The sequence below is a fragment of the Hwanghaeella sp. 1Z406 genome (assembly GCF_048892425.1).
Lineage (GTDB): Bacteria > Pseudomonadota > Alphaproteobacteria > UBA8366 > Aestuariispiraceae > Pacificispira.
On record NZ_JBLZHU010000006.1, the window covers coordinates 1 to 56,886 of the forward strand.

Genomic DNA, 56,886 nt, shown 5'->3' on the forward strand with positions numbered 1-56,886 from the left:
TGATCCGGGGTCCAGGGCGGCAGGCGCGATTGGTGCTTGTGGCCCTGGATACCCGCCTGCGCGAATATGACGGGGCGTGGGGTCCCATTCTCATCCTGAGGAGGCGCGGTAGCGCCGTCTCGAAGGATGCGCTGTAAGCGCAGTGCTTACAGAGGGCTCCCCCTTCGAGACGCTACGCTCCTCAGGGTGAGGGTGCATTTATCTGACACATCGTCACCCCGGATCTGATCCGGGGTCCAGGGCGGCAGGCGCGATTGGTGCTTGTGGCCCTGGATACCCGCCTGCGCGAATATGACGGGGCGTGGGGTCCCATTCTCATCCTGAGGAGGCGCGGTAGCGCCGTCTCGAAGGAGGGGCTGTAAGTCCGGTGCTTGCAGAGGGCTCCCCCTTCGAGACGCTACGCTCCTCAGGGTGAGGGGTCGTTTGTCTCGAAATACCGTCATCCCGGACCTGATCCGGGGTCCAGGGCGGCAGGCTCGATTTGTGCGTGTGGCCCTGGATACCCGCCTGCGCGAATATGACGGGGCGTGGGGTTTCATTCTCATCCTGAGGAGGCGCGGTAGCGCTGTCTCGAAGGAGGGGCTGTAAGTCCGGTGCTTCCAGTGGGCTCACCCTTCGAGACGCTGCGCTCCTCAGGGTGAGGGCGCGTTTGTTGACACATCGTCACCCCGGACCTGATCCGGGGTCCAGGGCGGCAGGCGCGATTGGTGCTTGTGGCCCTGGATACCCGCCTGCGCGAATATGACGGGGCGTGGGGTCCCATTCTCATCCTGAGGAGGCGCGATAGCGCCGTCTCGAAGGAGGGGCTGTAAGGCGGGTGCTTCCAGCGGGCTCCCCCTTCGAGACGCTACGCTCCTCAGGGTGAGGGGTCGTTTGTCTCGAAATACCGTCATCCCGGACGTGATCCGGGAGCCAGGGCGGCGGGTGCGAATGGTGCGTGGGGGCAATCTGGTCTGGGATTTCATAGGTTTTGTGCAGGTCCTTATGGTTGAGCAAACTCGTGAATGATGCGATGACTGTACTCTCGTGAAATTCTTTGGATTTCGGTATGTCGACACCATCCCCAAAGCTGGCTGCGGGTTTCTCCAACGCTGGGCATTTTCTGTTCCACTATTTTGCCGCGATGTATTTTACCATCGTTCTGGCGATAGAGCGGGATTGGCAGACGCCTTATGAGGCGCTGATGCAGCTTTGGTTTCCGGCCGCCATGCTGATCGGGTTCTGCGCCCTGCCGGCGGGGCGGCTGGCGGATCGCTGGTCCAGTCCGGGCATGCTGGTTGTTATGTTTCTGGGCATGGGCCTGTCCACGATCTTGTGTGGTTTTGTCGAGACACAGACCGCCCTGATGATCTTTCTGGGCGGCCTGGGCCTGTTTGGTGCGATCTATCACCCGGTCGGCATTCCCTGGGTGATCAAGACCAGCGAGGGCAAGACCGGCATGCGGTTGGCCTTCAATGGTATATTTGGCGGCATGGGCGCCGCCGGGGCCGCGATGCTGACCGGCTGGATCATTGAAATCTTTGGCTGGCGTGGTGCCTTTGTCATTCCAGGGGTGATCTGCCTGTCGATAGGCATTGCGATGTTTTATGCCCTGCGCACCGGTTGGATTGCAGAAGGGGCGAAAGTTGCCGCGAACCGCATCAGCAAAGCCAGCGCAGCGGGAAATTTGAAAGCCGTCGCCCTGATGATGATCCCAATGTGCATGTTGGGGCTGATATATAATACCGTGCAGAACATCATGCCCAAGCTGTTTGAAGAACGCATGGTTGATCTGCTGTCTGGTCAGATCGGTCTGGTCGGGACGGCAGTTGGGGTCGTCTATGGCATTGGGGCGACGATGCAGCTGGTTGGCGGGGTTCTGGCGGATCGCTATAACCTGAAACGGGTCTATGTGCTTCTGTGGCTGTTTCAGGCACCCCTGTTGTTTGTTCTGGCGGAATATTCCGGCATCCCGCTTGGGCTGGCGGCAGTCCTGTTGGCCATGGCGGGCACGGCGATTTTGCCGGCGGAGAATATGATGCTGTCGCGCTTTGCACCGGCCAACCATCAAGGCCTGGTATTTGGGGCGAAATTCGTTGTTTCCTTCGGGGCCGGACCGGTGGGCCTGTATCTGATCACACAAGTGCGCCATTCGACGGGTGAGTTCACCGATCTGCTGCTAGCCTATAGCGTTCTGGCCGTTCTGGTCACGATGGTGGCACTGCTGCTGCCGCGTCTGCCGGATGAAGAAACCCCGGTGGCGCCTAAAATGACGCCTGCTGCTGCGGAATAACGATCACAGCTTGGTATCAATTGTTGTTAATGTGCCGTCTGTCGATGCGCTGCGATAGAAGCAACTGCGATAGCCAACGTGACAGCATCCGCCATCGCCCTGGGGCATGACGCGCAATAGGATGGCGTCCTGATCGCAATCGACCCGCAATTCGACGAGTTTTTGCACCTGTCCGGATGTTGCGCCCTTGTGCCAGAGCTCCTGACGGCTGCGGGACCAGTAATGCGCCTCTCCCGTCGCCAGGGTACGTTGCAGCGCCTCGGCATTCATATAGGCGACCATCAGCGCCTCGCCGGTATCGGCATGGACGGTCATCACCACAATCAAGCCATTGGCATCAAATTTCGGGGCCAGACGGCTGCCGGTTTCTAGCTCTGTCTTGCTCAGGCTCGCCGGGTCGGGGAAGGGCATGATAGGTCTCCAACGGAATAGGATTGGGATTCTTTACACGAAAGTGCCGGGCAGGGAAAAGCTCTCGCCACCCAGACCCGTCTTAAAATGCGCAACGCCAGGGGCCTTGTTCCAATCAAGACCCCCAAGATCAAGATGGCGGATGCCCAGATCGGTCAAGGCGGGCAGGGCGCGCCACAGCAGCAGATTATGGGCATGGCAGGCACGCCCCTCTGGTGATGTCCAGCCCACCTGATAGGTGGCCGCCACGCCATGCAGGACGAAAAATACCCCGGCTAATAAGTGATTGTCTGGGGCATAGGCCTGCAGACACAGGCCATCCTGCGCGGGAAGGCTGGACAGCATGGCACCACTGGGCCCGGAATAGCCCGTCTTGGCCCGATGCGCATCGTAGAGGGCGAGAAGGGGCCTGGGGTCCTCTTCTATCGCACAGCGTATGTCGTGATCTTCTGCGCGGCGTAATTGGTTGCGGAAATTCTGGCGAAACCGTGCGCGCAGACTGTCCAAAGGCTGCTTCAAATCCAACCAGGCCGTATCATACTCTGGCAAGACTTGATGAAAGCCAGAGTCATTGAGTAGGACCTGTGTTGCGGGTCCATCTGGTAGCTCCGGCAAAATCGATAGGCGTTTAAGACGGCTTAAAGAATAGTGGGATTGCACGGCGCGCAGGGCGTCGATTCGATCTTCCGGCATGACAGGGTGAAAAAATAACGGACCCCGCAATATCTGTCCCAAAGTGAACAGGCCCAGCCGTTTTTGGTCGAAGACTTGCAGAAGACCGACCGGGCGGCCATTTTTTAAGATATAGGCGCGGTGCAATCCCGCCGTATCGCCAACCGCCATGCTGGCAGAGCCCCAGGACCAGCTTTGAAAGGCAGTGCTGCGGCCACAGGCTGTGATCCTGTGACGCCATGTCTCTTCATCGGGGCTTTCCCAATCCAGTTGGATCGTGCTCATCTAGCCATCTACGGAAGGGAGTGTGGTATGGGAGAACAGAAGCGCAGGAAACTGGCGGGATATGCTGCTCCTGGCGCAACGCAATCACGCCGGGGAAAAGGGCGCATGCGCATCACCTGGCGGGCCGTGGTCTTGTTTCTGGGGGCGATGCTGATCCTGGACATCCTGCTCTATGCCATTTTCCGGTTCGGATTTGGCGCCTGTTATGGCGTATTGTGCCTGTTGGAATAAGCCATAAAGCAGAGAGCGCGTCTATCCCAGTGCGGCCTCAATCGCAGCAACAGCGGTCGCCGCCGCGGCCCCATCTGGCCCACCGGCTTGTGCCATATCCGGGCGTCCACCGCCGCCTTTGCCGCCCATCGCCTCGGCCCCGGCACGTACCAGCGAAACGGCATCAAAGCGCTGCGTCAGGTCATCGGTGACACCGACCACCAGGGAAGCTTTGCCATCATTCACCGCGATCACCGCCACAATTCCAGATCCCAATTGCGTTTTCAGCTGATCGGCGAGGGGTTTCAATTCCTTGGGGGATACCCCGTCCAGAACCCGGCTGGCAAATTTGATGCCTGCGATTTCCTTGGCTTCCTGCGGGGCCCCGCTGCCGCCACCGCCAGCGGCCAGCTTGCGGGTTAGGTCGGACACTTCCCGCTCCAGCCGTTTGCGCTCTTCCATCAGGCTGACAACGCGGTCGGTGACATCGGCGGGGCTGACCTTCATCTGCGCCGCGATGGATTTAACCCGGCTTTCCTGGGTTGCCAGATAATCAAGCGCCGCTTGCCCGGTCAGGCATTCAATGCGTCGCACGCCTGAGGCAACAGCACTTTCGCTGATGATCTTGAACAAGGCGATATCGCCAGTGCGTCGCACATGGGTGCCGCCGCACAGTTCCGTTGAATAGACATGGCCGGACGCATCGCCCTTGGGCGCACCCATCGAAACAACGCGGACTTCTTCACCATATTTTTCCCCAAACAAGGCAAGGGCACCGGCCTTGATGGCCTCGTCAGGTGTCATCAGGCGGGTGGTGACGGGGGCATTCATGCGGATTTGCGCATTGACCAAACGCTCTACCTGATCAATTTCCTCCAGGCTCAAGCCCTTTGGATGAGCAAAATCGAAGCGCATGGCGTCGGCATTCACCTGGGACCCTTTTTGAGTTACATGATCGCCCAGAACCTGGCGCAATGCTTCATGGGCCAAATGGGTCACGGAATGGTTGGCACGCAGCTTGGACCGGCGTTCCCCATCGACCAGCAGTTCCAGGGCATCGCCCCGGTGCAGGCTGCCTTCGGTCAGGGTGCCGATATGCAGCACCATATCGCCCAGCTTCTTCTGGGTATCCGTCACGGTGAAGACGGCACCATCAGCGGTTTTCAGTATTCCCTGATCGCCCATCTGGCCGCCGCTTTCGCCATAGAAGGGGGTCTGGTTGGCAATCAGGATCGCCTGATCTCCCTTTTCCAGGGTATCGACGGGCTTGCCATCCTTGACCAGGGCGGTGACCACACCCTCGGCCTTTTCTGTTTCATAGCCGAAGAATTCCGTGGCCCCCAATTGGTCGCGCAGGTCGAACCAGACGCTTTCTGTTGCGGCATCGCCGGACCCGGACCAGGCCTTGCGGGCCTTGGCCTTCTGTTCTTCCATCGCGGCGGTGTATTCAGCCTCGTCCACGCTGCGGCCCTGACCGCGCAGAATGTCCTTGGTCAGGTCCAGCGGGAATCCATAGGTGTCATACAGGGTGAAGGCCACACGACCGGACAATTCACCCTGTTCCGGTACATCTGCCAATTCTTCATCAAGAAGTTTAAGGCCACGATCTAACGTGTTCTTAAAACGCGACTCTTCAAGTTTTAGCGTTTCTGTGATCAAGGCCTCTGCGCGGCGTAATTCTTCAAAATGACCGCCCATCTGTTTCACCAGAACCGGGACCAAACGATGCATCAGCGGTTCTTGTGCACCCAGCATATGGGCGTGACGCATACCGCGGCGCATGATCCGGCGCAACACATAACCGCGCCCTTCATTGGAGGGCAGCACGCCATCGGCGATCAGGAAAGAGGCGGCGCGCAAATGGTCTGCGATCACCTTGTGGCTGGCGCTTTGCGGGCCATCTGGATCAACGCCTGTCGCTTCTGCCACGGCCAGAATGATGGCGCGCATCGTATCGATGTCGTAATTGTTGTGCTTGCCTTGCAGCACCGCAGCAATCCGCTCCAGCCCCATGCCGGTATCGATGGAGGGTTTGGGAAGCGCAATGCGATTGCCGGGCTCAATCTGCTCATATTGCATGAAGACCAGATTCCAGATTTCAATGAACCGGTCGCCGTCTTCGTCCGGGCTGCCGGGAGGGCCGCCTGGAATCTTGTCGCCATGGTCATAGAAGATCTCGGAACAGGGGCCACAAGGGCCGGTATCGCCCATCTGCCAGAAATTGTCTGAGGTCGGGATGCGGATGATTTTGCTTTCCGGCAGGCCAGCAATTTTCTTCCACAGATCAAAGGCCTGATCGTCGTCTGAATAGACCGTCACCAGCAGCTTGTCTTTCGGCAGGCCGTATTCCTTGGTCACCAGATTCCAGGCCAGTTCGATCGCTGTATCCTTGAAATAATCCCCGAAGGAGAAATTGCCCAGCATCTCAAAGAAGGTGTGGTGGCGGGCCGTATAGCCGACATTTTCCAGGTCGTTATGCTTGCCGCCGGCACGCACGCATTTTTGCGAGGTGGTCGCGCGGACATAGTCACGATGTTCCTGACCGGTGAAGACATTCTTGAACTGCACCATACCGGCATTGGTGAACATCAATGTCGGATCATTCAGCGGCACCAGGGGTGAGCTGTCTACGATGCGGTGTCCATTCTGGCCGAAATAGTCCAGAAACTTGGCGCGAATGTCGTTGGCACTTGCCATGGTCATTATCCTTAGAAACACAAACCGATCCAGCCATCAGCCGGGCCAGAGTAAGTAGCCTTCTAACCCTTACTTGTCCAGAGGATGGCGGCACGGATGCTGTATTCCCGTGTCCAGGGCAGGGCGCATGCGGTCCTACAGTATCGATCCGTCAATGCGCATACGCGCCGCGACCAGGGGACACCCTCCGTGCGGCGTGATGAAAGGGGCTAACCCTGATCACCACAGAAGGGCGATAACAGGGTGATCCAAACCATAGTGAATGCCGACAACCACGCCATAGATCACACTGGCAACGGCTAAGATCTTCAGGTCATTGATCCACCTTCCGGGTTCTGGGCGCTTCCAGGCCCCCTCTGTGATGTTGATCAATGCCATTTCACCCAATGCCCAAAGGCCTAGACCGCCAAATAGAAGGACAGAGGGAAGATCCCCGTTCACCAGCAGATGTGCAATCGACCACAGAATGACAGCGACCAACATCGGGTGCCGTATCTTGCTGCGCACCATGCCGCGCACGCGGCCAATTTCCATCAGAAACAGCGCAATCAACATCATTGCATTGTTCAAATGCCAAACCCAGACCGGCAGGGCATACAGATAAATCAGTTCCGATTGCAGATAGCCAATCGTCATCAAGATAATGCTGATCAGAATGACCAGGGCGATGGCGATCTTTACCCGCTTTACTCCCCAGCGTTCGATCAAGGCGGCGCGGTGGGCGGGGAGGACCCGCTGATACAGATGCGCAAAGATCCACAGCCCTATACCGGATATCAGCCAAATCATGTCCCACATCCCTTCGCGTTTGTGTTTACTGCGGCGGGGTATAGACCATGCAAAATAAATAGGGAATTGCCGTATTGTGTCTATATGCTATGCATAAATGCATGAAATGGACATCGATCACATTCGACTGGAATCTGGCCAGGGCCTTTCTGGTCACGGCTCAGGAAGGGTCATTCTCTGCAGCCAGTCGCGCACTTGGATTGACCCAGCCTACATTGGGCCGACAGGTCGCGGCGCTGGAGCAGCATTTTGACGTGGCCCTGTTTGAGCGGACAGGACGCCGCTTGACCTTAACGGCATCGGGTCGGGAACTGCTGGATCATGTGCAGGCAATGGGGGAGGCGGCGACACAAATTTCCCTGACCGCCTCAGGCCATGCCCAAAGCGTTGAGGGGCATGTCTGTATCACGGCCACCGATGGTCTGGCGGCCAACCTGCTGCCGCCGGCCTTGAAAAAGCTGCGCCAGACAGCCCCCGGAATCACGGTGGAGATCATCGCGTCAACCGATGTGCAGGATTTGAAGCATCGGGAGGCGGATATCGCCATACGGCATATTCGCCCCACCCAGGGCGACCTGATTGCGAAGTTCATCCGCAATGTTTCTATGCGCCTGTATGCGACGACGGCCTATCTGGATCAGATCGGTCGGCCCGGCCCACAGGATGATCTGACACAGATGTCCTTCATCGGATATGAACGCAGCAATACCCTGATCGACCGATTGGTGGATATGGGCCTGAATATGCCATCCCTGGCCGATCAGGGTGCGTTGCGCATCACCTGCCAGACCGAAGCGGTAGCGTGGGCAATGGTGCAGAATGGTCTGGGATTAGGGGTGATGCCCGAAGAAGTCGCAGACCGGGTTCAGGGGATCGAGCGGGCCTTTCCCAGGCTGGCCCCAATGGCGGTTCCGATCTGGTTGGTCGCCCATCGGGAACTGCGCACCAATCGCCGTATCCGCATCGTGTTTGATGTTTTAAGTCAAACTTTGGCCTGACCGGAGCGCGCTATTCGCGTCCAAGAATAAGATACACCCCCAATAGGATAGCAGATAAGTGCCTGATTCTGGCTGTGCGATCATCGTGCTAAAGGGGCCGCTGCAATCAAAGGATAGTACTGTGACGTCATACTCATCGTCTGATGTTTTTTGCAAACCGACATTTGACCAGGAACCTCCAGCCGTACCAAAGGTTTCGCGATCATTCTTTAGGGTTTGGCGTTCCATGGCATTGATATGGCATAGCTCTGCTGTTGGCAGAACGACATGATCGCCATGGATGGTCAGAAAGTGCCCCAGAAACGCCTGCGCTTCCGCGTCTTCGCCAGAGGAATAGATACCAGCGGCTGTTATCTCCTTCAACTCATAGACGCCTGAAAGAATGCTTGTATCGACATTCAGAACATCATGGGCATCGATTGGGCTTATGGGCATTAGGATTATTGCTAAGAGATAAAGGGAACGAAGTTTCGGAAACACTTGAGACATGTACATATGCGAACGCTCCAATTATTATTTTCACCAGTAAGGGATATGTCGTTCGCTGATAGGTCAATCACCTATAGATATTACCACGCGATAAAAAGAAACGCCGCCCTACGGGCGACGCTTCTCGTATTTTGTTATGTCTTATCCGTCGCGCGCAGTGTCAGACGCAATAGGGGGAATGCATTTCCCGGCTGGCGGCCTCGGTGACGGTGGCGTCAAAGATGCGGGTGTAAAAGGCTGAGTTCATCTTTTTGGCTGCCTTTGGAAAGTCTTGCAGCGCGAAGGCGGTTGCGTTTTCCAATGTGTCAAAGGCATCCAGGCCGCCCAATGTATTCGTCTTTACGCCGCTGAACCATGTCTTGGCGATCAGTCCGGGTTGTTGTGCCAGGACGGGATTGCGGTCCCGCCAAGGCGCCTTTTCAAACGGCACATTGATCTGAACCTCCGTATAGACAAAGGCACCAGGCTTTTGCGTTGGCACACCCCCAAAGTGAGGGGAGTTTAGGCCCAGACTGGCGTCCCGAACGATTTCTGCATCGAAAACACGGGTGTTGTGGGCCGATCCAAAGGAGGCCGCCTCTCGTGGGAAATAGCCGGTTACAAACTCAGTGGCATTTTCAATGCTGTCAAAGGCATAGACGCCGCCTAGCGAGTTTGTCTTAACGCCGGAAAGCCAGGTTTTGTTCAGGAATCCCGGTTGTTGTTGGATTGTCTTGTTGATCTCATGCCAAGGGGCCTGATCGAACGGAACGGAGACTTGGACTTCCGTATAAACGAATGCCATGGGGGTCATTTTTGTATCCTTTGCGAGTTGCGTTGCGATCTGGTCGCCAGCTGTTGCGCTGGTTGGGATGATTGAATGGGCCAGGCCTCCAGCGAGTGCCGTTGCCAATAGAGTTAATGTGTTGCGACGGGTGATGGCCGTCGGTGGATGGATATCGCCCTGAGGGTCGGTCGTCATTTGGTCCTCTCTTTCAAATTTTTAATAACTTGCATTTTGCAAGTGAAATAGAATTCTCATATTAACTTGTGTTTTGCAAGTGGAATAATTACACTCAGCCTATGACCGAAAAAAGATCTCTCCGCGACAGCGGCTGCCCCATAGCCTTTGGCCTCGACACATTCGGGGATCGATGGACCTTGCTGGTCATTCGGGAAATGCTTTTGAAGGGCAAAAAGACCTATGGGGAATTGCAAAGGATAGAAGAGGGGATATCCACCAACATATTGGCGGACCGCCTGAAGCATCTGGAATCAGAGGGCATTATCGAAAAAGAACAGGATGCCGAAAACAGGCGCAGCTATCTCTATACCCTGACCCAAAAGGGCAGGGACCTAGCCCCAATCATAATTGAAATCGTGCTGTGGAGTGGCAAACACGATTCCCGCCCCTCGGCCCTGCGGGAAGTGTTACACAAGATTAAGACAGATCGCGCTGGTTTCACAGAGTCTCTGATTAAGGGAAGAGCCTGATCCAATACAGTCCAAACAAAAAAAACGGCCCCTCCATTAGGAAATGCAGAAGGTTCTCGTTGTGCCGTACTGCCTTCAGCGCTTTGATGCCTGAAAGGATAACGAATTCATCTCAATTTATACAATAGAAAAAAAATATCTAAAAAGAGAAAATACAAATAAAAAAAATTATTTATAGAATAAAATAAGCTATTTTTTCAGTATCAAAAAAAGATATATCGGATAAAAGTAAAATTCAAGCGTCACGAAAAAGTTGACTCTTATTTGGCCCGTCATTCGGTACCCACAAAACACTTTTTACGTCAGACATAGAAAACTCATTCATTTTTTTTAAGTCACGACGATATTGTGCATATCGCAATTCAACAAAATTAAAACATTCTGAGAAGTTCATAAGTGCATTGTATCCCCTAGAAAGAGAAGAAGTGAGATCAAAAACTTGATCGAAGTAATCATGCGCATTTTCAACAAGAAGTCCAGAAAAGTGAGGTGTACTCCCAGAATGTATGATTGCATTTCGCGTACGGTAAATGCGGTACATTTGCCAATCAAATCGCTGTTGATGTCTGTCCAGAGTTTCTATTGCTGTATTTGGACTTTTAAAGTTTTCTCTCAGTTGGAAAATTCTAAACCTTAGTAATTCAAAATCACCAAGTTTTGTATATAAATCCTTAATATTTTTATCAGTATGTTCAGAGGTTATAAAATAAAAAACCTTATCAATGAGGTCAAATTCACTTGGAAATTTAAAAACCTTTAAAAAATCAGTAAGAATCCGTCTATTCCACCGCAATAAATCGAATGATATGCAAACAAAAAGTCGTCTAAAATACTGGATTCCGATAAATGGGTGTACGCTTCTTACAACATTAGATATCGTTGTTCCTTGGTTTTTTTGTGGAACAATCGTCTCAAAGCAGGTCCATAAGTTTAACAATTGATTTTCAACAATATTGGAATCTAAGCTCATCCCATGAAAATCAATAACTCGAAAAAAGCTTTCTTTATCTTTGCCTGTGGGAAGCTTTCTGTTTTTAATCAATGCTGACAACTTATGTGAGGCGGCATTTGGTCTATTATCTAGTATGTGTTGCATTCGGTTTACGTGAGTTGGAACGAGGGACATTCCTTTTGAGCAACAAACCTGCTCTGCCATACCTGAGTCCCATAGTTCGTAAACAGCTTTGTGATTAAACAGGCGGTATAGGTTAAAAAGACGAGATAAGTTTTTGCTAGATATTTGGATGGCCTCATTTGCATCTGTAGCAAAAACTTCTTTTTGAACAACGAAATGTTGCTCCTTTTTTATCTTCTTAAACTCTTGCTTTTTTATGTCTTTTGAAAAGAAATCCGTTATAGAATCAAGTAACTCGAATTTGAAACCATTAAAAATATCTTCGTGAATATCCTTTAGTGAGCCACTTACCTTTAGCGCAACTTTAAATTTATGCCGGTGAGGAAAAACTATACGAAAAAAATGTTCCAAATCAGTTTCGTCATTTACAGGTCGATTAGAAAAAAATGTATCACGGACGGTCTTGTTTATGTAGCTAAGGTTAACTTTAAGCCCAACTAATGTTGTTACTAATTCACGGGCGAGAAAATTTAAATCCTTCTTTCTATTTGTTTTTATAAGTGGTGGAGTTAATTCTGTTATTTTAAGAAAGTAAGCGTGTGGATCTATCTCTCTCCTTAGAATACTGAGTCTTTTTATTATTTCAGAAATATTTTTTCGATCAATTTTTAAATAATTTTCTAAGTTAAGACTTAATAAAGACCTTACAATAAGGTTTTCTGATAGTCTGTTTTCAAGTTCATCAAGGATATGAAAACTAGAGTTATATGATACTTCAAGCTTCTCGCATTCCTCAAATCTAGTGAGACACTCTCGAGCCAAAAAAGCTACATTTGTTGTTGGCGCCTTATAACTATCGATAGTGTATTCAAAGGATAGCTCATCAAGACGTTGAGCAAAGAATAGCAGCCCAGAATATAAATTTTTGTCTGTCCAGTGGTCTGTGTTTCTGTAAAGCATTTACCTCATCCATTAAAAGTTTTTCTTTTATTCCTTTTTTCTACACCAATTAATTGCAATGGCCAAGCTAAGGTAATTAGTTGTCAAACGCATACGTGAAGCCGATTCAAAATCGTGCTTGCTGTTTTTGTATAGCCTTTGGATTTATCGCGCACTTTCCCTAATAATGATGATGGTAACTACGCCTGATCTAACTGAGTCTAGCCAAGATCAGCCCAAACAGAAAAACGGCCCCTCCGTAAGGAGAGGCCGCTTGTTCTTGTCGTGCAGTATCGTCGCTTAACGCTTCGAGAACTGGAAGCTCTTACGGGCTTTCGCGCGACCGTATTTCTTACGTTCGACCTTACGGCTATCGCGGGTCAGGAAGCCTGCGGCTTTCAGAGGGCCGCGCAGGGCGGGCTCGAAATTTACCAGCGCGCGGCTGATGCCGTGACGCAGGGCGCCTGCCTGACCGGAGAGGCCGCCACCATTGACGGTGCACATCACGTCGAACTGGTCGACGCGTTCGGCTTCTTCGAAAGGCTGCTTGAGTACCATGCGCAGAACCGGGCGACCGAAATAGGTGACCTGATCCTTGCCGTTGACGGTGACCTTGCCGGACCCTGGCTTGATCCAGACGCGGGCAATGGCGTTTTTACGACGACCGGTCGCATAGGCGCGGCCGAATTCATCTTTTTGAGGTTCTGCCGGGGCGGTGGTTGCTTGTGCAACAGCCGCGCTGGTCACGCCCGTGGCGGTGCCCAGTTGGGACAGATCGGTCAGTGTTTGCTGTTCATCGGCCATGATTACTGGCTCCGCTTGTTCTTCGGGTTACGGGCTGCAAGATCCAGCGCCACCGGCTGCTGTGCTTCATGCGGGTGATCGGTCCCGGCATAAACACGCAGGTTCTTCATTTGCACGCGGCCCAGAGGACCCCGGGGCACCATGCGCTCAACCGCCTTTTCGACAACCCGTTCCGGGAAGCGACCGGCGAGCAGCTGACCAGCCGTGCGGCTTTTGATCCCGCCCGGATAGCCGGTGTGCCAGTAATAGGTCTTGTCTGCCAGTTTGCGGCCGGTGAGTTTCACCTTTTCCGCATTGATGACGATGACATTGTCGCCGCAATCGACATGGGGGGTGTAACCCGCCTTGTGCTTGCCGCGCAGAATTTTTGCGATTTCAGAAGCCATACGGCCCAGGACCATGTCCTGTGCGTCGATGACGAACCAGGTCTTTTGGACCTCCGCCGGCTTCATCGAATAAGTTTTCATCATTGCTGCCTGCCATTCTTAAGGGCCGGTCGCGCATGGGGCGCTGCCTTGGCCGTTTCGTCTGTTTCCCAACCCACGTCAGGGACGGCGGTTGATAGCCCCTGTCCGGGGGAACGTCAATGCCTGTTTTTCGGCCTATATTAAAAATAATCGTTATATTTCAATTAATTAACTTAACGGTATTATGATACCTCATAAAAAGTGACTGTTTTTGCGGAAAAAATCGCATTTTGGACCGAACAGAGTCATTGCGGCGGGATGGAATAAGTGCCGGTTACATGGGCACACATATCGTCTTCGCCCTCCGCGCGGATCTCCACCCGGCCGATTGCAAGGCGCTTACCCAGTTTGATCAGGCGGACATCCGCGATCAGGTCACGCTCTGCCGGTTTGCGCAGAAAATCGATGGTCATGTTGGTTGTGACCGCCAGCGCGACGGGCCCAATTGCGCCCATAACCGCGACATACATCCCGAAATCGGCCAGGGCGAACATGGCAGGGCCGCTGATCGTGCCACCGGGGCGAATATGGCGCGTGTCATAGGGCAGCCGGATTGTGGCCGTGCCCTTGTCGAATTCTTCAACGATAAAGCCATAATGGGCGGAGAAGGGGGCATCCGTATTGAGGATGTGATCTAATTGAGCCTGGGTAAGTTTGTCCGATGGCATATGTTTGATCCCTGAATGGTGTTTTATCCCTTTTGGTAGCAACGCCACGCGACTTGAACAAGCTGCACTGATCAGGGATGCTGTCGCAATGATCCTTTAGGTTGGGAGTGCTGAGAATGCCAACGGAAGACCCTTTGGTTCTGCGCCAGGATGACGGTGCTGTCGCGACGCTGACGTTGAACCGGCCCAAAGCCTATAATGCGCTGTCTCTTGGTTTGATGAATGCGGTGCTGGAGGCTCTGGCAAAAATTGATCAGGACCCGGCCATCGCGGTTGTCGTGCTGGAAGGGGCCGGGCGTGGCTTTTCCGGGGGGCACGATCTGAAAGAATTACAGGCCAATCCAAGTCAGGCGTTTCGCGAACAGACGTTCAAGACATGCTCCCAGATGATGCTGGCGATCACCCGTCTGCGCCAGCCGGTGATTGCGAAAGTGCAGGGGATCGCGACGGCGGCTGGCTGTCAGGTTGTTGCCACCTGTGATCTGGCGATTGCCTCAGATACCGCCAAGTTTGGCACGCCGGGCGTCAATATCGGGCTTTTCTGCTCCACCCCCATGGTCGCGCTCAGTCGGGCCGTGCATCGCAAGCAGGCGATGGAGATGTTGCTGACCGGGGAATTGATTTCCGCCGAAAAGGCCGTCTCCATCGGCTTGATCAACCGCGCCGTCCCAGAAGATGCCCTGGCAGTGGAAACCAAGGCCCTGGCGGATGTGATCGCATCGAAATCCCACAAGGTCCTCAAAACCGGCAAAGAAGCCTTTCACCGCCAGATCGAAATGTCGCTGGAAGAGGCCTATACCTATACAGGTGGTGTGATGGTGGAAAACATGAGTTACAGCGACAGCAAGGAAGGCATAGACGCCTTCATCAACAAACGCCCCCCGTTATGGACACATGAATGATGACCGCAGCAACCGCGCTTCAATTCGATCATGCCACAGACTATTATTCTGACGCCTATATCCGCGATATTCTGCGGGAAAGTCAGGTCTATGCCGTGGTGGGGGCCAGCACGAATTGGAATCGGCCCAGCTATTTCGCGATGAAGTATCTGATCCAGAAAGGGTTCCGTGTCATTCCGATCAATCCGAACTCTGCCGGAGAGACCCTTTTGGGGGAAACCGTGATCGCCAGCTTGTCTGGCGTGGACGTGCCCATTGATGTGGTCCAGGTCTTTCGCAGATCCGACCAGGTTGCGGGCGTCGTTGATGAGGCGCTGAGCCTGAAGCCGCGGCCCAAGGTGATCTGGATGCAATTGGGGGTGATCAATTATGAGGCGGCGGAGAAGGCTGAATCTGCGGGTATCAAGGTGGTGATGAATCGCTGTCCCAAGATTGAGTATGCGCGCCTTTCGGGGGAATTGGGCTGGAACGGCATCAATACGCGGGTGATTACGGCAAAAAAGCGGGTCATCTAGAGGGCCAAGCACCCACATAGCGTGCGCTAGGTCAGCAGATCGTCTTTCTTCAGGCCCAGCTTGACGATCTTTTCATTCAGGGTTCGGCGACCGATGCCCAGGGCTTCGGCAACCGCGTCCATGCGGCCCTTATGGGTTTTGATGGCCTGACCGATCAATTGACGTTCAAAGGCGGCAACAGCCTCGCGCAGGGTATCGGGGACTTCGGCGGAATCGCCATCGGGTCGGATGGCTTCAACCACCGATCCCCGCCCCCGTCTGGCGGCCAGGATTCGGCGTTCTGCAGCGTGGCGCAGTTCTCGCACATTGCCTGGCCAGTCATGGGCCAGCAGTGCGGCCAGATCATCGGTGCCAAGGTCTGGGGGATCGATTTCATACAACGCGGCGTATTGTTCCATGAAATAGGAAAACAGCATCGGAATATCTGACCGGCGCTCCCGCAACGGCGGCAGGGTCAGGGTGACGGTGTTCAACCGATACAACAGGTCTTCCCGAAAGTTCCCCGCAGCCACAGCGGCGTCCAGCTTTTCATTGGAGGCTGACAGAATTCGGATATCCGCCCGTTTTGCCACGGCGGACCCCAGGGGCGTGAATTCCCGCGTTTCCAGAATGCGCAGCAGTTTGGCCTGAACCGGCAGCGGGCAGGCGCCGATTTCATCCAGAAACAGCGTGCCGGTGTCGGCGCTGTCCAAAATGCCGGGAACGGCGTCAGCCTGGGCGTTGGCGGTTGTTCCAAACATGGAGGTTTCGAAAAAGGCATCCGGGATTGCAGCACAATTGACGGGAATGAAAGGCCCTGCGGATCGTGCGCTTAAATCATGCAATGCGCGCGCAACCAGCTCTTTACCCGTTCCGGTTTCCCCCAACAGCATGACGGGAACGGCGGTTTCGCTGAGGTCCAGGACATCTTCCCGCAGGTTCTGAATGGCGGGCGCATTGCCCAACAGGACGCGATCCAATCCAGACAGACGGGCCAACCCTGCGCGCAGGCGTTGCGTGTCCAGGGTCAGGCGATGCTGTTCGGCGGCATGGCGCAGGGCGGTCAACAGGCGACGTGGATCAAACGGCTTTTCCAGAAAGCTATAAGCTCCATCCTGCATGGCGGAAACTGCCATGGGGATATCACCATGGGCGGAAATCAGAATGACTGGCGGCGCATGGGTGGCGGACAGATCTTTCAACAGTTCCAGGCCACTCATGCCTGGCATACGCACATCGCTTAAGATTGCATCGGGTTGGAATGCCGGAATTCGGGTGGCGACTTGCTCGGCGCGGCTTAATGCCTCAACCTGCCATTTTGCGGCACTCAACAAATGGGTCAGGGACTCTCGCATCGCCTTGTCGTCATCCACCACGATGACGCGATAGCCTTCTCCGTGCCTTTGTGTCACGCCGCTTCTTTCTGTTCCGCCAGGGGCAGGTCCATGGCAAATAACGCACCCCCGTCGGGCTGGGATTGCGCTGTCAGACGCCCATCATGCTCTTTAATGATCTCAGTGGATATGGCAAGGCCAAGCCCCATTCCTTCACCCGATGCGCGGGTCGTCAGGAAGGGTTCCTGCAATTGCTCCAGGGAATAGTCGCCCAATCCCTGACCGCTATCGGCAACAGACAGAACCGCCCGAGCCCCTTTTACATCAATATCAATATGCAGGGTGCGTTTGTTGGTGGTTTCCATGGCCGCAATGGCATTGCGCACCAGATTAATCAGAACCTGCTCCAACCGCAGACGATTGCCCCGCACCAGCACGGGATGACCGGGGTGTGACAGGGTTAAATCAACGCCGGCATTCTGGATATCGACATCCAGAAGCTCCTGTGCGCCGGTCCAGACATCACGCAGGTCAATTTCGTCCAAGCGTTCATCTGTGGCTCCGGAAAAACCAGGTTTTGCGAAAAATTTCAATTGGTTAAAGATACTTTCAATGCGTGTCACCAGACCATTCAGCCGGTTCAAACGGTCCCTGCGACCATTGGGGTCATCATCAAATTCCGCTGCGGCCAGATAATTGCGCATCGCGGCAATTGGCTGCCCTAATTCATGGGTGACAGAGGCGGAAAGCTGGCCCAAGGCCGCCAGTTTGCTGGCGCGGGCCAGTTCAGAGCGGGCGCGTTCCAGGCGTTGCTCCGCCATTCGGCGTTCCTCGATTTCCCGTGCCAATTTCGCATTCGTCGCACGCAATTGGCGGCTGTCGGCCTGAGAGGCCTGCAGCGCGATGCGAATACGCTCTGACCGCAGGAAAAGTGCAATGGTTAATAACACCGACGTTATGATCGCAATTACGATAACCACCATCATGGAGCGCTGCCAGATCGGGCTTTCATCGGTCAGAAAATGCAGTGTCCATCCCAGCTTTGGGATCGCGGTTGTGACATGCAGGTAATGTGCGCCATCCAGAATAACGGTGGACTCGCCCTTTACGGTCCAATCCAGGGGGGAGAGGGGTTCTGATCCAAACTGCCGATTTGCCCGGATTGCCGCGCGCCGATGGCTGTCGATCTCAGTTAAAGTATGATAGCGCCAGGATGCCTCGGACGACAGAACCACGACACCATCTGCATTAGAAGCAAAGACAAATTCACCGCCGTCCTTCCAGGACTTTTCCAGGTTGGACAGGCCCAGCTTGATCGCAATCACGCCCACAGGGGTGCCAATTTCATCCCGCACAGGCTCCGCCACGAAGAAACCGGGTAGAGAGGTTGTTGCACCAATTCCATAAAATTGCCCGCGAGAACCAGAAAGAGCGGCCTTGAAATAGGGTCGGAATCCATAATTCTGGTGCAGGAATGTGACCGGCGCATCATAATTGGAGGCACTGACGGTCAATCCCGTTCGATCCATCAGATAAATCGCATCCAGATCCGTTTGCGCCGCAAATCGGGACAGCCGGACGCTTAATGCTGCGCGGTCCTCACCCCGTGCCGCCTTTAAAACATGCGTATCGCGGGCCAGAACGAAAGGAAGATGCTGAAATCGCTCTAACGCGTTGACCAGAGTGCTGCGATACAGGGAAACACGGTTTTGAGCGCGCTGTAATTCCTCATTCGTGAAATACCCATAGGCCAGATAAAAGAGCGGGATCGCGCTGAGAACCGCCAGGACAACCAGGATAGCGATCCAGCGGCGGCGGAACGCCCCCATATTGAGGTCGGGATTTGTGGCGGTATTCAGGCGGCTCATTTCAGGATCAGGTCCAACCGGTTTGTGGAAGAACATTCTTAATTGTTGCACAGGATGGACTATTGCACAGACGGGCGCCATACGTCAGTCTTTTGCACGATGATAGAGGAGGGTGATAATGCCGGTTTTGAAGGTGTCTGGGGATTTTGTAACACAAGAACCAGGCTTTTATGACGAAAACGGGACTGCCTTGGCTTTTTTCTATTATCGCAATTGTGATCGCGCCTCTGACATCTTTTTAGACACCGTTGGAGTCGGGGAGCAGGCCCGGCGAGAGATCAATCGGTCTACCTATTCCGCAACAGCAAATCTGGTGGTCGCGGACTCTGTCCCTCAGAACACACCACTGCGGTTTGAAATATGCGTGACGCGCATCGGCGGGAAATCATTCGGTTATCGCACCCAGATGTTCAATGCCGCCAATGATACATGCTATGCGACCTATGACAGTGTTGCGGTTTGTATGGATATGACGGGGCCTACGCCAATCCCTCTGCCCGATGACGTGCGCGATCAACTGGGCAATTACATGCTTTGACAACCGGCAATGATGTGCAGTTTCGCGGACAGACGATAGCCTTTTGATTCCCGCACAGCCTGTAGGCGATGTAGAATATCGTCGTCCAATTTCCGTCTTTCCTGTGTGGACAGTCGATCCACGACATGCCCGAATGTCATTTCCAGCGGCGCATGCCAGAAGGGGACATCCAGGGGCGCCAGGGGCGTGAAACTGTGCGAGGTTTCTGTCACGTCCCTAAAACCGGCTGTTTTGAACAGAGCAGCAAGGGCACCCGGCGCGCCAAATCTGAAGATTTGAAAGTGATGGTCATCCGGCGGTTCTCCGGTCAGGGCCTCAACCGCATTGGATAACAGTGAGAACATGGTTTGGTCTTCACGTTGTCCCCAAACCATGAATGCGGCGCGCCCGCCCGGCATCAGGACCCGCCTGACATCCCTCAGGGCTTTCAATGGGTCTGGCACGAACATAATGCCAAAGCGGCAGATCACACGATTAAAACAGGAATTCCAGAATGGCAGGCGCTGCATATCTGCGGTGGTCAGGCGCAACAGGTTTTCGGTATCCCGCGCTTTCAGGGCGGTCAGCATGGCTTCGGCCAGATCTGTTGCAATCACCACCCCATCGGGACCCGCCAGTCGCGCTTCGGTGAAAGCAGGTTCTCCAACGCCAGAGGCAAGATCCAACACATGGTCGCCCGCCTTCAGCCCTGCAGCCTCCAGCAAAGGCAGATTGTATCGATCCGCCATTGTCGACAGAGTGTCGGAATGATTGGCCCAAGCCGTCGCCTTGGCATCCCAATGCTGGCGGACGGACTCCAGATCCAGGGTCAAATCAGTTCAATCTTGTCGGCCATTGGCCCCTTGTCGCCGGGACGTGCCTCAAAACGGACACGTTGGTCGCTTTCCAGGGATTGAATGCCGGCACGCCCCAATATGCGGGCGGAAACAAAAACATCCGCGCCGCCATTATCGGGTGTTACAAAACCAAACCCTTTAGAATCATTGAAGAATTTGACGGTTCCCTCACCACTTTCCGCAGGAGGGCCCGTTGGGCGACGGGGCGGGCGATCCGGGCTGCCATAGCCACTGCCAAACCCACCGGCGCGTGGCCCACCCGATGAGGGTCCCGACGTCGCCGTGGAGGTATCAACAGAATAGACTGTTGCGACCATCAGGCCTTTATCTCCCTGGGCAAGATCACAGACCAGCGTCGCCCCTTCGGCAATGCCATTGGCATCTTCTGGCGGGAGGACCGAGGCATGCAGAAACGCATCGCTGCCAGCCTGATCCTCCGGCACAACAAACCCAAACCCTTTGGTGGGATTGAACCATTTAACTTGAACGGTCACCCGCTCTTGCACGACTGCGGGTGGTAAACGGCTATTCATGGGAAACCTGCGCTCCTTCGCTATTCCCCGACCCTAGGAGTGTGTTCTTCTGATTGCCCCCACGGCCGTATGACTGACCTAACAGCTTATTCAAAAGCACAGAATAAGCCTAACATTAGAAAATATTAGGTCATTTTGTCGCGCGCGTCTATGGATTAAAGAATTTTTGAGGGCTGATTCGCGGCAAATGAAAAACCCCGCATCATGTTTTAATGAAGCGGGGTCTCATGAAACTGCGGCTCAGGTTTTGTCACTCGTCTTTGGATTACGAAAAATGTCCAAAGACGACAGCCGCTGTTCCCCTGCGCCCGGCATATGCCAGTCGACGCAAACGGGATCGTCTGAGCGGTGACCTGATTGCCTTAGCGGCGTGCGGTCAACTGATTGATCTCGCCACGAGTCAAACCGATATCGCGCAGCATGTCATCAGACAAGGCGTGCAACTGGTTTGCGGTCTTGCGACGCTCGCGGTAATCCGCAACGGCACTGGGTACGTTTTCGACGAATGCAATGACCTGATAGGCCGCACGGGCCAGCATGTCTTTTACGGTAACGCCGCGCTGGGCTGATTCAAAAGCGGTAACGGTCATGATAGGCCACTCCTAGACTTTGTGTTCCTGCGCGCTCTCCGGGGCGCGACAGGGGAACCAGTATGGTTCGTTTGTTAATGCCTGAAATGATCCTTAAGACCAATCTAAGCAACTGCATAAAACAGAGGGGACATGTGCAAAAACCGAATGGCCGATACGGCATGGGATTTGTGAAAATTAAGAAAAAGATAAATATTGAAGGTACTTAAAAATTTATACTTTCTACAGGCAAACAAAAACCCCATCACAGATTTCTCTGGATGGGGTTTTTTACTTTTTTCCGCACCGTCCTTAAGCGTTAGTCCTTAAAGACGTTTATGGTGTTATGCTTTCACCAATTTTTCGACGTCGCCGCGGGTCAGGCCGATATCATTCAGCATGGCATCGGACAGGCCGTTGATCTGGCGGATGGTCGCACGACGGTTCATTTCTGCCGAAATGCGGTCCATTGCTGATTCAGCGAAGGAGATCACGGCGAATACGGCGTCTGCGATCATGTCTTTCAGGGAGATGCCCTGACGATTGGTGTCGACGGTAAGGATGGTCATAACGGTCACTCCCTAAAGTAAGCAGTTGTCTGGGTGCAGGGCCCTCGTGGCCGCTGCGATGACGGGGAAATGCGCTTTTTCGCGACGGAATACAAATGCAGAAATAGAGTCAGGGGGATGCAAAATCGGAATAGCGACAAGACGGTCTGAAATTATCGATTTAGCGACAGAAATGGCAGGATGTTCTAAGGTGTTTGTAATTCAATTTTTTAGCAAGCTATTGATTTTATTTAACTATGTATTTTTTGCCGATATTTGATGGGAAATTTGTAAAATTTAAAACTTTTGTGAATTTTTAGTCTATGTGCGCCAGCCCGTGATGCAAAAAGCCGCCAGATTCATCCTTTTGAATGACTCAAGGCGGCTTTTTGCGTCACTGGAAAGGCATTTTCTGAATGCCAGAGGGGTTTATCTTATGGTTTTTGCATCGCCTGCAAGGCCGCCATAGGCCTTTAACATCCGCTCAAGCCATGCCTGAACCGGGTCACTGTCTTCAAACAGGGTATGCGTTGTCACGCATCGCAGCCATTGCAGGGGCGCAAAGGCCATGTGATCGGAAAATAGCGGCGCATCGCCACCCAGATAGGATTGTTGCGACAGCATGCTGCGCAACGGGGTAAAGGCCTTGCGCAGGGCATCAATTCGTTCGACCGGGTCACCGCAAATGTCCTCTAACGCCTTGCCGAACCGGGCTTCCCGGGTTTCCCGGAAATAGGCCTGGTCCTTTTCATCCAGCAATTTCCAGACGCCAAATACGGCCAGGGGCGCGCAGGCGGGGAATATTGCGGTATCGACCCAGTGGCGAATAAAGGTCACACCCGCCAGACCCGCATCACCGCCAAACAAGCTGGGGCGATCCGGATAGGCATTTTCCAGATAGATCGCGATGTCCCAGGAATCGATCACTGTTGTGTCATTGTCTTTGATGACAGGGACCTTGCCTTGACCGGAAAAGGCGATCTTGTCTTTTTCCGTAAAGCGCCAGGGAATGGTTTCAAAGTCCAAGTTTTTGTGGGCAAGCGCCATTTTGGTGCGCCAGACATTCGGACTGAACAGGATTTCAGGGTCTTTGCCACAAAGTTCATAATGACTGATGGCCATGGCTGGCGTCTCCCTATCAGGATCGGTGTGAAGTGTCCGTACAGAATGTGCGGTTTCAGAATATGCGACGCACTATACGGACCTGCCGGGAATGCGCATCCTCAAAGTATAAAATTTGTGATCACGAATTTGGCAAAGCTGCTTTGACTTCTGATCGAAGGGCCTCATCCGATGGGCGAACCGTGGAGGGAAATGATCCAACCAGCGCCCCCTGACTGTTGATCAGGTATTTGTGAAAATTCCAGCGCGGTGCCTTTTCAATCCCCATTGCGGCTGCGGCCCAAGCGTAAAATGGATGGGCTTGGTCTCCCTTTACCGAGACCTTCTGGGCAAGGGGGAAGTCGATGCCGTAAGTTCCTTCACAGAATGATTTGATCTCATTTGCGGTGCCGGGTTCCTGACTGCCAAAATCATTGCTGGGCACGCCGATGACGACCAGACCCTGATCCTGAAATTCATTCCAGAGCGCCTGTAAGCCCTTGTATTGGTCCGTAAATCCGCAAAACGAGGCCGTGTTAACGATTAACATGGCCTTTCCCTTATAGGCCGCCAACGGCAGGTTACCGCCTTCGATTGATGCAAAGGTAAAATCATAGGCTGATTTCTGCATGGTTTCCGCCTGTGCTGGAATAGGGGTGAACAGTCCTAGAATCGCTGACCATGTCGCAATGATGGCGCCTGCCACGGTATATAGGAATTGATTTCGCATATGTCCTGTTACGCTGTGCTTTTCGGACTGGATTTGCCCATCCTGCGTCGATATCTGGCGTAAGACTAGCAGCTAATTGATCCAGGGGGAATTGTTGTAACAGATTTGCAACGGGTTGGCGTTGACCTGTGCCGGTAAAGTCGGTATGACCCGCGCGTCCTGACATTATCGGATGGACCTGTTGGGGTGTAGCCAAGCGGTAAGGCACTGGATTCTGATTCCAGCATGCGAAGGTTCGAATCCTTCCACCCCAGCCATTTTACCCTCGCGTAGGTGATGCGCGGATATTGAGGGACAGCATGGCAAAAAAATCGACCGGTCCTGGCGGTGGTGGCAAAAGAACCAACCATAACGTCAATGATGCCCGCGGATTGCAGGTTCGGGTTAAAACGGCCCGGGGGCGCAAACTGTCTTCGACCCTGTGGCTTCAGCGACAGTTGAACGACCCCTATGTGCTGGAGGCGCAGCGCCTGGGCTATCGCGGTCGTGCGGCGTTCAAACTGGCAGAGATTGACGACAAGCATCAATTCCTGAAACCCAATGCCCGTATCGTCGATCTGGGTTGTGCGCCCGGCGGCTGGACACAGGTTGCCCTGGAGCGGTGTGGGGAGACGGCCCGTATTGTTGGTATCGACCTGTTGGAATGCGACCCGATCCCCGGTGCGACCTTGCTGGTCGGTGATTTTATGGACGACGATGCGCCGGATCGATTGAAGGCCGTGCTGCGCGGGCAGGCGGATATTGTCATGTCCGATATGGCGTCCAATACAACAGGACATCCCCCAACCGATCATTTGCGCGTCGTGGCACTGGTGGAAACGGCCTACCACTTTGCAGCCGAAGTCCTGGCCCCGAATGGCACCTTTATCGCGAAGGTATTTTCAGGCGGCACAGAAAATGACCTGCTGCAGATCCTCAAGAAGGACTTTACCAAAGTCTTTCATATGAAGCCGAAATCCAGTCGGAAAGAATCTCCTGAAATGTATGTGGTCGCTGTCGGATTCCGCCGCGAAAATGGCGAGCAATAATTTTAAATTATTTCTTTAAGTTGTGATATTCTTCTACCCCTAATCTAACAGATAGGGGGCTCTCATGTTGTTGAAGGAAACGCGTCTGCCGGGGAACCAGCAGGATGATACAAGCTTTCACCTTTCACTTGTGATGGCCGGGGCGGTCTCTGCCGGGGCCTATACCGCCGGGGTCATGGATTTTCTGATCGAAGCGCTGGACGCGATGGAGGCCGCTCGCGACGCTAGGAACCCCAATATGCCGGCCAACCACAAGGTATCGATTGACGCCGTCCTTGGGGCATCCGCCGGGGGGATTTGCAGCGCCTTGCTTCCCTCCATTGTGCGGGGTTCCGTGAAGGGGGTGCGGGGACCCCTATACCAACAGGGCGCCAAACATTCTGTCTTGTACAAGGCCTGGGTTGAGAAGATCGATATGAAGGGCTTGTTGGCCGATGATGACCTGCGCGATGACCAGCCGCTTCTCTCCCTGTTGAACACTGTTGGCAAGGACAGCCTGGAAGGCATTCGGGATGATGCCATTAACATCCAGAAAACCCGCGCGTCCTATCCGAAATGGCTGCGCCAACCTCTGCCTGTCTATCTGACGACGACCAACCTGCGCGGCACCCCGTATAGTCTGGACTTCAATGCGGTCGCCGGGCGAGCGCATATCATTTCCATGCATAAGGACTATGCCCGTTTCGTTTTTGGGGAGGAAGATCCCCACTGGCCCGGTCATACATTCATCAACTTCAACACGAGTGGGGCGGATCAGAGCTTTCGGGACCTTGGGGAGGCTGCATTGGGAACCTCTGCATTTCCAGGCGCCCTTAAGGCTCGACAGATCAAATCGTCCATGGACTTCTATAAGCAGGCATTTTGGCGGGTTCCGTTGGAGAAGTGCAAGGATGATAATTGCACTGAGGATCGCCAGATTGCCCCCTGTTTTCCTGAAGACACGCCGACTGATTTTGACTATTGGACTGTCGACGGGGGCGTCCTGAACAATGAACCATTTGAGATGGCTCGGCATCTGATCACCGATAGCTCTGGGCGCAATGAGCGCGACCCGGCGAAGTCTACTCGAAAATTGGTGATGATTGATCCATTCCCCAATGAATTTGATCCGGGAATACCAAAGGACGGAAAGGCGGGGCTTGGTTATGTTCTGTCGCGCATGCTAACTGCGATGAAGCAGCAGGCCCGGTTTAAGGCGGAAGACCTGTCAATCCTGCAAAGTTCGGCCAGTCGGTATGCGATTGCCCCTCGACGGTATGAATTGGATGAGAATGGTCAGGAGGCCTTGGCGAAGCTGCCGCTGGCTTGCGGCAGTTTAGGGGCCTTTGGCGGCTTCCTGGATATCAGCTTTCGCCATCATGATTACATTCTGGGGCGCATGAATGCACAGCGTTTTCTATCGGGTTGGTTTGCCGTTCCCGTCACGCATCGATTGGTGGCGGGGACGTGGACGCAACAGCAAATCGACTATTGGCAGTTTGATTTGCCTGACCCCAACAATCCTGACCAGATGCATAAGGTGGTGCCAATCATTCCCTTGTTCGATGGATTAGGGAATAAGGTCGCGATTGGGCTGAACCCAGATGCTGCGGTCTTCACGCCGCCCTGGCCGGAAGGATTTGAGAAACGGCTGCCGGAAATCGAGGAATGGATTGGCAATCGCGTTTTGGTCGTCGGAAAGGCGCTTATCAACTCACTCGGACTTGGGGGCTTTATCCGGGTTAGCTCAAAGGTTGCGCTGAAATTGTTTCTGCGCAAACGGTTGGTCAAGGCGGTTATGACAGCGATTAAGGATAATCTTGTTGAGGCGAAGCTACTACCTGAAAGCGTGAAAGAGGAAACCAGCAGCCAAGCGTCAACGAACTGGCGGGAGGGCGGGAATTAGGCTGTTAAAGCGCGATAGCATCATTGCCTTGGCCTGATCTGGTGGGATCGGGGTGGGATCAAAGCGACCGGTGATTTTAACCGCTGGTGGCTTGCCCCACAGCTTCCTTGCTTCTTGTTCGGAAAAGCCGGCAATGCCCGTCGCCTCGATCCGGGCGGCATGCAGGTCTGCTTTCTTGATCAGGCTTTTGATTCTGGCAGGCAGGGTGGGGGGTAGGCCGAAACGGATATGGATTGCCTGCTGCAGCCGATCTTCCATTTCGCGGTAATCCAGGCCAATTGCGGTCTTGAAGGGGGAAATCATATCCCCAACGACATATTCTGATGCATCATGCAGCAGGGCTTGTAATCGGTGTGTGACGCTTAACTGGGGTTCCAGTTCTACCGCCAGGGCTTCGACCATGACACTGTGCTGGGCAACGGAAAACGCCCATTCCCCAGTTGTTTGACCATTCCAGCGCGCTACCCGGGACAGGCCATGGGCGATGTCCTCGATTTCAATATCAACCGGGCTGGGGTTCAGCAAATCCAGACGCCTGCCGCTCAACATGCGTTGCCAGGCGCGTGTGTCCTTTGGCGTGCGACTCATGACAGAAAGGGCTCCAGCCAGGACAGTCCGGCCCAGCTGTCCCCGCGTGGATTGTATTCGCACCCGACCCATCCATCATATCCCAATTCATCAAGCCGTTGAAAAATATAAGGATAGTTGATCTCTCCAGTATCAGGTTCATTTCTGCTGGGGACCCCGGCGATCTGGATATGTCCGATTTTCTGGATATGACGCTCAATCGTGGCGATCAGGTCTCCCTGCATGATCTGTCGATGATACAGGTCCAGTTGCAGCATTATATTCTGGGCCGGGACATTGCCCATAATGCGGAAAGCCTGTTCCGTCTTGTTCAGGACATAGCCGGGCATGTCCCTGGTATTGATCGGTTCCAGCATCAGGGTGATGCCATGTTTGGCCGCTTGTGGCGCGATACGGCGTAAATTGCCTTCAAGCGCGGATAGATTGACCCGGTCGTCCAGAGTTGTTGGCGCGATCCCGGACATGACGTGGAGTTTCTTGCAGGATAAGGCGTTCGCGTAAGTCAGGGCCAGGTGAAAGCCTCTTTCAAACTCAGCCTCGCGGCCGGGCAGGGCGCCGATCCCCCGATCCCCGCGCTTCCAATCCCCGGCGGGCAGGTTGAACAGAACCTGGGTCAGGCCGCTTTTTTTGTGGGCGTCTGATATCTCATCAAGGGGAAAGTCATAGGGAAAGAGGAACTCTACCCCACTAAATCCAGCGTCGCGGGCGGCCTCAAACCGTTCCAGAAAGGGCAGTTCCGTAAACAGCATGGAAATATTCGCCGCAAAGCGGGGCATAGGGGATTATCATCCTTATAGAGTTGTATTATCGGCGTTTAGCATTACGGGCGTTTGGCATTACAGGCGTTTAATCGTGCGAATCTCATGGCCTTCGATGCGGATAATATGCGCCTCAAAATCGCTTAAGGTCCAGACCCTTACAGCCATGTCGGTCGCATTGGCATGGATCATCCTGTCACGATCCATCATCATCCCTACATGACCTGGCCAGAATATTAAATCTGTTGCCTGCAGGTCTGCGCGGTCAATCGCGCGGCCCAGTTCTGCTTCCTGCATGTCACTGTCGCGCGGGCAGGGGATGCCGCAGGCTTCCAATGCGAATTGTACCAGGGCGGAACAGTCCATTCCGTCACTGGACCGGCCCCCCCATAGATACGGGACACCCAGGAACCGCATGGCTTCTGCAACCGGGTCCTTGGCTGTTTGTGAAACCGGCACCAGATGCGCCAGGGCAACCCATTGTCCATCGGCCAGTTTCGCCCATTTTTCGGTTCTATCAATCACTGTCACCAGCGCACCATAGGGCAATGCGGCAAGGGCGAAGCGTTTCAATTCCGGTGCGGGATACAAATGACTGCGGATCGTGTTGACCCGGTGGGTTGGGGCAGGTGCCCCGAATATCAGTGCCCCCTGATCAATATAGCCGACATAGCCATCGCGCTGGGACTTAACCCAGGCCAAATTATCGGCCCGGTCAAAGACCAGGACAGGTTCCCCCATTAAAAATTCAGTGTCTCGGGGTTTTGCGTGATTGGGCGTCAGGCGGCCGGGGACGATCGGTTGGCAGATTCGTGCTGGCGCACCTGTAACATAGCGGTCAGCGGGCACAACCCCTTCCAGGCCAGCTTCTGCAAGGTCGCTGCGATAGAGATTGCGACGTCGATCCGGTAAGGGCGATACGGTTTCAGCCACCGCCGCCTCAGAAGGCCTTGAAGGCCAGTGTCGTGAAAGTATCGCGAACACCGGGCAGTTTTTGAATCTGGTCGGTCACAAAATGCCCGACATCTAGCTCTTCCGGCAAATAGCATTTCATCAGCAGGTCATATTGTCCGGACGTCGAATAAACCTCAGACACATGCTCCACTTCCTCAATGGCGGCTGCAGCGGTGGTATAGGCGACCCCAAGGTCGCATTTTACCTGAACAAAGAGCGTGCGCATGGATGACTCACTTTCCTAACAATCCAAAAATCGGCCCGGCGATTACCAGCAATACCAGACAAAACAAGAATGCCCCGCACCAGGGTTCCGGTGCAAGTGAAACCCTGTTAAGGGACTTGGATTATCGTGCGCGCAGCAAAAAGGCCGGGACCTGCTCTGTCTTACCAAAAGGTTGATCAGAGATATCCGGCAGCGGATCTTCATTCGCCTCTACGCCCGGATTGCGGGACCGCCCACGACCACCCTGGCGGTTTGAGGTTGAGTCAGATTTCGACTGACTTTCCTTCGCCGGACGGTCATTGCCCGTGCGATCATTACTTGAGCGCCCCTGACGTGGAGACTCGGACGCATCGTCAGATTTTGCCCGGCTTCGTCCTCGTTGGCCACGGGTGCGGCTGGGGGCTTTGTCTTCGGGTTGATCCTGCGAGGCTGGATCCTGGGCACCTGAATTCTGGGCGCCTGTATCTTGATTGCCGGCATCATCGTTGGACGATGCACTCTGCGACGACTCTGTCTGTTCGTCGGAGGCACGCTTGCTGCGTGATCTGGACCGGCGTTTGGGGCGGTCTTGTGATGGTGCATCCTCTTGCTGTTCGGGGGATGCTTTTGTCTCGTCGACAGGTGCATCGCTGCCCAACGCTTCCGTGACCTCAGTCACAACCGGAATTTTCTTACCGATCAGCTTTTCAATACCACCGACAAGGCGCATTTCCGATTCTGTCGCCAGTGTAATTGAAATGCCGGATCGTCCTGCACGGCCCGTGCGACCGATGCGATGGACATAATCCTCCGAATGGGTCGGGACGTCATAATTGAAGACGTGGCTGACGCTTGGGATGTCCAGGCCTCGGGCGGCGACATCGGAACAGACCAGAACCTGGATTTCGTTGTTCTTGAATTTCTCAAGCCATTCCAGGCGTTTGTACTGATCCATATCGCCATGCAATGCGCCAGATGAAATCCCAGCCTCTTCCAGGGCGCGATACAGGGTCGCGACATCACGCTTGCGGTTACAGAAAACCAGCGCGTTGGAAATGGTTTTATCCTGCAGCAGGCGATACAGAACCTTGCGTTTCTGGCGGCCATCCACTTTCAGCAGGCGTTGTTCGATTGTGTCTGCGGTGCTGGCCGGGGCGGATACGGTGATTTCTTTTGGATTGCTTTGGAATTTAGAGGCCAGCTTGCGAATTTCCGGCGGCATGGTCGCGGAAAACATCAAGGTCTGGCGTAGCGGCGGCATCAGGGATACCAGCTTTTCCACATCAGGAATAAAGCCCATATCCAGCATCCGGTCGCCTTCGTCGATGACCAGAATTTTCACGTCGGTCAGGATTACCTTGCCGCGTTCGCAATGGTCCATCAGGCGGCCCGGGGTTGCGATCAGAACGTCAACGCCGCGGTTGATCTTGGCTTCCTGTTCACTGAACGATACGCCACCAATCAGCAGGGCCATGTTTAGTTTGCAGTATTTGCCATAGGTTTCAAAATTATCCGCAACCTGTGCCGCCAGTTCGCGCGTCGGTTCCAGAATAACCGTGCGTGGCATCCGGGCGCGGCCGCGGCCCTGGCTTAGAATATCAATCATTGGCAGTGTGAAGGAAGCCGTCTTGCCAGTTCCCGTCTGGGCACAACCCAGAATGTCCCGATTCATCAAGACATACGGAATTGCCTTTTCCTGGATCGGCGTCGGATGTTCATATCCTGCATCGGCAATGGCCCGCAGGAGTGCATCACTTAAACCTAAATCTGCAAATGTTGTTGTCATGCTTTCCTTCTTCGTCGGCCCTCAAAAAGGCCGGGATTTCTGCGCTTTCGATTGCCGCGGACTATAGGCCTCATGCTTACCCTGTCAATCTATGCCGACATCAGGGGGCCGCAATTACCCGGCGAGTTGCCCAACTGTTGCCGGAAGGCTACGTTTTCACCGATATTTGGGCCTTTTGGGAACAGGAGTGACGAAAATGCTGATGAAACGAGAACGCGCGTCGCTGTGCGTCATAGACATTCAGGAACGGTTGCTACCCGTAATGCATCAGGGCGACCATGTGCTGAACGCCAGTTTGAAGCTGATCGAAGCCGCGCGGCGTCTCTCAATCCCAGTTTTGTGCAGCGAACAATATCCAAAAGGACTGGGTCCTTCCGTTGCGCCCCTTGCAGCGGCCCTGACAGAGGTGGAGATTTTCGCCAAGACCCATTTCTCCTGTGCCGATGAACCGCTGATAACGGAGGCCTTAAGCCGGTCGCGGCGGCGTCAGCTGGTGCTGTGCGGGGTTGAAGCGCATGTCTGTGTCCTGCAATCCGCCCTGGGTTTTCACGCCGCCGGATATGAGGTCTTTGTCGTCGGTGACGCCATATCCAGCAGGGCGCCCGACAGTGTTCAGGCAGCAAAGGCGCGGCTGTTACAGGCAGGCATTCCCGTTGTCACCCTGGAAATGGTGGTGTTCGAGTGGCTGGGCCAGGCCGGAACACCAGAATTCAAGGACCTCCGTGGATTGATTTCCTAACTGCCAATCATCTGCTGGCAATTGAAATCGCACCGATCCCGTCCTTCTGGATTGACAGGCAGAAGCATGCGCGTTGCGAATGCAAAGGCATCTTCAAAGGCCTTGTCCCCTGGCTTTGCGCCCGCAGGAATTGTCACCCAGACGTCGCTATACGGTTCGCCATAACGGCAATAGGCCAGCAGGGCGGTGTTGGGATCGCCTTTCGCACTGGAAACGGCGGTTCCGTCACACAGCTTAAAGGCCAGGGCATCCGGGGCGGGCTGAAACAACACCGCTGCATGATGATCCTTGTCCCAGTTTTCCACTGTTCTGGCGTAAAAGCGCAGGGGCGGGCCTTCATTGTGTTGATCCATCGCGCTGGCCACAGATTGGCCTAAATCTGGCGAGGACATACCCGCAAAACTGCCGATTGTCTCAACGCTGACCCCAGTCTCGTAATGCTTGGCGATGATTTCCTGTTGGCGATACAGCGCGGCATAGCTTTGTTTGTAAACCGTGGCCCCGGTTCCAGCGCAAGACGCTAGAATCATAGCAGCACAGAGAAGTGAGACAATGCGGGAGGTCAGACGAATCACATCGATTTCCTTTCGGATTGAGCCCCCCAACAGAATAACGATCTGGGCGGTCGAATGGATCACGTCAAGGGCAGGGTGCTGTCAAATCCCCGATCAGACGTCCAGATCATCGATAAAGCGGGCGTGATCCTGGATATATTGGAAGCGCAATTCCGGCTTTTTCCCCATCAGGGTTTCCACCAACCGCGCGGTGCGGCGGCTTTCTTCCAATTCGTCATCGCGTGTGCGATCCGGCAATTGAACGCGAAGCAGGGTGCGACGCGCCGGGTCCATGGTGGTTTCCCGCAATTGTGCCGGGGGCATTTCACCAAGTCCCTTAAAGCGGCTGATATCGACCTTGGAATTCGGTTTGAATTCAGATTTCAGCAGCGCGTCTTTCGACACGTCATCCATGGCATAAACCGACTTCCCGCCCTGGGTTAGACGATACAGCGGCGGTTGCGCCAGGAACAAGCGCCCGGATTCGATCAACCCCGCCATTTCGCGATAGAAGAATGTCATCAACAAAGAGGCGATATGCGCGCCGTCGACATCGGCATCGGTCATGATCACGACCCGTTCATAGCGCAGCTTGTCCAACTGGAAATCCGCCCGCGTGCCACAGCCCAGCGCCTGGATGATATCTTTAAGTTCCTGATTCTGCTTTAACTTATCCGCAGAGGCGGAGGCGACGTTCAGGATCTTGCCCTTCATTGGCAGGATCGCCTGGGTCTTGCGATCCCGGGCCTGTTTCGCACTGCCGCCCGCGCTATCGCCCTCAACCAGGAAGATTTCCGTGCCTTCAGCACTTTCAGAGGAGCAATCGGCCAGTTTGCCCGGCAGGCGCAATTTGCGGGTCGGGGTTTTGCGGCGCTGTTCCTTCTGGGCCTTGCGCTTCTGGCGCTCATCCACCCGCTCCAGAATTCGCTCCAGCAGGTCATTGGCAGAGGCGGGATCTTCCGCCAGCCAATGGTCAAAGCGATCCTTCAGCGCCGGTTCCACCATCTTACCGGCATCGGCGGAGACCAGTTTTTCCTTGGTTTGACCCTGGAATTGCGGATCGGGGATAAAGACTGACAGCATGATGCTGGCTTCGCCCGTGATATCATCGCCGGTGATCTGTGTGGCGCGCTTATTGCCAACCAATTCACCATAGGCCCGCAATGATTTCGCCAGGGCAGAACGCATCGCGCTTTCATGGGTGCCGCCCTGGGGCGTTGGCACGGTGTTGCAATAGGTGTGGCAGAAGCCGTCGCCATCGGCGGGCCAATGCATCGCCCATTCCATCTGGCCGACGCCATCGCTGGCCTTCCAGGCTCCGGCAAAGGCGCGCGGTGTTATGGTGACCCGGTCGCCCAGCGTATAGGTCAGATAGTCCTTCAAGCCACCGGGGAAATGCAGGACACCCTTTTGTGGAACCTCTGATCCTTCCCGCAACATGGAGGCGGGGCAGGACCAGCGAATCTCCACCCCTTTGAACAGATACGCTTTGGACCGCGCCATGCGATAAAGCTGTTCCGGTTCAAAGTGAATCTTGGTGCCGAAAATCTCTGTATCCGGGGTAAAGGTGATCGTCGTGCCGCGCCGGTTCTGGGCGTCTCCAACTTTTTCCAGCTTGCCCAGGGGCAGGCCGCGGCTGAAGGACTGGCGATAGACAACGCGGTCTCTGGCAACTTCAACCATCAGGCTCTGGGACAGGGCATTTACGACAGAAACCCCAACCCCGTGCAGGCCGCCCGATGTGGCATAGACCTTGCCGGAAAACTTACCCCCGGAATGCAGCGTGGTCAGGATGACTTCCAGCGCGGATTTATCTTTGTATTTCGGATGCGGATCAATCGGGATGCCACGCCCGTTATCCCGGACCGTGCAGGACCCGTCTTCGGACAGTTCCAATTCGATCCGGCTGGCGTGACCGGCCACAGCTTCGTCCATGGAATTGTCCAGGACTTCGGCGACCAGATGGTGATAGGCGCGCTCGTCCGTGCCCCCGATATACATGCCGGGGCGGCGGCGCACAGGCTCCAATCCCTCAAGAACTTCAATGTCCTTGGCGGAATAGTCGTCTTGCTGCTTAACAGTGCTTTGGAATAGGTCGCTCATAGTGTCATTATACGGGCTGGACGGGCGCTCGCAAGCTTATAGAGTGTAGCGAATGGCATTTAACCACAAGATATAGGATTTGACAGAGATGACCACTGATTCCAAGGCGACTCCGCGCGGTGAATTGCAGATTCGCACAATCGCTATGCCCGCTGATACAAACCCTGCGGGCGATATTTTCGGGGGCTGGGTCCTGTCTCAGATGGATGTCGCTGGGGGCATCGCCGCGCGGGACTGCGCCAAGGGACGCGTGGTCACGGTCGCTGTCGATACGATGACCTTTTATTTGCCGGTCTTTGTTGGCGATGTCGTGTGTTGTTACACGAGCATTTTAAAGAAAGGCCGGACGTCCATTTCGGTCAATATTCAAACATGGGCCTTGCGCAGCGAAACCATGGAACGGGTGTTGGTGACGGAGGGGACTTATACTTATGTGTCCATCGGCAGTGACCGCAAACCCCGCCCGATGTCGGAATAGGCCGGCGTTCGTTTTGGCCTATACCCACATATGCTGGTCCTAGGCTGGTTGCAGGTCTTCGACAGTCTCCGTCTTTGGGTCTGGCCCGAATCTGTTGGGGCCCTCCGTACCGTTAAGGCAGAACAGGACCAACAGCGCGAGCCCGCCCAGAATTGGAATAAAGATCAGAAGATACCACCATCCGCGGCGATCTGTGTCATGCAGTCGACGGACGGAGACGGCAAGTGTTGGGATAAAAACACCGAGCGAGAATATGACGTAAAACAGGCCGACACTGTACTGATAGTCATAGGTACCAACCACCATATCGAAAATCGTTACGATAATAGTGGCAACCATAAAACAAAGATAATACAGCCAGAATTCTTTACGGCGGGCGCGGCCTGAAAAATCTGCGTATTTCTTCAGTGGTTGCAGTGCGTAATTCATGGTTTTGTCCTCCCCAATGCCATGGTGTTCTGATGCTACATTGTTTATCTTTAAAAGATCAACAGTGATTGTATTTTATTCATATTCACTATTTTTAAAACAGGTGGGGTTCAGAATTAGGGTTAGAGAAATGCCGAGATCCTAACCAAAACTGTAATAATTCATAAATACCACCTTTTCGCGTTTTTCTGATATAATCACAGTGAAAACGTCAGCGAATGGGGTGGGCCATGCCGTTTTATCATCCTTTGAAAACCATGAACCAGGTGGATCGTCGACGTACAATTGCGGGGATTGAGCGTTTGCGCGCTGCATTGGATGCCAATATTCCAGAACGCACAGATTCCCGAACGCTGATTCTGGGCACCTGGAATTTGCGCAATTTCGACGACAATCGCTTTGGCAATGGCTATCGGACTCTGGAGGATTTCACCTATATCGCCGAAATCTGCGCCCGGTTCGATGTCATTGCGCTGCAGGAGATATGCGACGACTTACAGCCATTGAAGGAACTGATGCGGTTGCTGGGGCATTGGTATGATTACATCATCACCGATGTGACCGAAGGCACGGGGGGCAATGGGGAGCGGTTGGGCTTCGTCTATGACACCCGTAAGGTTCAATTCAAGGGCGTGGCGGGGGAGATTGTCCTGCCGGACTCGCAATTGATCAAGGATGGGGAGCGCACGCTGCAATTTTCCCGCACCCCCTTTATGTGTGCATTCCAGGCCGGATGGTTCAAATTTGAATTCGCAACGGTTCATATCTACTTCGGCAATGATTCCGGACAGAAGTACCGACGCCGGGTTTCGGAAATTGATGGCATCGCCAAGTTCCTGAAGAAGCGGGCCAAGGCATCGGATTCAAACTATATTCTGGTCGGTGATTTTAACATCAAGGCAGCGGGCAGCGATGGCTTTAACGCGCTGGAGAAAAATGGGTTTACGGTCGCTCTTAATCACAAGGGCAGCACCAAGGATCAGACAAAATTCTATGATCAGATTTCCTTTCTGACGCGCAAGGACGAATTGCGCCCCGCAAATCCAGATCATTTTCATGATGTTTTTCAATTCTTTGACTGCATTTTTAGGGAAGAAGATTTCCCGGCGCATCGTGCACGAGTCAAAGAGACCATTCGCGATAAACTGGCAGGTTTCGCGGAAGAGCAAGCGGAGGCACAGGGGAAGTTGGATGCGGGTGAGTTGTCATCTGCGGCAACCACACGCTGGCAGAAAAAACTGCAGACGGCACAGGATAATATCGCAATGTGGAGCGCTCGCCTCGACAGTGATACCGATCTCAAGGACTATTATATGGATGATTGGCGCACCTTCCACGCCAGCGATCACTTGCCTTTATGGGTTGAATTAGAAATCGACTTCAGCGATGCCTATCTGGAAAAATTGAAAGAGTAAGGGGAGAGCGTTTGCCAAACAGGCTGCTTTTTTTACGTGGGGTCCTGGTCTAGGGTTTCTGGCAAGAAACCGGAGGACCCCCATGCCCCAACCCTTGAAAATGACAAGCGCCCAGATGGTTGCCGACGCCAAGGCCCGCATTCGCGAGGTGGATGCGCCCGAAGCGATTGAAATGGCACAGCGCGATGACGTGGTGATTGTCGATCTGCGCGACCCCAGAGAGCGGGAGCGGATTGGATATATTGAAAATGCCTTCCATTGCCCGCGCGGCATGGTGGAATTCTGGGTCGATCCCGACAGCCCTTATTTCAAGCCGATCTTTGGGGAGGATAAGACCTTTATCTTCCACTGCGCCTCAGGCTGGCGGTCTGCCATCACGGTCGCAACCTTGCAGGATATGGGCATGCAAAATGTCGCCCATATCACCGATGGTTTCAAATCCTGGATGGAATCCGGCGGCCCTATTGTGGGTCCGAAGCCTAAAGAGGGGTAATCCTCACCCCGCCTTCTTCTGAGAGGCCTTGTTCAGATAGGGTGCCAGATAGGTGCCGGTGTGGGATCGGGCGACCTTGATGATCTCTTCCGGGGTGCCTTGGGCGACGATTTCGCCGCCTCTGGTGCCGCCGTCCGGGCCCAGATCAATGATCCAGTCGGCGCATTTGATGACTTCCAGATTGTGTTCGATCACAACAATCGTATTGCCGCTGTCAACAAGGGTTTGCAGCACTTCCAACAGTTTGCGCACATCATGGAAATGCAGGCCCGTGGTGGGTTCGTCCAGCACATAGAGCGTGCGGCCGGTCGCTTTCTTAGACAATTCCTTGGCCAGCTTAACCCGTTGAGCCTCCCCACCAGACAGGGTGGTCGCCTGTTGCCCAACCTTGATATAGCCCAGGCCGACCCGTTGCAGCGTGATCAGCTTGTCGCGGATGGCGGGGACGGCCTTGAAGAAATCCGCACCTTCATCAACGGTCATGTCCAACACATCGGCGATCGACTTGTCGCGATATTTGATTTCCAGCGTCTCGCGGTTATAGCGGTGGCCGTGGCATTGGTCGCATTGCACATAGACGTCGGGCAGGAAGTGCATTTCGATCTTGATCATGCCATCGCCCTGGCAGGCCTCACAGCGGCCGCCTTTGACGTTGAAGCTGAAGCGTCCGGGCTGATAGCCCCGCGCCTTGGCTTCCGGCAGGCCGGAGAACCAGTCCCGGATGGGGGAGAAGGCACCGGTATAGGTCGCCGGGTTAGAGCGTGGCGTGCGCCCGATGGGCGATTGGTCGATATCGATGATCTTGTCCAGGAATTGCGTTCCCTCGATCTTGTCATGCAGGCCGGGATGCGCCCGTGCTCCCATAAGGCTGCGCGACAAAGCCCGCTGCATGGTTTCAATGATCAGGGTTGATTTGCCCGATCCACTGACCCCGGTCACCACGGTCATGGTGCCCAGTGGGATCGTGGCATCCACGGTTTGCAGGTTGTTTTCCCTGGCACCAAAGATTTTCAAGAACTGGTTCTTGTGCCCCTTGCGGCGCGTCTTGGGGATCGCGATTTCCTGGGCCCCGGTCAGATATTGCGCGGTCAGGCTGTTGGGATTGGCCAGCACTTCCTGAGGGGTCCCCGCCGCCACGACATGGCCGCCATGGATGCCCGCGCCGGGGCCCATATCGACAAGATAGTCGGCGGCGCGAATGGCGTCTTCGTCGTGTTCCACAACGATCACGGTATTACCCAGGTCCCGCAGGCGCCTCAACGTCTCCAGCAAGCGATCATTGTCCCGCTGGTGCAGGCCGATAGAGGGTTCGTCCAGCACATACAAAACGCCTGTCAGGCCCGACCCGATTTGCGAGGCCAGTCGGATGCGCTGGCTTTCCCCACCGCTCAATGTGCCCGAATTCCGGCTGAGCGCCAGATAGTCCAGGCCGACATTGTTCAGGAATCCCAATCGCTCATTAATCTCTTTCAGGATGCGATAGGCGATTTCTTTCTGCTTCTCGCTTAGTTGCTCGTTGAGGGCGGAAAACCAGGTTCCAGCCTCAGCAATCGACATTTGAGAGACTTCGCCGATATGACAGCCGCCGACCTTCACGGCCAGGGCTTCTGCCTTCAGGCGATAGCCGTTACAGGCCGGGCAGGGGGTGACAGCCTGATACTTTGCCAGTTCTTCCCGGGACCAGCTGGATTCTGTTTCCCGAAAGCGACGTTCCATATTCGGGATAACGCCTTCGAACGGCTTGGTGGTCTTGTAAGAGCGCAGGCCGTCGTCGTACCTAAACTCGATTTCCTCGTCGCCGCTGCCATGCAGGATGCAGGTCGCAACCTTCTCATCCAATTCCCCAAAGGGCGTTTTCAGGGAGGCGTTGTAGTGCCGTGCAATAGCTTCCAGTGTTTGCTTGTAATAGGGGGAAGTCGAGGTCGACCAGGGCGCAATGGCACCCTGCCAAAGAGATTTCGTCTTGTCGGGCACGATCAGTTCAACATCAAATTCCATATCCGTGCCCAGACCGTCACAAGTCGGGCAGGCACCGAAGGGATTGTTGAAGCTGAACAGACGCGGCTCAATCTCCTCAATCGTAAAGCCGGAGACCGGGCAGGCGAACTTGGCTGAAAAGATCACCTGGTCGCCATCATCGGCATTTTCTGCGAACAGCAATCCATCTGAAATCTGCAAGGCAGTCTCTATCGAATCGGCCAGGCGCGATTGCAGGTCATCGCGCACGACAACGCGGTCCACGACCACATCAATCGTATGCTTCAGCTTTTTGTCCAGGGCGGGGACTTCTTCGATCTCATAGAATTTGCCATCGACTTTCACGCGCTGGAAGCCGCGCTTCTGCAGTTCAGCGAATTCCTTGCGGTATTCTCCTTTGCGCCCGCGCACCAGCGGGGCCAGCAGATACAGCCGCTTGCCGTCGCCCATATCCATGATGCGATCCACCATCTGGCTGACCGTCTGGCTTTCAATCGGCAGGCCTGTTGCCGGGGAATAGGGGATACCCACCCGCGCCCAGAGAAGGCGCATATAGTCATAAATCTCGGTTACGGTGCCGACGGTGGAACGCGGGTTTTTCGAAGTTGTCTTTTGTTCAATGGAGATTGCCGGCGACAGCCCTTCGATCAGATCCACGTCCGGCTTCTGCATCATTTCCAGGAATTGCCGCGCATAGGCAGACAGACTTTCGACATAGCGGCGCTGACCATCGGCATAGATCGTATCAAAGGCCAGCGAGGATTTTCCAGACCCGCTGAGCCCCGTGATCACCACCAGTTTGTCCCGGGGCAGGTCGACATCCACATTCTTTAGATTGTGCTCACGTGCGCCGCGCACGGAAATTGTCGTATTGGACATGGAACCCCGCTGTTGGATTTTCATCGTCGGAAGAGAGGGAATATAGGCTGCCCAAGGGGGAACTTCGAGTCTTGATCTGCGGATGATGGAAATTACTTGCTGCAGCGCGGCATTGTTCCGGGATGACCAAAATTTTTCGACAAAGGGGATGCTATTTCAGCGATCCTATGGTCATCTAGGTACAGAGTTTGGTGAAAAGTTTTCGTGAAGGAGAGAGCAATGAAGGGTCACCCAGCCGTCATTGAGCATTTGAACAAGATTTTGAAGAATGAGCTGACTGCGATCAATCAGTATTTCCTGCACGCCCGCATGCTGAAAGACTGGGGCTTCAAGCGCCTGGCCGAAACGGTATATGAAGAGTCCATTGGTGAGATGAAGCACGCGGACTTGATTGTCGAACGTGTGCTGTTGCTGGATGGCCTGCCCAATCTGCAGGATCTGGGACGCTTAAGGATCGGTCAGACGGTACCGGAAATGCTGGAAAGTGATCTGGGACTGGAAACGACGAATCAGACCGAATTGAAGGCCGCCATTGTCGTGTGCGAGGAAAACCAGGATTATGTATCCCGGATCATTTTCAGCAAAATCCTGGATGACACCGAAGAACATATCGACTGGTTGGAAACTCAACAGCATCTGATCAATCAGACCGGCCTTCAGAATTATCTTCAGGAACAGATGTTCGATAACTCCTGAACGGGTTCTGGTCTAAGCGTCAGGGTATCAGTGTTTTGAAGGCGACTTCTCAGGAAGGGCACGCGGGTCTTTCGCGTGCTGTGTTTTCGTGTCCGCCTGTTCAGAATGGGCATTGTCTTTGGTCAGTCGTTCCGCCAAGGAGACCCATTTGCTCATGGATTTGACCAGAAACATCTGATTACTCCGCCGCGACCGGCATGCGTGATTTACAACGGTGATCGAAAATCATTTCTTCTATGGTTTCTACGCATTGACCGCATTGCGGCGCGACGCCCAGAGCCTCATAAACGGCGTCCGGATCGCAATGACCATCATTGATGGCCTTGGATACGCATTTGTCACCGATCGCGTTGCACACACACACAAACATAATCCGTCCTTTCACACATCGCGTATTAGAAAGATGATGATGTTAAGAATGATTGTCAATCGCATTTTTTAGAATATTTTCTGTTTCAGCCATTCAAAAGCAGCGTTTCATTTGGCTCCATAGACCCGCCCGCGCGTATGACGGGGATGGGAGGTCGCACACTCATCCTGAGGAGGCGCTGTATATGCGTGCTTACAGTGGGCTCCCCCTTCGAGACGCTACGCTCCTCAGGGTGAGGGTACATTTGTTGATACATCGTCACCCCGGACCTGATCCGGGGTCCAGGGCGGCAGGCGCGATTGGTGCTTGTGGCTCAGGGTACCCGCCTGCGCGGGTGTGACGAGATGGTAAAGATTAACCGCAAAGAGCGCAGAGAAGGCGCGAAGGACGCGGAGGGGATGCTGCGTTATGGCGTTGCACGTCTGACCTTCCGCTTCATTCTCATCCTGAGGAGGCGCGATAGCGCCGTCTCGAAGGAGGGGCTGTAAGTGCGGTGGTTACAGTGGGCTCACCCTTCGAGACGCTGCGCTCCTCAGGGTGAGGGTGCATTTGTTGATACATCGTCACCCCGGTCGTGATCCGGGGTCCAGGGCGGCAGGCGCGATTTGTGCGTGTGGCCCTGGATACCCGCCTGCGCGAATATGACGGGGCGTGGGGTGCCATTCTCATCCTGAGGAGGCGCGATAGCGCCGTCTCGAAGGAGGGGCTGTAAGTCCGGTGCTTACAGCGGGCTCCCCCTTCGAGACGCTGCGCTCCTCAGGGTGAGGGCGCATTTGTTGACACATCGTCACCCCGGACGTGATCCGGGGTCCAGGGCGGCAGGCGCGATTGGTGCGTGTGGCCCTGGATAATCGCCTGCGCGGGGGTGACGGGGAGGGGAGGTCCCATTCTCATCCTGAGGAGGCGCGATAGCGCCGTCTCGAAGGAGGGGCTGTAAGTGCGGTGCTTCCAGTGGGCTCCCCCTTCGAGACGCTGCGCTCCTCAGGGTGAGGGTGCATTTGTCTGATACATCGTCACCCCGGACCTGATCCGGGGTCCAGAGCGGCAGGCGCGATTGGTGTTTGTGGCTCAGGGTACCCGCCTACGCGTGTGTGACGAGATGGTAAAGATTAACCGCAAAGAGCGCAGAGAAGGCGCGAAGGACGCTGAGGGGATGGCGCGTTATGGCGTTGCACGTCTGACCTTCCGCTTCATTCTCATCCTGAGGAGGCGTGATAGCGCCGTCTCGAAGGAGGGGCTGTAAGTCCGGTGCTTCCAGCGGGCTCCCCCTTCGAGACGCTACGCTCCTCAGGGTGAGGGTGCATTTATCTGACACATCGTCACCCCGGACCTGATCCGGGGTCCAGGGCGGCAGGCGCGATTGGTGCGTGTGGCCCTGGATACCCGCCTGCGCGAGTATGACGGGGAGGGGAGGTCCCATTCTCATCCTGAGGAGGCGCGATAGCGCCGTCTCGAAGGAGGCGTTGGAAATGCGGTGCTTACAGCGGGCTCCCCCTTCGAGACGCTACGCTCCTCAGGGTGAGGGTGCATTTGTTGATACATCGTCACCCCGGTCGTGATCCGGGGTCCAGGGCGGCAGGCGCGATTTGTGCGTGTGGCCCTGGATAACCACCTGTGCGGGGGTGACGGGGATGTTTTGGGTGTTTCCGGTACAGCCGGCTATAGGGGGCTCACCCCGCCAGATAATCCCCAATGCGATCAATGGCCTTTAGGATGTTTTCCTTTGAATTGGCGTAGGAGACACGCAGATAGCCCTCTCCGTAGGCGCCAAAGCTGGTGCCGGCGATGGTTGCCACATGGGCCTGTTCGATCAGGTCGTTCTGCATCTGCTTGGCGGATTTTCCGGTCTTGCTGATATTGGGGAAGGCATAGAAGGCCCCGCCAGGCTCGATACAGCTGACACCGGGCAGGGCATTCAGGGCGTCTACTGTGGCGCGGCGGCGCTCGTCAAAGGCTTGAACCATTGCGATAGCAGCATCCTGTGGGCCATCCAGGGCGGCGATACAGGCATATTGGGTGGCGGCATTGACACAGGAATGGTCATTGATCGCCAACCGCGTCGCCTTTTCTGCCAGTGCTTCGGGCCAGACGGCGAACCCGGCGCGCCAGCCGGTCATGGCATAGGTCTTGGACCAGCCATCCAGCATGATGGCGCGATCCGCCATTTCCGGATAGGTCAGGATGGAGCGGTGCTGACGCCCGTCATACAGCATGCAGGAATAAATCTCGTCGGACATGATCGCGACAGCGGGATGATTGGCCAATCCCGCGACAAGCTTGTCCATCTCCTCAACCGGTGTGACGCCGCCTGTCGGGTTGGCGGGGCTGTTGATGATGATCAGGCGGGTGCGCGGCGTGATCAGGGACAGCAATTCTTCGGCAGAGAAGGCAAAGCCATTCTCCTCCCTCAGCGGCAGCGGCACGGCCTTCGCCCCAGTGAAATCAATGGCGGAGCGATAAATCGGGAATCCGGGATCGGGATAGATGATTTCCGCCCCAGGCTCCCCAAACATCAGCATGGCGAAAAACATCGTCACCTTGCCACCGGGCACGACAACGATTCGCGCCGGATCGATCTCCACGCCATGGCGACGGTGCAGATCGCGGCTGACAGCCTCCCTCAGCGGTGGGATGCCATTGGCGGGCGTATAGCCATGATGCCCATCGCGCAGTGCCTTGATCCCGGCATCGACGATATGGGGCGGCGTGGGGAAGTCCGGCTGGCCGATCCCCAGATTGATCATATCCGCGCCCTGGGCCGCCAGGGCATTGGCTTTTGCCAGAACATCAAAGGCGGTTTCGGTGCCAAGACGGCTCATTCCGGAAGCAAGGGTCAGCATGGCAGGCTCTTTCATGAAAGGATGATGACAGTTTGTGCCAAACCATAAGCCCGCATCGCTTGACGGGAAAGGGGGGAACACGTAAAAGCGACGCCGTTACGAGGGTCTGATCCACAGGCGGTCAGATTTTCACGGTGGTGGCTGTAGTTCAGCTGGTTAGAATGCCGGATTGTGATTCCGGAGGTCGTGGGTTCAAGCCCCATCAGCCACCCCATTTTTCCTTTTTTTGTATGCTTAAGGGCTGTGTAGTTCAGCCATACTTCGGATTAGATGTAGTACCGGAACGGCAGGGGAGCATCTGTAATGTCTGGTGCAGCAGTGAGAATCTCTCCTACAGCGTCAGCAAACCTGAGTGTCACCGGAAGGCCATCCCCAAACAAGCACGCGTTAAAGTTCACCTTTGTAAGCGCCATAATATCTTTTGCAACATGCTGAATATCTGCCTCGCCCCAGTCAACTCTCACGGACACTGGGTTTGGAACCTCCCATCCTGGATAGGTTGCCAATCTCGGAATAAATCCTCTGGTCCAGAGATATCCGAGTCTTTCGTGAACCTTATAGAACGTGCCGCGCAGCGGGGGGTGCTTGCCGAGGCGAAAAAGCTTTAGGTCGTTTCCGTTGCTTATCCTGATACCGGTGAGCTTGGTTCCAGACGGGATGGCTTCTTGGAACTCAGTCCATTCTTCGCGGCTGAACCGTGCCCGACCATGGATGAAGACCTCAATTGGGGGTGATCCGTGGCTTCTAGTATAGGCACTTATAACAGTTTCCATCAACTCACGGGCCTTTCCGTCTTTGAGATGAAACTCTCTATCTGTTTCCGAGTACCACGGCCCTACTGCCCCTTTGAAAACGAGTCCATCTCCAGAGTTCAGGAAGAGTTGCGCGCCGCAACAAGCGTTTCCATCGTGCGCATCCATATCGACTTTCTTGAACACAATGCCCACATAGCAGACGCCGGGTCTGACATCAGCAATTTTCCAAGGCTTTCCCTGCGCTTTGAAGAAGGCGGTAGTACAAAGGTTCCATGCAATGGTCGCGTCGTCTTGCACATTGCGAATTCGAAACCCGTAGTCGTTAATGTTGGCGGGCATGTCTGGAGCGAGAGTTGTCTCTCTGACAACTTGAACAACGGTTTTACCTAAGAGTACGGCTTTTAGTTGGTTGTGGAAGTTGTTCTCGAAGAGATAAAGCTCTGCTGCCTGATTCACGTCGGCAAAAAGGTCAGGGGACGTAAGGAGCCTCTTTGCTTGATGCATAGAGGTCGTCTGCTGCCCCTGAATACGGTCAGGAAAGGGGACCGTGCTCTCTTTCCGGCACCGCTTATATACGATCTCTGGGATCACAACGAACCAAAAGTCTGGATGTTCGTCCTCTTCTCTGTTGTGCCTGATAAGCTCGTTAGCGTAAATCTGTACCGTGGTTCTAACTCGTTCGTAGGCATGGACTAACCGAACTGCGAGATCAATTTCAGACTTTTTCACGGTCAATGTCGCCAGTGGTTTTTCTGGAAACACAGTACCAAACGTAGCCTCAAAGCCAGGGAATGCAAAGTGATGCGCCTTGGTTGCGTCGTAGGCAGGGATGTAGCCTCGAATCGAATTGGCCCAATCATGGAAGTATCTGATCCCTTCAGACGTACCAATCACGCCAAATCGAAGTGATTTGGGCTTTCCTGCGTCCTCTGTTGGACCGAAAAGGAAAAGCCCATCCTTAGCGTATTCAGACCGTTCCGAATTTGCAAACTCTAGTTCAGGCTCTGGGATCACCGTAAGAGTAAGCCTTGCGATCATGCTATCAGTCCTCATCATCGTTGTCATTGATAGGCTTGAAGCCAGGATCGCTCTGGCGTTCTTGTGCTTCATCATCATCACTGATTGGAGTGTCTCCCAATATGATGGCAACAGGCGACTCGAACTCCATAAGTTGCGCGCTCAGTACAATGGCTTCCGTCTCTGAGACAGGAATCATTGGAGATTCGCTTTTTTGCTTGAGCCAGTCGACGAATCCAACGGTTTGAGCTCTCCATCGGTTGTTAAACCAATTCTTGCAGACCCGTTTTCTTGCGTTGTTCATTTGTTTGCCATCGGGCAAAAGAACTCCGTCCTGATCTCCGACCATAACTCTTGGTCTGAGTGTTATGTAATCGGACATACCGATGCTGGGCTTTAGGGTGAAACCTAAATACCATTTCTTGTTCTTCTGCCGTCCGCACACGGCTCGAAATGTTCGTCGCCCATCGGTATCAACAAAGTACAATTTGTCTTTGTCGAGTAAGCCTTCTGGGAACCACCACGAAAGCTCTCCGTTCGCCAATGGCCTACTATTGAGCCCACGCTTTTTCAGTTGGACGTTGATAGCTTTCCGAATCAGAGACGACATTAGGTTCCAAGCGTCACGCTCTTCAATATTTGGCGATTGCATCTCGCCCGATAGAAAATCCTCCGTGTCGACTTCGGAACGAGTTCGAATCGGAGTTTCTGGTCCTAACGCATCCTGCAATTCGTCAAGTTGGGCAAACGAAATTAGTTGGCGACCGAAGCTAAAGCAAGGGATTGGGCACTGCTTCGCGATCCTCGTCATCTCTCCGGGTTCACGAAGTGGGCGCTTTAGCTCGTAGATACGAAGTGTTTTAGGGAAGGTGTCGATACCGATCCTGTTGGCGATCAGCGTTTCAGGCTGTTGTAGAATTGTGTTGGCTTTCACTGTTTGGCACTGCCGCCAGTGGTCCAACGCAGCGGCGTTAACACTAGGGGACTTTGGAACGCCGTCTCGAGCTAGCATTTCCAGCAGTTGGACAAGTCCAGCGCCCCAATTATTGTTGAAGTCAATTCCATTGACGCGGATGAATTCGACTGGAAAATCGTTCCAGTCAATTGGTCCCGCTCGCATCGGGACAAGGAAGTTTGGAAGGTTATTGGCCCTAGCGGTTGCCGTAGCCAAGGCGATTTCATTTTTTACACCTGGTCTAGTCACCGCAACAGGGGTGACAGCAACCAACACCTTAATCGCATCGTGACGTATGGTCTGCTCAATCTCGTCCCAAAAATCTTCTCCACCAAGCAGAGCTCTGCGGTCTAGCCAAATCGAATAACCTGCCAACGTCAGCCGTGAGGCCAGCCATATTGAAAATTCGTTATCGTGCGGTGTCGCATGACTAATAAACAGCTTTGTTCTCATGTTTGTGTCTCAGACTGTTTGGTAGGTGTGGATCTTGTTAGGCGACAGCATCTATAGGTAATCATAAGTAACAAGTGATTCGGTTTTCGAATCGAGTCATTTCTTTGGTTCAGCCGAAGTTCTATGCATCCACATAGTTTTTGTGAACTGAGGTCTTAGAAATACAATGCTTCACTTCGCCACTTAATGGTGTTGGTTAAGGGCGAGCTTATAAAAGGGTAAGGGAAGGCCAGATTTTCTGTTAGGAAACGGTACTATCGTGAGGTGTGACAGATTAAAGTCGGTGCGAGGGTTATAATCAAACAAGTGTTAACCATCGAAAAAGTTGATATTATTGTTGTTTATAACTTTTTAATAATACCCCATTTTTCCTTTTCCCTCAGAGACTCAGCTATCCTGATTATCGATGCCACCTTGGGCATTCGGGAAGGAAACCATGCTTAAGACGATCCGATGCCTGTCTAACAATAACTATGCGCCCTTTGCGTCTGTCGAGACGATGCAGATTGATATTGCCGATGCGTTGCGGGCGCGCGACGTGTTGGTGACGGAGCATCTGCATAGTGAATTTCCCAATCCGTCGCTGTTTAAGGGGCAATTGTCGGACCTGGCCCTGTTCAAGGGGCGGCGATTCTTTTTGGATACCAATCTTAGTCAGAACCACAATACTGCGGGCCAGTCGATCTATGATGCCTGGTCACTGCCCCGGTTTTCCTTCCTGACCGATTCGCCCCTGCGGAAACTGGCGGAGTTGAAGCAGTTTCCCAATCTGGGGCTGATCGGCGTGGTGGATGATGATTTTCATGACATCCTGACCGCCTTTGACGCGCCGGGCCAGGGCAGCGTTTTCTTTCCCCATGCCGGGCCCGCCCCGCTGCAGGACCAGCCGGACTGGAGCGACCGGGTGATTGATGTCCTGATCGTCGGCAATGTGTCGTCCCCCCATACGACGGCCAGTTGGCTGAAGGCGGCATCCGGCGGCGATGCGGCGGTTAAGGGGGTGCTGGACAAGGCATTGGAGCGCTGTCGCACCGGCACGGAAAGCCTGTGGTCGGTGGTTGGGCTGGAATGTCAGGCAGCCGGGCTGGACCTGTCGCGGGAGCGTCGCGCGGCGCTGGTTCTGGAATTGGAGACACAGTTGATCGCCGGGCGGCGGCGCGACCTGCTGGCCGCCATCACCCACAAGAATGTGCATTACTGTGGTGAGGTTCAGCCCGGTGCGGATTTGAAGATGGGCGCGAATATTACAGCCCACGGAAAGGTACCATTCCTGGATATCCTGGATTTCATGCGGGCGGCCAAGGTGGTAATCGATGTCAGCCCCAGTTTCCGCAATGGCGCGCATGAGCGGGTGTTCTATGGCCAAAGCCGGGGGTCCTATATCCTGACGGAGCCGTCCCGTTTTCTGGCGGCGGAGGTCGAGCAGGATCTGGGGATCGGCTTTATGCCTTATGACAGCGGCCAGATTGATGCGGCGCTGTCTGCGATATTCGACCGGGGGGCTGAGGAGATGGACACAATCCGACACCGCGCGCTGCCGCATTATGCGACGACCCATACATGGGCCCAGCGGGTGGATGCGATGCTGGAGTCTCTGGGCAAGTCGTTTTGGGGTGCATAAGGGGACTAGCCCTTGCGCAGCAGTCTGATTTGGAAGCGGCAGGGCAGCAATGCATCAGCCGTCGCGGCGGGCAGGGGGCTGATCCGGCCGTCCAATAGAGCGGTTAAGTGGTCTGCCAGCAGAAACGCCGCCTGAAACCCGCGGGAGCCAAGACCTGTCAGCGTATAGAGCCCTGGCAGATAGTGTGCGGGGTCCATTCGACTGGGCGGTTTTCCCTGCCTCAGCCCACCATATAATCCCTCAAAGGCGGTGATATCCTGTACCGGCCCACAGAGCGGCAGGTGGTCCACCGTATCACAGCGCAATCCGGTCCAGGGGGTCAGCGTCTTATCCTCAATGCTGGGCAGCAGCGTGCCCAATCGCTGCTGCAATGCTGTTGTTTGCGCCGGGTCGATGGGAACCGGCCCCAGGCTTTGCATGCCCTGCATTGTCGATCCGGCGGTCAGGCGTCCGTCCGGCTCGATGGCTGTGACATACCCATCGGCCATCACGGCGCATCCCTGTTGGGCCTGGCTGTCGGCAGTGAACAATTGCCCCGATCCGATGCGCAGGCCAAACCCATCTTGAAGATCGGGCAGCAATGGTACTGCGCCAGGGCCACAGGCCAGAATGACGGTATCTGCCCGGCAGACCGTATCGCCATTGGTATCACTCAGTCGCCATTGGTCTTCGTGTCGCGCGATCCGGGTGATATCGGCCCGCAAGGTTGGCGGGGGGGTAAGGGCGCGGCACAGGGCCTGTGGATCGATGGTTCCGGCTTTTGGGACATACAGGCCACCTGGGCAGGGACGTCCTAGAAGATCGCTGGCTTCGTCAGCTAAAACGGGCCTTAGATCATCCAGCGGCCAATTCAGATACTGCAGCAATTGGTCCTGCTGATCTTTCAGGGTGTCCGACCCCGCAGGCATCAGAACGCCACGGGGGCCCTTCCAGATATCGCCGTCCAGCCCGTCCAGCCCGTCCAGGACGCGGATGGCATCCAGAAAGGCCTGACGCCAGAAAACCGGGAAGGGTTGATCGCCGCGCACCAGCTTTGGGGAGATCACGGCGCGGGGCAGACGGCTGGCGGCATAGTCACGGCTGTTCATTCCGCCAATATGGATTGGATCGCGCCCGGCTAGGCGCAGGGCGTGCACCATCGCACAGCCCGCAATGCCATCCCCGATCACAGCCATGCGCGCCTGTTTGGGAACCGGCGGCGGCAGCACATACCAGGGGTCAGATACGGGGCCCTGTTTTGGCGCTTGGGACAGTCGTGCGGACAGGCAGTGGCGTTTGCGCCCGAAGCCGGGTCTCTTTTCAACCTGAAATCCAACCGTACGCAGGCCGTGCTTTACAATGCCTGCCGCACTGAATGTGGCAAGCCGCGCACCCGGTGCACTTAATCGCGCGATGTGGTCAAAGACTTCCGGTCGCCACATGTCTGGATTCTTTGCCGGGGCGAAACCATCCAGAAACCATGCATCAGCCTGAAATTGATGCTGTTGGAATTGCTGTGCAACGTCGCCGATCAGCAATAACAGGCGCACACGACCGGTGGCGAAGGTCAGCCTGTGCGCGCCGGGCAGGGCGCCTGGCCATTGGTGCTGCAGAGCCGCGGCACGGCTTGCATGCTGGGGAAAGGTTGCATGGGCGCGGGCCAAATCCGCGCGGGGCATCGGAAAGGCTTCGACGGAGACGAAATCAAGCGTTGATCCGGGTGAGGCTGTACTCTCCCACACAGCCCAAGCCTCCAGAAAGTTCAATCCGGTGCCAAAGCCCGTTTCCGCCACGGTCAGCTTTGGCTTTTGGCACAGGGTTTCGAAATCCGTGCCATTCAGAAAGGTATGTTGAACCTCTCCACAGGGATCATCGGCGGAAAAGTACAGATCATCAAAACGGCTGGCATAGGGCGTGCCGTCCCGCCAATCGATTGCTGAAAGGGGGGAAGGTTCAGACTGTGATGGAGGTCCGGATGTCGTCATTGCCTGGATGATATGCCCAGCCAAAGGCGTTCAGGCAAAAAAAAACGACGCTACGATCTTCTGCCTACACTTAATCTCATCGGCATCGGTCGTTGCGTCGCCAGTGTGCTCTCGCCCAATGGGGTTCGGGGGAGAGCGGTTGGTCGATGGCCCAGTAGTATCGCTTGGGTGTTACAAGTTTCTGACTCTGCGATGTTTTTTGCGTGACGATCAGTGTGGGCCTTATTTGGGACTGTGATCTTCTTTGATCAGCACCGTAGGCAATGTCTGTTTGATCAACTCATCATACTGTGCTGTCAGGTTCGAGGACGTGCGGGGTAGAGTGCCCATCACCTGCACCAGCAGGTCCGATCCCTCACAGACGATCATGTTGAAGGTCAATGCATCATCCTGTTCCACCGGCTCATAGGGCTTTCCCTGGCAGGCCGATATCCCGGAATAGCCCGTGGGCATGTCGTTCAAGATCAGGATGCGAGTATCTGTGCTGTCCCAGGGCAGGGTATCGCCGCCGCCACGAAAACGCAGGTTTGGGTCTTTTTGCGCTAACATATCCGAAACGGCTTGGGCGAGGGCCTGGTCGCTGCGCAAGGGCGCAGCAAAGGCATAAACAGGAACGCTGTTGCCCGCTTGTGCGACCGATTGCAGCGGGGCATAGCTGCCGGTCGTGCTGGCATAGATTACAACGGTTTTCGGAACGGTCTGGTCACAGGCCGCCAAAAACAACGCCACCAGCGTCAGGAAGGCGAGACGAGGGCGGGTAAATCGCATGATCGTTTTTCTTTCCTGAAATTCTGTATCACGTAAATTAAAGTAAGGGTCGCGTCGAAAGGATTTCAATACCTCCCTATTTGCGTAAGACTATACCAATGACAGATATGGATACCTTACTGACGATTTTGCCGGACTCGCTGGACGCTGATGCCTGGCGCAAATGCTGCCTTTTGGGCGTGGGGGAGATGGCGCAGGCGGATCGTCTGGCAATCGATGGCGGGATACCGGGATATGATTTAATGCGCGCGGCCGGGGGGGCGGTTATGCGCACTATCGTTGATCGATATGATCCCGGCACTGTCGCCGTCCTGTGTGGACCGGGAAATAATGGGGGGGATGGCTTTGTCGTTGCGTCCTTGCTGGCAGATCGCGGCTGGACGGTGCGCGTGGGGCTGTTGGGGGACAGGGACGCCCTGACAGGCGATGCAGCCCTGGCGGCAGCGGATTATGCCGGGCCCTGTCAAGCATTGGGCCCAGACATTCTGACGGATGCGACCCTGGTGGTTGATGCGGTATTTGGTGCTGGTCTTAATCGTGACATTGACGGTGTGGCAGCTGCTACACTGGCGGCGATTGGTGACGTGCCGGTCATTGCCATTGATATGCCCAGCGGCGTTTCCGGCGATAGCGGTGAAATACGATCCGGGGGATTGGCACAGGCAACGGCCACAATTTCATTCTTTCGGGGAAAGGCGGGGCATTGGCTGCTGCCCGGCCGCGTGGCCTGTGGAGACTTTGTGATCGCTGATATCGGTATTCCAGACACTGTTCTGGATAAGGTTGATCCGAAGCTGGCGCTCAATCATCCGTCCCTATGGGCCCGGGCGCTGCCGCGTGTATCGCCGACATCCCATAAATACAATCGTGGCCATGTTCTGGTCGCAGGTGGTGCAGAATTGCTGGGTGCTGCGTTTCTGGCAACCCGCGCGGCACAACGCGCCGGCGCCGGTATTGTCACGGTCGCAGCGCCCGTTCAGCAGGGGCCGCTGTATCGCCTTGCCCTGGAAAGTGCCGTCATTCGGTCCGTCAAGGATACCCGTGCCTTCATAGAAGTGCTGGAAGATCCGCGTATTGGATGTACCGTGATTGGGCCGGGCCTGGGGGTGATAGCCGCAGGGTCGCATGAAAAGGTTCTGGCTGTGTTAAGGGATGGTCGTCCCGCGATTATTGATGCGGATGCACTGGTTCTTTTCGAATCTTCACCTCAGACCTTGTTTGATGCGATTAGGGGTCCGGTACTGCTGACGCCTCATGAAGGGGAGTTCCGGCGATTGTTCCCAGACCTTGCTGATGTTCCCAACAAACTGGATCGGGCGCGGCGTGCGGCAGAACGGTCAGGGGCGACGGTTCTGCTAAAGGGCTATGACACGGTCATTGCGGACCCGGCAGGCTATGCCGTGATCAACGGAAATGCGCCCGCCAGTCTTGCAACAGCGGGGGCCGGGGATGTTCTGGCAGGCACTATTGCGGCATTTGTTGCCGGCGGCATGTCGGTCTTTGCCGCGGCCTGTGCTGGGACTTATGTCCATGCGGCTGCTGCTGCTGCCTTTGGGCCAGGACTGATTGCCAGCGATCTGCCCAGCCTGTTGCCAACTGCGATTGAAAAGATTCAATCGCAGACAGTCATTTAGTAACAATTGTCTCGAATTTAATTTAGTTACGTTTTGTAAAGGATTGACCTATATCATGTTTTTGATGAAAAACTATCCAGGGGCGTTTCGCTGAGACTTTTTCGGGTTTTCGGCGAGTTTTTTGAGAGGTTGGAACATGTTTTTTCGGAAAGCTGTTTCACAGGATCGTGTCGCGGTTGGGCGGTCCTTTTTTCGACGCCTGAACAACAGAGCCGTCGAAACTGCGGAAGTTTTGGGAATTGCCTCTGATGGCTTTGGAATTCCGCATGTGCGCTATGAACTGACCGTGGAACATACACAGTCCCACGCAGTGTATCCTGCTGGTACAAAGGTTCTTTCGCTTGCCACTTTCAATGAAACATACCCGCAAAGCGTCGCCTGAACGGACCAATTCCACAGAATAGTGCGACTTTACTGGAATTGACGCTTTGACGCGGGGTACCGCGTTTGCTATGACGCGCGCGCTTCGGCAACGGTCGGAGCGCGCGATCCGTTTTCGGAAAGAACGGTCCGAGCAGTGCGGGCGTGGCGAAATTGGTAGACGCGCCAGATTTAGGTTCTGGTAGGGCAACCTGTGGGGGTTCGAGTCCCTTCGCCCGCACCACCGACCCTAAAAGGTCAGGCGCTTGGATCATTTCGTCGGGTATGTATCGCGATTTCATAAACACAAATTGAGCCGGGGCCCAATCTCCCATGCAGGTAGTCGAAACAAAGAACGAAGGTCTGAGCCGCGAATTCACCATCACGGTCGCCGCGGATGAACTCGATCAAAAGGTCGAAACGAAGCTAATCGAGGTCGGGCAGACTGTAAAAATGCCAGGCTTTCGCCCGGGCAAAGTGCCCATGAAGATCTTGCGTCAGCGGTTCGGTCAATCCGTGCTGGGCGAGATTCTGGAAGGCACTGTTTCTGAAAGCAGCCAGGCTGTCTTGACGGAACGCTCGCTGAAACCAGCCATGCAGCCGAAGATCGAAATCTCAAGCTTCGATCCAGGGTCTGATCTGGTCTATACGATGGCTGTGGATGTTATGCCGGAAATTGAGCCGGTTGATTTCTCTACGCTTTCTCTGACGCGCTATAAGCCGGAGATCACGGACGAAGAAGTCAATAACGCCATGGATGAACTGGCGCGCAACAATCGTGCGACCCAGAAGATCGAAAAAGACCGCAAGACCCAGTCGGGCGATGTCGTGATCATGAATTTCAAGGGCTTTGTCGACGGCGAAGCATTTGAAGGCGGTGAAGCAACCGATTTCCGTCTGGAACTGGGCAGCGGTCAATTCATCCCGGGGTTTGAAGATCAGTTGATCGGTCAAAAGGCCGGTGAGGACCTGACGGTCAACGTATCTTTCCCTGAAGAGTATGGCGCGGCGAATCTGGCGGGCAAAGCCGCTGTGTTCGAATGCAAAATCAACGAAATCCACGAATATACCGATCGCGTTCTGGACGATGAATTCGCCAAGGAACTGGGTCTGGAATCACTGGATGATCTGCGCGGTCAGATGCGCAGCCGGATTGAAGGCGAATATGCGGAACTGGCCCGTGCCAAGACCAAGCGCGAATTGCTGGATATCCTGTTTGAAAAGCATGACTTTGAAGTGCCGGAAGGCATGGTGACAGGCGAATTTGACCAGATCTGGACGCAATTCACCAAGGCCAAGGAAGAAGGCAATATCGACGAGGAAGATAAGGAAAAGGACGAAGAGGTCCTGAAATCCGAATATCGCGATATCGCCAAACGGCGCGTGCTTCTGGGGCTGTTGTTGAGCCATGTCGGCGACATGGCCAAGGTCGAAGTCACCCAGGAAGAGCTGCAACAGGCGGTGTTCCGTCAGGCCCAGCGGTATCCGGGTCAGGAACGCGAAGTGTTCGAATACTTCACCAAATCGCCGGAAATGATGAACAGCCTGCGGGCGCCGATCTTTGAAGAAAAGACGGTGGATTACATTTTGGAACTGGCGACAGTGAAGGATGTGTCCCTGCCGGTCGATCAGTTGCTGGAGTCTGATGACGACAGCACGGATGGTGCAGAGGGTAAGAAAGCCAAGAAAACGGCAAAGAAATCTTCCGCGAAAAAGGCCGCCTCCAAGAAGGCCGCAGCGAAGAAATCTGCTGACTAAAACCTGCCGTTCAATGCGGTGAGTGCAGCGCCCCGGATGCCAGATACGCGTCCGGGGCGTTTGTTTCCGCATCGCCCGGTGCAGATTTCCATAGACGGGGGCTTTACATCCCGGCCTGAGCCATTAACTCTGAGGCTCGCAATCGTCACGGGGACGATGCGATGCCTCTGAATCCTGGTCACAGTCGGTGACCGTTGGATTTCACGAAAATAGCTTTAGGGAGCAGTGAGTATTACCATGCGCGATCCGGTCGATCTTTACATGAACACGCTGGTGCCGATGGTGGTTGAGCAGACCAACCGCGGTGAACGCGCCTATGACATTTATTCGCGCCTGTTGAAGGAGCGTATTATCTTTCTGACAGGGGGCATTGATGATCATGTCGCCAGCCTCCTGTGCGCTCAGTTGTTGTTCCTTGAGTCAGAAAGTCCCGCCAAGGACATTTCCTTCTATATCAATTCACCAGGCGGCGTCGTGACATCTGCGATGTCTGTCTATGATACCATGCAGTATATCCGCTGTGACGTTTCAACCGTATGTCTGGGACAGGCCTGTTCCGCAGGGTCGTTGTTGCTGACGGCCGGGCAGGCGGGCAAGCGTTTCTCGCTGCCATACAGCCGAATCATGGTGCACCAGCCATCCGGTGGTGCCCAGGGTCAGGCAACAGATATCGAAATTCAGGCGCGGGAAATCCTGCGCATGCGGGAAACCCTGAACGGAATCTACGTTCATCATACCGGTCGCAGTCTGAAAGAAATTGAAGCCGCAATGGACCGCGATAAGTTTATGAGCGCGGAAGAGGCAAAGAGCTTTGGCTTGATTGATGAAGTCGTCAATGAACGCCCTTTGCCGGAAGGTGATTCTGATAAGTAAGCCCGATTCTCCTCAGGGGGCCGATATTCGACCCTCTGAGGGATTTTCGCATGAATTTGGCTGATGAACAGGGATGCAGGCCGTTTATACCCTAGTATCAGGGTGTTAATAGGTGCTTTCATCATTGTGGTCACACGTTTGATCCGCCTGTGTATGACAGAATCGCGACACACCTAAGGGAATCCGTGATTTTCCGTTTGAGGGGGTGGGTCGCTAGGTCTACGATACGGTTTGGATACGAGGTCAGTGGGACGCATTGACGGTATGCATGACTGAAAAGATCGGCAAGATCGGTAAGGAACCGGAAAGACGATGAGCAAATCCAGCGGCAGCGACGGAAAGAATACGCTCTACTGCTCCTTTTGCGGTAAGAGCCAACACGAAGTGCGCAAGCTGATCGCCGGACCAACTGTGTTCATTTGCGACGAATGCGTCGAATTGTGCATGGATATTATCCGGGAAGATCACAAATCCAGCGTTTCGAAAACATCGGACGGGGTGCCTACACCTCAGGATATCCGTCAGGTTCTCGACGATTATGTGATTGGTCAGGATTACGCCAAGCGCGTCCTGTCGGTCGCGGTGCATAACCATTATAAACGTCTGGCCCATGGTCAGAAGCAGAATGATGTCGAACTGCAGAAATCAAATATTCTGCTGGTTGGCCCAACCGGGTGCGGTAAAACCCTGCTGGCCCAGACCCTGGCGCGCATTCTGGACGTGCCGTTCACCATGGCGGATGCAACGACGCTGACTGAAGCCGGCTATGTTGGGGAAGATGTCGAAAACATCATCCTGAAGCTGTTGCAATCTGCGGATTACAATGTCGAACGCGCCCAGCGCGGCATC

General features: G+C 54.6%; 53 protein-coding genes and 3 tRNA genes (1 of these 56 only partly in view). 23 read left to right on the forward strand and 33 right to left on the reverse strand.

Features of this window, described 5'->3' with window-relative positions:
* Positions 1–1,048: 1,048 nt before the first annotated feature.
* On the forward strand, positions 1,049–2,272 hold the full coding sequence (locus tag ACOSDR_RS12590; RefSeq protein ID WP_420731503.1) for an MFS transporter: 1,224 nt from the start codon (positions 1,049–1,051) through the stop codon (positions 2,270–2,272).
* A 3-nt stretch (positions 2,273–2,275) separates the two neighbouring features.
* Here the strand turns inward: ACOSDR_RS12590 and hisI are convergent, their stop codons facing one another.
* Positions 2,276–2,683 (reverse strand): phosphoribosyl-AMP cyclohydrolase, encoded by a 408-nt coding sequence (hisI, locus tag ACOSDR_RS12595; protein ID WP_420731504.1) that lies wholly within the window; start codon positions 2,681–2,683, stop codon positions 2,276–2,278.
* 33 nt (positions 2,684–2,716) lie between these two features.
* A complete protein-coding gene (locus ACOSDR_RS12600) occupies positions 2,717–3,640 on the reverse strand; it encodes a GNAT family N-acetyltransferase (RefSeq protein WP_420731505.1) in 924 nt (307 codons plus the stop codon).
* 27 nt (positions 3,641–3,667) lie between these two features.
* Here ACOSDR_RS12600 and ACOSDR_RS12605 point away from each other — a divergent pair, with 27 nt between their 5' ends.
* Positions 3,668–3,871: a hypothetical protein gene (locus tag ACOSDR_RS12605; protein ID WP_420731506.1), complete on the forward strand. Its 204-nt coding sequence runs from the start codon at positions 3,668–3,670 to the stop codon at positions 3,869–3,871.
* A gap of 21 nt (positions 3,872–3,892) precedes the next feature.
* On the opposite strand, the gene alaS is transcribed toward ACOSDR_RS12605, so the two are convergent.
* Both alaS and ACOSDR_RS12615 read right to left on the reverse strand, forming a co-directional pair.
* On the reverse strand, positions 3,893–6,547 hold the full coding sequence (alaS, locus tag ACOSDR_RS12610; protein WP_420731507.1) for an alanine--tRNA ligase: 2,655 nt from the start codon (positions 6,545–6,547) through the stop codon (positions 3,893–3,895).
* Positions 6,548–6,766: 219 nt separating this feature from the next.
* Positions 6,767–7,336, reverse strand: coding sequence for an NnrU family protein (locus ACOSDR_RS12615; RefSeq protein ID WP_420731508.1), 570 nt, complete (start codon positions 7,334–7,336; stop codon positions 6,767–6,769).
* A gap of 101 nt (positions 7,337–7,437) precedes the next feature.
* Between ACOSDR_RS12615 and ACOSDR_RS12620 the strand changes: the two genes are divergently transcribed.
* Positions 7,438–8,334 (forward strand): LysR family transcriptional regulator, encoded by an 897-nt coding sequence (locus tag ACOSDR_RS12620; RefSeq protein WP_420731509.1) that lies wholly within the window; start codon positions 7,438–7,440, stop codon positions 8,332–8,334.
* On the opposite strand, the gene ACOSDR_RS12625 is transcribed toward ACOSDR_RS12620, so the two are convergent.
* A complete protein-coding gene (locus ACOSDR_RS12625) occupies positions 8,314–8,769 on the reverse strand; it encodes a hypothetical protein (protein WP_420731510.1) in 456 nt (151 codons plus the stop codon). The two genes, ACOSDR_RS12620 and ACOSDR_RS12625, sit on opposite strands and share 21 nt — an antisense overlap.
* Before the next feature lie 214 nt (positions 8,770–8,983).
* Positions 8,984–9,784 (reverse strand): YdhR family protein, encoded by an 801-nt coding sequence (locus tag ACOSDR_RS12630; protein WP_420731511.1) that lies wholly within the window; start codon positions 9,782–9,784, stop codon positions 8,984–8,986.
* Between the two features lie 101 nt (positions 9,785–9,885).
* Between ACOSDR_RS12630 and ACOSDR_RS12635 the strand changes: the two genes are divergently transcribed.
* A complete protein-coding gene (locus tag ACOSDR_RS12635) occupies positions 9,886–10,296 on the forward strand; it encodes a winged helix-turn-helix transcriptional regulator (protein ID WP_420731512.1) in 411 nt (136 codons plus the stop codon).
* A gap of 235 nt (positions 10,297–10,531) precedes the next feature.
* Here the strand turns inward: ACOSDR_RS12635 and ACOSDR_RS12640 are convergent, their stop codons facing one another.
* From ACOSDR_RS12640 to ACOSDR_RS12655, 4 genes are all read right to left on the reverse strand, one after another.
* Positions 10,532–12,331, reverse strand: coding sequence for a hypothetical protein (locus tag ACOSDR_RS12640; protein ID WP_420731513.1), 1,800 nt, complete (start codon positions 12,329–12,331; stop codon positions 10,532–10,534).
* A 279-nt stretch (positions 12,332–12,610) separates the two neighbouring features.
* Positions 12,611–13,114 (reverse strand): 30S ribosomal protein S9, encoded by a 504-nt coding sequence (rpsI, locus tag ACOSDR_RS12645; protein ID WP_420723824.1) that lies wholly within the window; start codon positions 13,112–13,114, stop codon positions 12,611–12,613.
* A 2-nt stretch (positions 13,115–13,116) separates the two neighbouring features.
* Positions 13,117–13,581, reverse strand: a complete 465-nt coding sequence (gene rplM / locus ACOSDR_RS12650; RefSeq protein ID WP_420724109.1) for a 50S ribosomal protein L13 — start codon at positions 13,579–13,581, stop codon at positions 13,117–13,119.
* Between the two features lie 245 nt (positions 13,582–13,826).
* Entirely contained in the window at positions 13,827–14,249 is a 423-nt protein-coding gene (locus tag ACOSDR_RS12655; protein ID WP_420723825.1) for a PaaI family thioesterase, read from the reverse strand.
* A gap of 116 nt (positions 14,250–14,365) precedes the next feature.
* On the opposite strand from ACOSDR_RS12655, the gene ACOSDR_RS12660 reads away from it, so the two are divergent.
* Both ACOSDR_RS12660 and ACOSDR_RS12665 read left to right on the forward strand, forming a co-directional pair.
* Positions 14,366–15,151 carry an enoyl-CoA hydratase gene (locus tag ACOSDR_RS12660; protein ID WP_420731514.1) on the forward strand — a complete coding sequence of 262 codons (786 nt, stop codon included), beginning with the start codon at positions 14,366–14,368 and terminating at the stop codon, positions 15,149–15,151.
* On the forward strand, positions 15,148–15,666 hold the full coding sequence (locus tag ACOSDR_RS12665) for a CoA-binding protein (protein ID WP_420723827.1): 519 nt from the start codon (positions 15,148–15,150) through the stop codon (positions 15,664–15,666). The genes ACOSDR_RS12660 and ACOSDR_RS12665 overlap by 4 nt, the downstream gene beginning before the upstream one ends.
* Before the next feature lie 26 nt (positions 15,667–15,692).
* Here ACOSDR_RS12665 and ACOSDR_RS12670 read toward each other — a convergent pair whose 3' ends face one another.
* Both ACOSDR_RS12670 and ACOSDR_RS12675 read right to left on the reverse strand, forming a co-directional pair.
* Positions 15,693–17,057, reverse strand: a complete 1,365-nt coding sequence (locus ACOSDR_RS12670) for a sigma-54-dependent transcriptional regulator (RefSeq protein WP_420731515.1) — start codon at positions 17,055–17,057, stop codon at positions 15,693–15,695.
* A complete protein-coding gene (locus tag ACOSDR_RS12675) occupies positions 17,054–18,847 on the reverse strand; it encodes a sensor histidine kinase (protein WP_420723829.1) in 1,794 nt (597 codons plus the stop codon). Before ACOSDR_RS12675 ends, ACOSDR_RS12670 begins: the two co-directional genes overlap by 4 nt.
* A gap of 118 nt (positions 18,848–18,965) precedes the next feature.
* Here ACOSDR_RS12675 and ACOSDR_RS12680 point away from each other — a divergent pair, with 118 nt between their 5' ends.
* Positions 18,966–19,385, forward strand: a complete 420-nt coding sequence (locus ACOSDR_RS12680) for an acyl-CoA thioesterase (protein WP_420723830.1) — start codon at positions 18,966–18,968, stop codon at positions 19,383–19,385.
* Here the strand turns inward: ACOSDR_RS12680 and ACOSDR_RS12685 are convergent.
* From ACOSDR_RS12685 to ACOSDR_RS12710, 6 genes are all read right to left on the reverse strand, one after another.
* Entirely contained in the window at positions 19,373–20,197 is an 825-nt protein-coding gene (locus ACOSDR_RS12685; protein WP_420723831.1) for a class I SAM-dependent methyltransferase, read from the reverse strand. The two genes, ACOSDR_RS12680 and ACOSDR_RS12685, sit on opposite strands and share 13 nt — an antisense overlap.
* Positions 20,194–20,754, reverse strand: coding sequence for a cold-shock protein (locus ACOSDR_RS12690; RefSeq protein WP_420723832.1), 561 nt, complete (start codon positions 20,752–20,754; stop codon positions 20,194–20,196). Before ACOSDR_RS12690 ends, ACOSDR_RS12685 begins: the two co-directional genes overlap by 4 nt.
* A 362-nt stretch (positions 20,755–21,116) precedes the next feature.
* The gene (locus tag ACOSDR_RS12695; RefSeq protein WP_420723833.1) at positions 21,117–21,344 is read right to left on the reverse strand and encodes a DUF1127 domain-containing protein; all 228 of its coding nucleotides are present in this window, start codon (positions 21,342–21,344) and stop codon (positions 21,117–21,119) included.
* 323 nt (positions 21,345–21,667) lie between these two features.
* Positions 21,668–21,892, reverse strand: coding sequence for a DUF1127 domain-containing protein (locus ACOSDR_RS12700; protein WP_420723834.1), 225 nt, complete (start codon positions 21,890–21,892; stop codon positions 21,668–21,670).
* A 408-nt stretch (positions 21,893–22,300) separates the two neighbouring features.
* Positions 22,301–22,993 carry a glutathione S-transferase family protein gene (locus ACOSDR_RS12705; RefSeq protein WP_420723835.1) on the reverse strand — a complete coding sequence of 231 codons (693 nt, stop codon included), beginning with the start codon at positions 22,991–22,993 and terminating at the stop codon, positions 22,301–22,303.
* Between the two features lie 121 nt (positions 22,994–23,114).
* Positions 23,115–23,702: a glutathione peroxidase gene (locus ACOSDR_RS12710; RefSeq protein ID WP_420723836.1), complete on the reverse strand. Its 588-nt coding sequence runs from the start codon at positions 23,700–23,702 to the stop codon at positions 23,115–23,117.
* A 182-nt stretch (positions 23,703–23,884) separates the two neighbouring features.
* On the opposite strand from ACOSDR_RS12710, the gene ACOSDR_RS12715 reads away from it, so the two are divergent.
* The 3 genes from ACOSDR_RS12715 (at position 23,885) to ACOSDR_RS12725 (ending at position 26,615) form a co-directional block, all read left to right on the forward strand.
* Positions 23,885–23,959, forward strand: a tRNA-Gln gene (locus ACOSDR_RS12715).
* 42 nt (positions 23,960–24,001) lie between these two features.
* Positions 24,002–24,730, forward strand: coding sequence for an RlmE family RNA methyltransferase (locus ACOSDR_RS12720; protein ID WP_420723837.1), 729 nt, complete (start codon positions 24,002–24,004; stop codon positions 24,728–24,730).
* A 64-nt stretch (positions 24,731–24,794) separates the two neighbouring features.
* A complete protein-coding gene (locus ACOSDR_RS12725) occupies positions 24,795–26,615 on the forward strand; it encodes a patatin-like phospholipase family protein (protein ID WP_420731516.1) in 1,821 nt (606 codons plus the stop codon).
* Here the strand turns inward: ACOSDR_RS12725 and ACOSDR_RS12730 are convergent.
* The 5 genes from ACOSDR_RS12730 to ACOSDR_RS12750 form a co-directional block, all read right to left on the reverse strand.
* Positions 26,586–27,203, reverse strand: a complete 618-nt coding sequence (locus tag ACOSDR_RS12730; RefSeq protein WP_420731517.1) for a hydrolase — start codon at positions 27,201–27,203, stop codon at positions 26,586–26,588. The two genes, ACOSDR_RS12725 and ACOSDR_RS12730, sit on opposite strands and share 30 nt — an antisense overlap.
* Positions 27,200–27,979, reverse strand: a complete 780-nt coding sequence (gene otnI / locus ACOSDR_RS12735) for a 2-oxo-tetronate isomerase (RefSeq protein WP_420731518.1) — start codon at positions 27,977–27,979, stop codon at positions 27,200–27,202. The genes ACOSDR_RS12730 and otnI overlap by 4 nt, the downstream gene beginning before the upstream one ends.
* Before the next feature lie 60 nt (positions 27,980–28,039).
* On the reverse strand, positions 28,040–28,894 hold the full coding sequence (locus ACOSDR_RS12740; protein ID WP_420731519.1) for a C40 family peptidase: 855 nt from the start codon (positions 28,892–28,894) through the stop codon (positions 28,040–28,042).
* Positions 28,895–28,901: 7 nt separating this feature from the next.
* Positions 28,902–29,141 carry an Lrp/AsnC ligand binding domain-containing protein gene (locus tag ACOSDR_RS12745; protein WP_420723842.1) on the reverse strand — a complete coding sequence of 80 codons (240 nt, stop codon included), beginning with the start codon at positions 29,139–29,141 and terminating at the stop codon, positions 28,902–28,904.
* A 121-nt stretch (positions 29,142–29,262) separates the two neighbouring features.
* Positions 29,263–30,906 (reverse strand): DEAD/DEAH box helicase, encoded by a 1,644-nt coding sequence (locus ACOSDR_RS12750; RefSeq protein WP_420731520.1) that lies wholly within the window; start codon positions 30,904–30,906, stop codon positions 29,263–29,265.
* Positions 30,907–31,102: 196 nt separating this feature from the next.
* Here ACOSDR_RS12750 and ACOSDR_RS12755 point away from each other — a divergent pair, with 196 nt between their 5' ends.
* Positions 31,103–31,645 (forward strand): hydrolase, encoded by a 543-nt coding sequence (locus ACOSDR_RS12755; protein WP_420731521.1) that lies wholly within the window; start codon positions 31,103–31,105, stop codon positions 31,643–31,645.
* Here the strand turns inward: ACOSDR_RS12755 and ACOSDR_RS12760 are convergent.
* Positions 31,642–32,220, reverse strand: coding sequence for a hypothetical protein (locus ACOSDR_RS12760; protein ID WP_420731522.1), 579 nt, complete (start codon positions 32,218–32,220; stop codon positions 31,642–31,644). The genes ACOSDR_RS12755 and ACOSDR_RS12760 overlap by 4 nt on opposite strands.
* A gap of 93 nt (positions 32,221–32,313) precedes the next feature.
* Complete coding sequence (gene parE / locus ACOSDR_RS12765; RefSeq protein WP_420731523.1) at positions 32,314–34,302, reverse strand: DNA topoisomerase IV subunit B; 1,989 nt, start codon at positions 34,300–34,302, stop codon at positions 32,314–32,316.
* A gap of 88 nt (positions 34,303–34,390) precedes the next feature.
* On the opposite strand from parE, the gene ACOSDR_RS12770 reads away from it, so the two are divergent.
* Positions 34,391–34,780: an acyl-CoA thioesterase gene (locus tag ACOSDR_RS12770; protein ID WP_420723847.1), complete on the forward strand. Its 390-nt coding sequence runs from the start codon at positions 34,391–34,393 to the stop codon at positions 34,778–34,780.
* Positions 34,781–34,819: 39 nt separating this feature from the next.
* Here the strand turns inward: ACOSDR_RS12770 and ACOSDR_RS12775 are convergent, their stop codons facing one another.
* A complete protein-coding gene (locus ACOSDR_RS12775) occupies positions 34,820–35,209 on the reverse strand; it encodes a DUF805 domain-containing protein (RefSeq protein ID WP_420731524.1) in 390 nt (129 codons plus the stop codon).
* A gap of 230 nt (positions 35,210–35,439) precedes the next feature.
* Between ACOSDR_RS12775 and ACOSDR_RS12780 the strand changes: the two genes are divergently transcribed.
* Both ACOSDR_RS12780 and ACOSDR_RS12785 read left to right on the forward strand, forming a co-directional pair.
* A complete protein-coding gene (locus ACOSDR_RS12780) occupies positions 35,440–36,624 on the forward strand; it encodes an endonuclease/exonuclease/phosphatase family protein (protein ID WP_420723849.1) in 1,185 nt (394 codons plus the stop codon).
* Between the two features lie 82 nt (positions 36,625–36,706).
* Positions 36,707–37,117, forward strand: coding sequence for a rhodanese-like domain-containing protein (locus ACOSDR_RS12785; RefSeq protein ID WP_420731525.1), 411 nt, complete (start codon positions 36,707–36,709; stop codon positions 37,115–37,117).
* 3 nt (positions 37,118–37,120) lie between these two features.
* Here the strand turns inward: ACOSDR_RS12785 and uvrA are convergent, their stop codons facing one another.
* The gene (gene uvrA, locus ACOSDR_RS12790; protein WP_420731526.1) at positions 37,121–39,973 is read right to left on the reverse strand and encodes an excinuclease ABC subunit UvrA; all 2,853 of its coding nucleotides are present in this window, start codon (positions 39,971–39,973) and stop codon (positions 37,121–37,123) included.
* A gap of 219 nt (positions 39,974–40,192) precedes the next feature.
* Here uvrA and bfr point away from each other — a divergent pair, with 219 nt between their 5' ends.
* Positions 40,193–40,669 (forward strand): bacterioferritin, encoded by a 477-nt coding sequence (bfr, locus tag ACOSDR_RS12795; RefSeq protein WP_420723852.1) that lies wholly within the window; start codon positions 40,193–40,195, stop codon positions 40,667–40,669.
* 178 nt (positions 40,670–40,847) lie between these two features.
* On the opposite strand, the gene ACOSDR_RS12800 is transcribed toward bfr, so the two are convergent.
* Both ACOSDR_RS12800 and ACOSDR_RS12805 read right to left on the reverse strand, forming a co-directional pair.
* The gene (locus ACOSDR_RS12800) at positions 40,848–41,039 is read right to left on the reverse strand and encodes a (2Fe-2S)-binding protein (protein WP_420723853.1); all 192 of its coding nucleotides are present in this window, start codon (positions 41,037–41,039) and stop codon (positions 40,848–40,850) included.
* 1,670 nt (positions 41,040–42,709) lie between these two features.
* Complete coding sequence (locus ACOSDR_RS12805; protein WP_420731527.1) at positions 42,710–43,879, reverse strand: pyridoxal phosphate-dependent aminotransferase; 1,170 nt, start codon at positions 43,877–43,879, stop codon at positions 42,710–42,712.
* A 137-nt stretch (positions 43,880–44,016) separates the two neighbouring features.
* Between ACOSDR_RS12805 and ACOSDR_RS12810 the strand changes: the two genes are divergently transcribed.
* Positions 44,017–44,093 (forward strand) — tRNA-His (locus tag ACOSDR_RS12810).
* 52 nt (positions 44,094–44,145) lie between these two features.
* Here ACOSDR_RS12810 and ACOSDR_RS12815 read toward each other — a convergent pair.
* Together ACOSDR_RS12815 and ACOSDR_RS12820 are read right to left on the reverse strand one after the other, a co-directional pair.
* Positions 44,146–45,753, reverse strand: a complete 1,608-nt coding sequence (locus ACOSDR_RS12815) for a hypothetical protein (RefSeq protein WP_420731528.1) — start codon at positions 45,751–45,753, stop codon at positions 44,146–44,148.
* Positions 45,677–47,059: a toll/interleukin-1 receptor domain-containing protein gene (locus tag ACOSDR_RS12820; RefSeq protein WP_420731529.1), complete on the reverse strand. Its 1,383-nt coding sequence runs from the start codon at positions 47,057–47,059 to the stop codon at positions 45,677–45,679. Before ACOSDR_RS12820 ends, ACOSDR_RS12815 begins: the two co-directional genes overlap by 77 nt.
* Before the next feature lie 436 nt (positions 47,060–47,495).
* On the opposite strand from ACOSDR_RS12820, the gene ACOSDR_RS12825 reads away from it, so the two are divergent.
* Positions 47,496–48,680, forward strand: a complete 1,185-nt coding sequence (locus ACOSDR_RS12825) for a glycosyltransferase family protein (RefSeq protein ID WP_420731530.1) — start codon at positions 47,496–47,498, stop codon at positions 48,678–48,680.
* 5 nt (positions 48,681–48,685) lie between these two features.
* Here the strand turns inward: ACOSDR_RS12825 and mnmD are convergent, their stop codons facing one another.
* A complete protein-coding gene (gene mnmD / locus ACOSDR_RS12830; protein ID WP_420731531.1) occupies positions 48,686–50,644 on the reverse strand; it encodes a tRNA (5-methylaminomethyl-2-thiouridine)(34)-methyltransferase MnmD in 1,959 nt (652 codons plus the stop codon).
* A gap of 222 nt (positions 50,645–50,866) precedes the next feature.
* Positions 50,867–51,412: a hypothetical protein gene (locus tag ACOSDR_RS12835; protein ID WP_420731532.1), complete on the reverse strand. Its 546-nt coding sequence runs from the start codon at positions 51,410–51,412 to the stop codon at positions 50,867–50,869.
* Positions 51,413–51,510: 98 nt separating this feature from the next.
* On the opposite strand from ACOSDR_RS12835, the gene ACOSDR_RS12840 reads away from it, so the two are divergent.
* The 6 genes from ACOSDR_RS12840 to clpX form a co-directional block, all read left to right on the forward strand.
* Positions 51,511–53,046 carry an NAD(P)H-hydrate dehydratase gene (locus ACOSDR_RS12840; protein WP_420731533.1) on the forward strand — a complete coding sequence of 512 codons (1,536 nt, stop codon included), beginning with the start codon at positions 51,511–51,513 and terminating at the stop codon, positions 53,044–53,046.
* Positions 53,047–53,182: 136 nt separating this feature from the next.
* The gene (locus ACOSDR_RS12845) at positions 53,183–53,428 is read left to right on the forward strand and encodes a hypothetical protein (RefSeq protein WP_420731534.1); all 246 of its coding nucleotides are present in this window, start codon (positions 53,183–53,185) and stop codon (positions 53,426–53,428) included.
* Positions 53,429–53,565: 137 nt separating this feature from the next.
* A tRNA-Leu gene (locus ACOSDR_RS12850) sits at positions 53,566–53,650 on the forward strand.
* Positions 53,651–53,739: 89 nt separating this feature from the next.
* Positions 53,740–55,164 (forward strand): trigger factor, encoded by a 1,425-nt coding sequence (gene tig / locus ACOSDR_RS12855; RefSeq protein ID WP_420731535.1) that lies wholly within the window; start codon positions 53,740–53,742, stop codon positions 55,162–55,164.
* 231 nt (positions 55,165–55,395) lie between these two features.
* Positions 55,396–56,037, forward strand: a complete 642-nt coding sequence (gene clpP, locus ACOSDR_RS12860) for an ATP-dependent Clp endopeptidase proteolytic subunit ClpP (RefSeq protein ID WP_420724110.1) — start codon at positions 55,396–55,398, stop codon at positions 56,035–56,037.
* A gap of 312 nt (positions 56,038–56,349) precedes the next feature.
* On the forward strand, positions 56,350–56,886 hold the beginning of the coding sequence (gene clpX, locus ACOSDR_RS12865; protein ID WP_420723861.1) for an ATP-dependent Clp protease ATP-binding subunit ClpX. The gene runs 732 nt beyond the window's last position; 537 of the gene's 1,269 nt are visible here — the first part of the coding sequence; it begins with the start codon at positions 56,350–56,352; its stop codon lies beyond the right edge, outside the window.

Coding starts and splice junctions, on each gene's coding strand:
- ACOSDR_RS12590 (WP_420731503.1), top strand. CDS start 1,049: ATGTCGACACCATCCCCAAAGCTGGCTGCGGGTTTCTCCAACGCTGGG.
- hisI (WP_420731504.1), bottom strand. CDS start 2,683: ATGCCCTTCCCCGACCCGGCGAGCCTGAGCAAGACAGAGCTAGAAACC.
- ACOSDR_RS12600 (WP_420731505.1), bottom strand. CDS start 3,640: ATGAGCACGATCCAACTGGATTGGGAAAGCCCCGATGAAGAGACATGG.
- ACOSDR_RS12605 (WP_420731506.1), top strand. CDS start 3,668: ATGGGAGAACAGAAGCGCAGGAAACTGGCGGGATATGCTGCTCCTGGC.
- alaS (WP_420731507.1), bottom strand. CDS start 6,547: ATGGCAAGTGCCAACGACATTCGCGCCAAGTTTCTGGACTATTTCGGC.
- ACOSDR_RS12615 (WP_420731508.1), bottom strand. CDS start 7,336: ATGATTTGGCTGATATCCGGTATAGGGCTGTGGATCTTTGCGCATCTG.
- ACOSDR_RS12620 (WP_420731509.1), top strand. CDS start 7,438: ATGAAATGGACATCGATCACATTCGACTGGAATCTGGCCAGGGCCTTT.
- ACOSDR_RS12625 (WP_420731510.1), bottom strand. CDS start 8,769: ATGCCCATAAGCCCAATCGATGCCCATGATGTTCTGAATGTCGATACA.
- ACOSDR_RS12630 (WP_420731511.1), bottom strand. CDS start 9,784: ATGACGACCGACCCTCAGGGCGATATCCATCCACCGACGGCCATCACC.
- ACOSDR_RS12635 (WP_420731512.1), top strand. CDS start 9,886: ATGACCGAAAAAAGATCTCTCCGCGACAGCGGCTGCCCCATAGCCTTT.
- ACOSDR_RS12640 (WP_420731513.1), bottom strand. CDS start 12,331: ATGCTTTACAGAAACACAGACCACTGGACAGACAAAAATTTATATTCT.
- rpsI (WP_420723824.1), bottom strand. CDS start 13,114: ATGGCCGATGAACAGCAAACACTGACCGATCTGTCCCAACTGGGCACC.
- rplM (WP_420724109.1), bottom strand. CDS start 13,581: ATGAAAACTTATTCGATGAAGCCGGCGGAGGTCCAAAAGACCTGGTTC.
- ACOSDR_RS12655 (WP_420723825.1), bottom strand. CDS start 14,249: ATGCCATCGGACAAACTTACCCAGGCTCAATTAGATCACATCCTCAAT.
- ACOSDR_RS12660 (WP_420731514.1), top strand. CDS start 14,366: ATGCCAACGGAAGACCCTTTGGTTCTGCGCCAGGATGACGGTGCTGTC.
- ACOSDR_RS12665 (WP_420723827.1), top strand. CDS start 15,148: ATGATGACCGCAGCAACCGCGCTTCAATTCGATCATGCCACAGACTAT.
- ACOSDR_RS12675 (WP_420723829.1), bottom strand. CDS start 18,847: ATGAGCCGCCTGAATACCGCCACAAATCCCGACCTCAATATGGGGGCG.
- ACOSDR_RS12680 (WP_420723830.1), top strand. CDS start 18,966: ATGCCGGTTTTGAAGGTGTCTGGGGATTTTGTAACACAAGAACCAGGC.
- ACOSDR_RS12690 (WP_420723832.1), bottom strand. CDS start 20,754: ATGAATAGCCGTTTACCACCCGCAGTCGTGCAAGAGCGGGTGACCGTT.
- ACOSDR_RS12695 (WP_420723833.1), bottom strand. CDS start 21,344: ATGACCGTTACCGCTTTTGAATCAGCCCAGCGCGGCGTTACCGTAAAA.
- ACOSDR_RS12700 (WP_420723834.1), bottom strand. CDS start 21,892: ATGACCATCCTTACCGTCGACACCAATCGTCAGGGCATCTCCCTGAAA.
- ACOSDR_RS12705 (WP_420723835.1), bottom strand. CDS start 22,993: ATGGCCATCAGTCATTATGAACTTTGTGGCAAAGACCCTGAAATCCTG.
- ACOSDR_RS12710 (WP_420723836.1), bottom strand. CDS start 23,702: ATGCGAAATCAATTCCTATATACCGTGGCAGGCGCCATCATTGCGACA.
- ACOSDR_RS12720 (WP_420723837.1), top strand. CDS start 24,002: ATGGCAAAAAAATCGACCGGTCCTGGCGGTGGTGGCAAAAGAACCAAC.
- ACOSDR_RS12725 (WP_420731516.1), top strand. CDS start 24,795: ATGTTGTTGAAGGAAACGCGTCTGCCGGGGAACCAGCAGGATGATACA.
- ACOSDR_RS12730 (WP_420731517.1), bottom strand. CDS start 27,203: ATGAGTCGCACGCCAAAGGACACACGCGCCTGGCAACGCATGTTGAGC.
- otnI (WP_420731518.1), bottom strand. CDS start 27,979: ATGCCCCGCTTTGCGGCGAATATTTCCATGCTGTTTACGGAACTGCCC.
- ACOSDR_RS12745 (WP_420723842.1), bottom strand. CDS start 29,141: ATGCGCACGCTCTTTGTTCAGGTAAAATGCGACCTTGGGGTCGCCTAT.
- ACOSDR_RS12750 (WP_420731520.1), bottom strand. CDS start 30,906: ATGACAACAACATTTGCAGATTTAGGTTTAAGTGATGCACTCCTGCGG.
- ACOSDR_RS12755 (WP_420731521.1), top strand. CDS start 31,103: ATGCTGATGAAACGAGAACGCGCGTCGCTGTGCGTCATAGACATTCAG.
- parE (WP_420731523.1), bottom strand. CDS start 34,302: ATGAGCGACCTATTCCAAAGCACTGTTAAGCAGCAAGACGACTATTCC.
- ACOSDR_RS12770 (WP_420723847.1), top strand. CDS start 34,391: ATGACCACTGATTCCAAGGCGACTCCGCGCGGTGAATTGCAGATTCGC.
- ACOSDR_RS12775 (WP_420731524.1), bottom strand. CDS start 35,209: ATGAATTACGCACTGCAACCACTGAAGAAATACGCAGATTTTTCAGGC.
- ACOSDR_RS12780 (WP_420723849.1), top strand. CDS start 35,440: ATGCCGTTTTATCATCCTTTGAAAACCATGAACCAGGTGGATCGTCGA.
- ACOSDR_RS12785 (WP_420731525.1), top strand. CDS start 36,707: ATGCCCCAACCCTTGAAAATGACAAGCGCCCAGATGGTTGCCGACGCC.
- uvrA (WP_420731526.1), bottom strand. CDS start 39,973: ATGTCCAATACGACAATTTCCGTGCGCGGCGCACGTGAGCACAATCTA.
- bfr (WP_420723852.1), top strand. CDS start 40,193: ATGAAGGGTCACCCAGCCGTCATTGAGCATTTGAACAAGATTTTGAAG.
- ACOSDR_RS12800 (WP_420723853.1), bottom strand. CDS start 41,039: ATGTTTGTGTGTGTGTGCAACGCGATCGGTGACAAATGCGTATCCAAG.
- ACOSDR_RS12805 (WP_420731527.1), bottom strand. CDS start 43,879: ATGCTGACCCTTGCTTCCGGAATGAGCCGTCTTGGCACCGAAACCGCC.
- ACOSDR_RS12820 (WP_420731529.1), bottom strand. CDS start 47,059: ATGAGAACAAAGCTGTTTATTAGTCATGCGACACCGCACGATAACGAA.
- ACOSDR_RS12825 (WP_420731530.1), top strand. CDS start 47,496: ATGCTTAAGACGATCCGATGCCTGTCTAACAATAACTATGCGCCCTTT.
- mnmD (WP_420731531.1), bottom strand. CDS start 50,644: ATGACGACATCCGGACCTCCATCACAGTCTGAACCTTCCCCCCTTTCA.
- ACOSDR_RS12835 (WP_420731532.1), bottom strand. CDS start 51,412: ATGCGATTTACCCGCCCTCGTCTCGCCTTCCTGACGCTGGTGGCGTTG.
- ACOSDR_RS12840 (WP_420731533.1), top strand. CDS start 51,511: ATGACAGATATGGATACCTTACTGACGATTTTGCCGGACTCGCTGGAC.
- ACOSDR_RS12845 (WP_420731534.1), top strand. CDS start 53,183: ATGTTTTTTCGGAAAGCTGTTTCACAGGATCGTGTCGCGGTTGGGCGG.
- tig (WP_420731535.1), top strand. CDS start 53,740: ATGCAGGTAGTCGAAACAAAGAACGAAGGTCTGAGCCGCGAATTCACC.